Raw genomic sequence first — 56,620 nt, 5'->3', positions numbered from 1 at the left:
TGTAGTACTCACCCCGCCAGGGTAGGCCGGGTGCAAGTACGAGGAAGAACGGGCTGGGGGATCTTGCCGGCCGCCACAGGGAGATTAATCTTGGTGACAGCGGGTCCCGGACCCGCTCTACTGCTCTTCAGGGTATTCATCGGCAGGTTTCCACGGCCGGGTCGCGACGAGGCGCCCCGGCTTTCCGGACGATTCAGGGGCGAGGACAGACGTGCCTACCGGCAAGGTCAAGTGGTTCAACACCGAGAAGGGCTTCGGCTTCCTCTCTCGTGACGACGGCGCGGACGTCTTCGTGCACTCGTCGGTGCTGCCGAGCGGGGTCGAGTCGCTGAAGCCCGGCCAGCGCGTGGAGTTCGGTGTCGTGGCCGGGCAGCGCGGTGATCAGGCGTTGTCGCTGACGCTGTTGGATCCCGCGCCCTCGTTGGCCGTCGCCCAGCGGCGCAAGCCGGACGAACTGGCCTCCATCGTGCAGGATCTGACGACCCTTCTGGACGGCGTCTCCCAGCAGTTGGAGCGCGGTCGCTACCCGGAGCGGGCACACGGCCAGAAGATCGCCGGGATGCTCCGCGCGGTCGCCGACCAGCTGGACGTCTGAGACCCGGCCGCATCCACCCGGCCCGACGCCGCTCCCTCCATCCGCACCGCACCACTCCTCCGCACCGGTCGGTCCGCACATTCGCACAGCTCGGTGAGTCCGCACCGCTCCACGAGGCCGCTTCGCGAGAGACGGGCGTTCGGCGTTACGCGCCGGGCGCCCGCAGCGCGTCCGGCGGCAGCGACGGTACGAGACCCTCCGCCGCCGCCCGGGTCAACAGCCCGCGCACCGCGGCGTATCCGCTCTCCCCGAGGTCCGCGGTGAACTCGTTCACATAGAGGCCGATGTGCTGCTGTGCGACCTCGGGCGCGAGTTCCTGTGCATGCGCCCGTACGTACCCCGCGGACGCCTCGGGATCCAGCCACGCCATCCGCACCGAGGTGCGGGCCGCCTCGGCGAGCGCGGCCAGCCGTTCCTCGCCGAGCGAGCGTTTGGCGATGATCGCGCCGAGCGGGATGGGCAGTCCGGTGCTCGACTCCCAGTGCTCGCCCATGTCGGCGAGCTGGTGCAGCCCGTACTCCCGGTAGGTGAAGCGGGCCTCGTGGATCACCAGTCCGGCGTCCACCCGGCCCTCGCGCACCGCGGGCATGATCTCGTGGAACGGCAGTACGACCACCCGGCCGACGCCGCCGGGCACCTTCTCCGCGGCCCAGAGCCGGAAGAGCAGGTACGCGGTCGAGCGCTCGCCGGGCACCGCGACCGTACGGCCCGTCAGCCCGCTGCCGTCACCGGGTTCCCGGCCCAGCACGAGCGGGCCGCAGCCGCGGCCGAGCGCGCCGCCGCAGGGGAGCAGCGCGAAGTCCTCCAGCAGCCAGGGCAGCGCCGCGTACGACACCTTGAGCACATCCTGCGGGCACCGGTCGCCCTGCTCCGCGAGGGAGTTGGTGACGTCGACGTCGGCGAACCGTACGTCCAGCGGCGGCGCGTCGGGCACCAGCCCGTGCGCCCAGGCGTGGAAGACGAAGGTGTCGTTGGGGCAGGGGGAGTAGGCGATCCGCACCGTGCGGTCGTCGTGCGGTCCGACGGAGTGCGTCATGGTCCCTCCAACTCGTCCTTGCGGTGTGCTCCGTGGTCGCCGGGGCCCGGAAGGTCCGGCGTCGGGCCCGTCCAACTGCCGAGCAGCGGCGCGGAGTCGGCGAAGACCGCGGTGAGTCCGTCGAGCGCCTCGCGGATGCGCCAGCCGCCGCGGTCGCGGGGGCCGACCGGGTTGGAGACCGTACGGATCTCCAGCACCGGCAGTGCGAGGAGGGCGGCTGCCTCGGCGACGCCGAAGCCCTCCATGGCCTCTCCGACCGCGCCCGGGTGGCGTGCGGCCAGCGTCCGGGCCCGTTCGGCGCTGCCAGTCACGGTGGAGACGGTGAGCAGCGGGCCGAACGCAGCGCCGCAGACGTCGGCGACGGCGCGTGCCAGGGGGAGCGGTACGGGGTACGAGCCGGTGCCGAAGCCGAGCCCCTCGACCGGGGTGAACCCGCCCTCGGTGCCCGGGTTCTCGGCGCCCAGATCGGCGGCGACGATCGCGGAGGCCACCACCGGCCCCTCGGTGACCGGAGCGAACCCGCCGCAGATTCCCGCCGAGACGACCAGGCCGTACGGCCGTCCGGCCAGCTCGGCACGGGTCAACTCCCGTGCGGTGGCCGCCGCGGCTGCCGCGGGGCCGACGCCGCCGGCGACGACCTCGAACCGTTCCGGGGCACAACCCGCGGCCACCGCGTCCCGCTCCTGCGGAACAGCGGTGACCACCAGGGTGCGCACATGCCGGGCGGGTTCGCTCACGCGGGTGTCGCCGGCAGTCGCGGGCGAGGTGTCAGTGGTCCTTCTTGTTGAGCGTGAAGTTCCAGACGCCGTACGGGTCGCCCTTCTCCTTGTCGCGCTCGACGACGACCAGCTCGCTCTTGTCCGGAAGCAGGCTCAGGTCCAGGCCCTCGGTGGTGGCGTAGGTCTTCTTGGTGAACTGGACCAGCTTCGCGGTCTGTTCCTGGCCGCTCTGCGGGTTCTGAATGGTGCCCAGCACCTCCCAGCCGCGCTCGGCCACCTCGGGCTCGACGCCGATCCGCAGGGTGTCGCTGCCGGTGAAGTCGATGGACTTGGACTTCGCCTCGGCGGCACAGACCTCGAAGGCCTTGCTGCCCATCTTCTTGCCGTCGTTGTCGCACATGTCGTGGCTGTGCACGCTGGTGCTGCCGACGGTAACGGTGGTGACCGGCTTGGGCTTTTCGCAGCCGGAGACGGCGACCACGACCAGGCCGGCGGCGCCCACGGCACATGCGGTACGGATGCTGCGGCGGACCCGACCGGGGGAGAGCATGCTCGTCATGGGCGCAGGTTATCGCCCGCCGATGGTCAGGCCACGCGCGGGTGGGGTGTGCCGCGGCGCGCGGCGGCCAGCAGCGCTCTGACCGACAGCAGTGCACCGGCCGCCACCAGAGCCGCGCCGACCCCGAGCCCGAGCGGGCCGAGCAGCGGCAGCGAGATGCCGACGGCGCCGCCGAGCACCCAGGACATCTGCATCAGCGTCTCCGAGCGGGCGAAGGCCGAGGTGCGGAAGTCCTCGGGGACGTCGCGCTGGATGAGGGCGTCCTGGGAGAGCTTGGCCAGCGCTTGGCAGAGACCCGCCGTACCCGCGAGCACCGCGACCACGATGCTGCCGTAGAGCAGCGCCGCCAGCACCGCCACGGTCGTGACGAGGATCAGCACGAGCACGATGTTCACCTCCGGCGCACGCCCCTTGAGCCAGGCGCCGACGGCAGTGCCCAGCGCGTTTCCCGCGCCTGCGGCGCCGGCCACCAGGGCGAGCGAGTACGCGGCGCTCATCCCGCTGAACGGCTCCTCGCGCAGCAGGAAGGCGAGGAAGAAGGTGAGAAAACCGGAGAGCGCCCGGATCGAGGAGTTGGCGATCAGCGCGTTGAGCACCGAGGAGCCGACGGTGCGCAGCCCCGGGCGGGCGGCGCGGCGCCGGTGGCCGGGGCTGTGTTTCGCCAGCCAGGGCTCGCTCTCGCCGGATGCGGCGGCGAGCTTGGCGCGGCGCTCGCCCTTGGCCGAGTCGACCATGTGCGGCAGGCTCAGCGACAGCAGCATTCCGCCGGCGAAGATCACGAACGCGCCGTACAGCGGCCACTGCGGCCCGATCTGGTGGAGCCCCGCGCCCACCGGTGCCGCCGCGCCGGTGGCGAGCAGACCGGCAAGCGTCACCCGTGAGTTGGCCTTCACCAGCGAGACACGGGGCGGCAGCAGTCTGGGCACCACCGCCGATCTCACGACGCCGTACGCCTTGGACGCCACCAGCACGCCCAGCGCCGCCGGGTAGAGCTCCAGCCCGCCGCCGGCCACCGCGCCCGCGAGCATCAGCGCCAGCAGTGCACGCGCGGCCATCGCCGCGGCCATCGCCGCTCTGCGGCCGTGCGGAAGCCGGTCCAGCAACGGCCCGATGATCGGTGCCAGCAGGACGAACGGTGCCATCGTCACGGCGAGGTAGAGCGCGACCCTGCCGCGGGCCTCGCCGGTCGGCACCGAGAAGAAGATCGTCGAGGCGAGCGCGACGGTGATCATCATGTCGCCCGCGGAGTTCACCGCGTGCAGCTCGATCAGCTTGCCGAGCCCGCTCTCGCCGGCGCCCTCGGCGTGGGTCGCCCGGCGGATGCGCCGGCCGACCGCCGCCGACGGCCGGCGGATCGCGCGCCCGAGCAGCCGGGCGAGCGCTGCCACCGGGGCGGCTCGTCCGGGCTCCCGTTCCGTCAGACGTGTGGCGCCCACGCCGTTCAGTCTGCCCCAGCGACACGTTCCTGACCCGCAAGCTGCGGCCGGGCTTCGCCGGTTGCGGGCGCGCGGACCCGTGGCAGCCCTCCGAAAAGCGCCCCGGCGTGCGTCCTTGGGTCCGCGCGGGGGCGGCGAGCGGGGCGGTGGAGCCCGTTCCGGTACGAATATGTCCGCACATCGACGGGACGGCCAGGCCACGCCTGGCCTGCCGTGGGGTAGCGTGGGAGGGCAGTGCGCCACGTACAGTCCGGCGAAGGTTCGGGTGGGCGTCGCAGCGGTCCGCCGGTCCGCTCCGCCTCCACGACTAGCCGGGTTCGGCGAGCCGGCGCACTCGCGAAACGGCGTAGGAGAAAAGATTCTTGTGAGTGCTGCGATGCGAAGGCGTACCCCGGACCGGCTGTGCGCCGAGGCCGTCGAGTTCGCGCGGGAGGCGGCCGAGGAGGTCGCGTGGCCCGGCAAGCCCGGTGACCACCTCGGTATCAGCGCCGACGGCGACCGCGTGGTCACCCATCTCTTCGAGTGCCTGGACGCGGGCTACCGCGGCTGGCGCTGGGCGGTCACCGTCGCCCGGGCCTCCCGCGCGAAGAACGTCACGCTCGACGAGACGGTGCTGCTGCCCGGTCCCGGCAGCGTCCTCGCGCCCGAGTGGCTGCCGTGGAACGAGCGGCTGCGCCCCGGCGACATGGGCCCCGGCGATCTGCTGCCCACCGAGTCCACCGACCTCAGGCTGGAGTCCGGTTTCACCGGCGACGACAGCCCGCCGCCCAACTCCGTTCTGGCGGAGGAGAGTTGGCGGCGCGCTCCGGCTGACGGGCCGTCCGCCAGGGCCGACGCCGAGCGCGCGGAGGGCACGGACACCGACGGCGCGGAGCCCGCAGACGCCGGTGCCGGGCCGACCGGGAGCGAGTCGACCGGCACCCCGCCGACCGGGGCCGAAGGCCCGCGGGCCGGTGCGGTGCCGCGGGTCGCCGAGATCGGCTACGTCGCGCAGGAGATCGGGATGACCCGGCCGCGGGTGCTCTCCCGCTTCGGACTGGAGCTCGCCGCGGAGCGGTGGGAGGAGAGCTACGGGGCCGGTACGCCGATGGCGCAGGCCGCGCCCGCGTCCTGCGTCACCTGCGGTTTCTGCGTGCCGCTGGCCGGTTCGCTGCGGCAGGCGTTCGGTGTCTGCGCCAACGAGTTCGCGCCCGCCGACGGTCGGGTCGTCGCCTTCGACTACGGCTGCGGGGGTCACTCCGAGGCGGCGGTCATGCCCAAGCCCGTGCGCCCGCCGGAGCCGGTGATCGACGAGACCAGGGTCGACGAACTCTCCCTCGGCGAGGGCTGATCCGGCTCTCCGACCCGGAGCAGGAGCGCGGCCCCGGCGTACGCGGGGTCGGGGCGATTGGGCGGATGTGTCCCGAAGCGCCCGCCGCCCGTGGGGCGCGACCCGGCCGCCGGGAGAGGCGTCGCGGGCCGCTGGCGGTACGGTCACCGCATGGCTGAAGACCTGTTCCGTACCGCCGCGCTGCGCCGCCGCGTGCTCGACGCGTGGGCCGCCTCGCCCGCCCGCTTCCGCGAGGACGCCAACGCGGAGGAGGACCTCGCGCTCGGCGGCTACCGGGACCGGCTGATCGTCGAGCTGGCCCAGAACGCCGCCGACGCCGCCGCCCGCGCGGGCGTTCCCGGGCGTCTGCGGCTGGAGTTGCGGGACGGCGCGCTGGTCGCCTCCAACACCGGCGCCGCGCTGGACGCGGCCGGTGTGGAGTCCCTGTCGACGCTGAGAGCCTCGGCCAAGCGCGACGAACCGGCGGTCGAGGGCTCCACCGTGGGCCGCTTCGGCGTCGGTTTCGCCGCTGTGCTCGCGGTCAGCGACACCCCCGCCGTGGTCGGCGAACAGGGCGGCGTGCGCTGGTCGTTGGCCGAAGCCCGTGCGTTGGCCGCTGAAATTCCCGAGCTGGCAGCCGAGTTGGGCCGACGGGAAGGCCATGTGCCGCTGCTGCGGCTGCCGTTGGCGACCGAGACCGGCCTGCCCGCGGACGTGCCCGGTCCGGTTGCCCAGGGGTACGACACCGCCGTGGTCCTGCCGCTACGGGACGCCTCCGCAAGGGAGTTGACCGTCCGGCTGCTCGACGCGGTGGACGACGGACTGCTGCTCTCGCTGCCCGGCCTGACCGAGGTCACCGTCGAGACGCCCGACCGCAGCCGCACCCTCTCTCGGCGCGAGGACGGCCCGTACACCCTGATCGGCGACCGGCGCTGGCGGGTGGCCCGGCAGTCCGGCTCCACCGCCGCCGAACTGCTCGCCGACCGGCCGGTGGAGGAGCGCAACCGCCCCTTCTGGTCGGTGACCTGGGCCGTACCGGTCGACGGTGCCGGTGCGCCGGTGCCCGCGCCCACTGCGCCGTACGTCCACGCGCCCACTCCCACCGACGAGCCGCTGGGACTCCCCGCGCTGCTCATCGCCTCCTTCCCGCTGGAGCCGACCCGCCGGCGCGTCGCACCCGGCCCGCTGACGGACTTCCTCCTCCAGCGCGCCGCCGAGACCTACACGGAGCTGCTGCGCGAGTGGTCGCCGGTTGCCGACGGCATCCTCGACCTGGTGCCCGGCCCGCTCGGTCGTGACGAACTCGACGGCACCATCAGGGAGTTGGTGCTGCGGGCGCTGCCCGACACCGCCTTCCTCGCGTCCGCCGCCCGCACCGAGGACGGCGAGCCCTACGCACTGCGTCCGCGCGAGGCGGAGCTGGCCGAGGGGGCGGGCAGTGCCACCGTGGCCGCGCTCTGCGATCTGCTGCCGCACCTGCTGCCCGCCGGCCTGGAACGCCGCCCGGAACTGCGCGCGTTGGGAGTCACCAGGGTCCCGCTGGGCGAGTTGATCGACCGGCTGGCCGGCGTCGAGCGTCCGGCCTCCTGGTGGTACCGGCTGTACGACTCGCTGGCCGGAGTCGACCCCGACCGGCTGACCGGCCTCCCGGTCCCGCTGGCCGACGGCCGCACCGCCATCGGCCCCCGCCAGGCCCTGCTGCCGCTGCCCGACGGGACCGGTGGTGGCGGGCACGACGGGGGCGGCCACGGTGCACGGGTCGGCCACGGCGGCTCGGACGGTCGCAGTGGCGCCCTGTCGGCGCTCGCACCCTCGCGGCTCGCCGCGCTCGGGCTGAAGATCGCGCACGCGGACGCCGCCCATCCGCTGCTGGAGAAGCTCGGTGCCACGCCCGCCGCGCCCCGCGCCGTGCTCACCACGCCGCAGGTGCGCGCGGCGGTCGCCGCATCGCTGGAGGCGGAGGAGGCCTGGGACGACGGTCTGGACGACCAAGGCGCCCCCGATCCCGAGGAGTTGGCCGAGACCGTGCTCGCCCTCGTCGAGGCGGCGACGCTCGCGCCCGGCGACGAGCCCTGGCTCGGCGCGCTCGCTCTGCCCGACGAGTACGGCGAGCTCCAGCCCGCCGCCGAACTGGTCTACCCCGGCAGCCCGTTCTCCGATGTCGTACGGGAGGGCGAACTCCCGCTCTGTGATGCGGAGTTGGTCGCCCGCTGGGGGCGGGGCCCGCTCACCGCGGTCGGCGTCCTCGCCGATTTCGCCCTGGTGCGCGCCCACGACGTGGTCCTGGAGCCGGACGAACTGGAGCCGCAGGAGAGCGACTTCCCCGCCCCCGACGACGCGGGGCTGCTGGACGCGGTCGACGTCTGGTGCGAGGACGTCCTGGACACCCTGCCCGAGACCCCGGTGCCGCCGGTCGCCACCGAAGTCCTCGCCGTGCGCGACCTCGATCTGGTGGACGACGACCGCTGGCCGCAGGCGCTGGCGATGCTCTCCCGTCCTCCGCTCCGCGACGCCCTCACCCAGCGTGTACGGGTGCTGCTGCCGGACGGCACCGCCGAGTCCGTACGTCCGTACACCGCCTGGTGGTTGCGCGGCCACCCGGTGCTCGACGGCCGCCGGCCGGCCGGGCTGCGCGCAGCGGGCGGCGATCCGTTGCTGGACGGGCTGTACGAGGAGGTGGACGCGCAGGGCTTCGACGACCCGCAGGTCCTGCACGCCCTGGGGGTACGCACCACGGCGGCGGCGCTGCTCGACGAGCCCGGGGGCGCGGCCGAACTCCTCGGCCGGCTGGCCGATCCCGAACGCCCCGTCACGCCGAACCAACTGCACGCTCTCTACTCTCTGTTGGCCCGACTCGACCCCGAAGAGGTCACGCTGCCGGACGAGTTGCGCGCGGTGCGCGACGGCAGGACCTGCGTCGTGGACGCCTCCGAAGCGGTGATCGCCGACGCGCCCGACCTGCTGCCGCTCGCGTACGGGCGGGCGCTGCTGCCCGTACGCCCCGCGCTTGCCGCGGAGTTGGCCGCTCTGCTGGAGGTCGGACGGCTCAGCCGGGAGCTGCCCACCGACGCCCCGACAGGCGGCGAGTGGCGCGAAGTACCGGAGACCGTACGGGAGTTGCTGGGCGACCGCGCCCCTGACGGCTACTGGGAGCACGAGGAGCTGGACATCGGCGGCGCCGAGCTGGACTGGCGTCTGCCGGCCGGGGGCGAGCTGCACGCCGCGACCCTGGAGGGCGTCGCCGCGGGGCTGGCGTGGGCCGCGGGCCACTGGCCGCGCCGCTTCGAGCTGGCCGCGCTGCTGGAGGACGGGTCCCGCGTCGCGGAGCTGCGCACCGCCCGCTGGTTCGCCTGACGGCACCGGCCCGCGCCCGCCCCTCCCGTTTTGCTTCCCGCTGTCCTGGGGCGGAGAGGGGCGGGGCGATCGCGCCCGGAACGCGGTGTCCCGGCGGTGAGTCGTCCCGACCACCTGTCTCATCCACCCGTCTCATCTGACGGAATCGCCGCGGCGGTGCCCTGCGCCGGTACTACGCTGCCCCCGTGGCTGAGATCCGGATTCCCGATGACATCAAGCCCGCCGACGGACGCTTCGGCGCGGGCCCCTCCAAGGTGCGTACGGAGGCGCTCGGCGCCCTGGCCGCCACCGGCACCTCCCTGCTGGGCACCTCTCACCGCCAGGCCCCGGTCAAGGACCTGGTCGGCCGGGTGCGGGAGGGCGTGCGCGAGCTCTTCTCACTGCCCGACGGCTACGAGGTCGTCCTCGGCAACGGCGGCTCGACCGCGTTCTGGGACGTGGCGACCCACGGGCTGATCGACAACCGTTCGCAGCACCTGTCCTTCGGCGAGTTCTCCTCCAAGTTCGCCAAGGCCGCCAAGCTCGCGCCCTGGCTGGCGGATCCCTCCGTCATCTCGGCGGACCCGGGCACCCACCCGCTGGCGAGGGCCGAGGCCGGCGTGGATGTGTACGCGCTCACGCACAACGAGACCTCGACCGGTGTCGCGATGCCGCTCCAGCGCCCGGCCGGCGCGGACCAGGGCGCACTGGTCCTGGTGGACGCCACCTCCGGTGCCGGAGGCCTGCCGGTCGACATCACCGAGACGGACGTCTACTACTTCGCGCCGCAGAAGTCCTTCGCCGCCGACGGCGGACTGTGGATCGCGGTGTTCTCCCCGGAGGCCATCGAGCGCGCGGAGCGGATCGCGGCGAGCGAGCGGCACATCCCGGCCTTCTTCGACCTCCAGGCCGCGATCGACAACAGCCGCAAGAACCAGACCTACAACACCCCGGCGCTGGCCACCCTCTTCCTCCTCGCGGAGCAGCTGGACTGGATCAACGGCCAGGGCGGGCTCGGCTGGGCGGTCGACCGTACGGCCGCCTCCTCGGCGACGCTCTACAGCTGGGCCGAGGCGTCCAAGCTCGCGACGCCGTTCGTCACCGACCCCGCACAGCGTTCGCAGGTCATCGGCACCATCGACTTCGACGACAGCGTCGACGCGGCGGCCGTCGCCAAGGTGCTGCGGGCCAACGGCATCGTGGACACCGACCCGTACCGCAAGCTGGGCCGCAACCAGCTGCGGGTGGCCATGTTCCCGGCGATCGACCCGGCCGATGTGGAGGCGCTGACGGTCTGCGTGGACCACGTCATCGAGCGCCTCTGAGCCGAGGCCGGAGCGGACCACCTCCGCTCGGGCGCTGACGACGCAGGGGCCGGTGTCCCGGAGCAATCCGGTACACCGGCCCCTGTCGCGCGTTCAGCGGGCACGGCCGTGCCCCGGGAGCCGCGACCGGCGTGGCCGCGGGGAGCGGAACGGCCGACCGGTGGTCACCGGCCGCGCTGCGGCCCTCTCATGCGTCGCGCCGCCGTCCCGGCCGTCCCGGCTCCTCCGGCCTCACTCGCCGATCAGCCGCAGCTCGTAGTACTCCGCGCTGTCGAAGGTGAGCGCCGAACCGACGGGCAGCACCAGGCCGTGCATGAACGGGTGCCTCATGGCCAGTCTGCGGGCCGCGTACCGGGCGTCGAGGCCCTCCAGCAGCCTGGCCCGTGCCTTCATCGGCGCCCCGGCCGGAGTGCCGCCGAGAGTCGCCGGAGTGATTTCGACCTCCGGGTAGCGGTGGAGATGTTCGATCTTCTGGGAGCGTGCCGACGCTCGTACGTAGGCCCGGTCGCCCTCTACGGCGATGGCCTGGGCCGTACCCACCGGCTGGCCGTCGCGCTGGTAGGTGGTCAGCCGTACGCGGCTCTTCCGGGCGTACATGGCGAGCCCGGTCGTGGGTGTCGTCATGGCCGCCGCATACCCGTGACCGCTGCTCCAAAACTGACGTACAGCTAGCGGTCGTACGGCCGCGGCGGCCACCCCGGCGACTGCCGGATCGGTTCGCCGGAGACCCCGTTCCGGCGAACCCCCCTACCGGCGTCCCGACCAGGCGGCCGGTCCGCACGTCCTGTCCTCTCCGCCGTCCGCTGTCCGCCGTCCGCCCGTCCGCCCGTCCGCCGTCCGGCAGGCCCGTCCGGCCCGCACGTCGCGTCCGGCCGGACCGGGCCCTGCGCCGGGCCGGTCAGCGCGAGAGCGACTGGTACTTGCGCACTGCCAGCGGCAGGAAGATCGCCGTGATGATCAGCGGCCAGACGATCGCCATCAGCATCGCGTTCTGCTCGACCCAGCTGTCGCCGAGGGCCGGCGAGGCCTGGCCGAACAGCTCGCGGATGGCGTTGGCGGTGGAGGAGACCGGGTTCCACACGGCGATCGTGCCGAGCCAGTCCGGCATCATCGACGGCGGGGTGAAGACGCTGGAGAGCATCCCGAAGGGGAAGGCGAGCGCGAAGAGGTTGCCCGCCGCCTCCTGGTTGGGGACGACCAGGCCCAGCAGCACACCGATCCAGATGAGCGCGAACCTCAGCAGGAGCAGCAGGCCGAACGCCGCGAGGGTCGCGGCCAGCCCGCCGTCCGAACGCCAGCCGATCGCCAGCGCGATCAGTGCCAACACCGCGAGGTCGAGGCCGGCCTGGATGACGTCGGAGATGCCGCGGCCGGTGACGACCGCGGAGGGCGCCATCGGCATCGAACGGAAGCGGTCGGTGACGCCGCGCTCCTTGTCGATGACCACCGAGAGTGCGGTGTTCATGAAGCCGAACGCCATCGTCATCGCGAACATGCCGGGCATCGCGAAGGTCTTGTAGTCCAGCCCTCCGCCCACCTCCATCGCACTGCCGAAGACGAAGACGAAGAGCAGCACGAAGATGATCGGCGAGCCCAACTGCCAGGCGATGTTGGCGGGTTGCTTCACCAGATGGGTCAGATCCCGCCGGACGATCGTCGCGCAGTCCGCGAAGGCCCAGTAGAGCCGGCGCTCGGGGCCGTCCAGCGGCGGCAGTACGACCGCCCCTCCGGACGCGGTGCCCTTCGAACCGCCGCGCCGGGCAGCGGACTCGGATTCGGTGGTGGTACTCATACGGCTGCTGCCTCCTTGGACTCGCCGGAATCTCCGGACTGCTCCGACGGACCGCCCCGGTCCCGTTCTCCACGGATGGTCGAGGCCTCCCCGTCCGCGGCCTCCCGCCCTGCGCGGTTGCCGGTCAGACGCAGGAACACCTCGTCGAGGGTGGGGCGCCGCAGGCCGATGTCGACGACCTCGGTGCCGTCCTCCTGGAGGGTGCGGGCCACCTCGGTCAGCGCGGCCACCCGGTCCGAGACCGGTCCGGAGACCCGCAGCGTCTCGATGTCGCTCTCCGGCTCGGCGCCGCTGACCCTGGCGATGACGCGCTCGGCCGCCGGCAGGTCCTCCGCGCGGCTGACCACCACCTCGATCTGGTCGCCGCCGATCGCCCGCTTCAGGGCGTCCGGGGTGTCGTCGGCGATCTTGCGTCCGCTGTCGATCACCGCGATGCGGTCCGCCAGTTGGTCGGCCTCGTCCAGGTACTGGGTGGTGAGGATGACCGTCGTGCCGCTCTGCACGAGCGAGCGCACCGAGGACCAGACCTCGCTGCGGCTGCGCGGGTCGAGCCCGGTGGTGGGCTCGTCGAGGAACAGCACTCGGGGAGCCAGGATCATCGACGAGGCGAGGTCCAGACGGCGCCGCATGCCGCCGCTGTATCCGCGCACCTGCTTGTCGCCCGCGTCGACCAGCTCGAACTGCTCCAGCAGCTCCGTCGCACGCGCCCGGGCGGTCCGGCGGTCGACGTGGAAGAGCTTGCCGAACATCTCCAGGTTCTGCCGGCCGGTGAGGATCTCGTCGACGGCGGCGTACTGCCCGGTGAAGCCGATCTGGCGGCGTACCAGGCGGGGTTGGGTGGCGATGTCGTAGCCGCCGACGGTGGCCCGGCCGCCGTCGGGGCGGAGCAGGGTGGCCAGTACGCGGACGGCGGTGGTCTTGCCTGCGCCGTTGGGCCCGAGCAGCCCGTGGACGGTGCCGGTCGGGACTGCCAGGTCGAAGCCGTCGAGCGCGTGCTTGACGTTGTTTCTGCGGCCGTAGCGCTTCTGTAGGTCCTCGGCGAGGACCGCGTGTTCGGACGGGTTCACGGTGGCTCCCTCTTGTGCGGGGTGCGGGGTGCGGGCGTTGCGGAGAGTGCGGGCGGTGCGCTGCGTGCTGAGGTCCGGGGCGGGTTCTGTCGACGGCGCGGTGAATGCGCCCCGCGGAGCTGTGTACGGGGCTGCGTGCGGTGGGTGGTGGCCTGCCCGGCCAATAATCTGGGTACGCTGTACTCGGTAAGAATAGCGTACGCCGTACCCAGAATGGAAACCACTCCGTAAACTGAGGTACCTATGGCGAGCGAACACACCGGCAGCGGCGACCTCACCCGCAGCCTCGAACTGCTGTGGGGCACCAAGGAGCGGTCCACCCGCGGGCCCAAACCCGGCCTCACACTGGACGCGATCGTGCACGCGGCCGTCGAGCTCGCCGACCGCGAGGGGCTGACGGCGCTGTCCATGCGCAACGTCGCCGCCGAGCTGGGCGTCGGAACGATGACCCTCTACCGGTACGTCCCCGGCAAGAGCGAGCTGCTCGCCCTGATGATCGACCACGTCAACGGGACCGCGGAGGAGGCGGAGGCGTACCGCGGCAAGGACTGGCGGGCGACGCTGGAGTGGATCGCGCGCGACAGCTGGGAGCAGTACGTCAAGCACTCCTGGCTGCTCCAGGTGAACCAGGTGCGGCCGGTGCTCGGCCCCAACATGCTGGGCACCTTCAACTCCTCGCTCGGGGCGCTGGAGGAGCTGGAACTGACCTCGCGCGAGAAGGTCTCCCTCTTCGTGGCCATCGACGGACTGGTCACCGGCCTCGCCCGCAACCACATCCTCCAGCAGCAGGCGTTCGAGCAGTCCGGCGTCACGGACGACGAGTTCTGGGAGACCCAGGAGCCGTTCCTGGCGCGGGCCATGGAGAGCGGCGACTTCCCCCTGGTCGCGGCGCTCGCCGAGGACACCTTCAACCTTCGCGACGAGGACGTGCTGGAGCTGGCCATGCGGGCCCTGCTGGACGGCTTCGAGACGCTGGTCCGCTCCCGCGCCGAGGGAGCGCCGCCGCTGCCGGGCATGGCCACCGGCGACTGACGCAGACGCCCGGCCCGCGCGGTTGGGCGGGCCGGACGGTTCAGCGCTTGCGGGAGCCGATCACGCGGCGCAGTCCGAGCCAGATCGCCACGGCGGCGGCGAACGTCGCGGCGCCGAGCAGCAGGTTGCCGTCGGCCTCCGGGCTGTCCGGGTCGGCGCCGCCGTCGGCGCCCTTCCCGCTCTCGTCCTTCTCCTGCACGTCGGCGGGGCGTTGGTCGCCGTGCAGCTCGACCGGCTTGACCTCGCTGCCTTCGCCCTCGCTGCCGTAGAGCAGCCGCTTGCCGTCCGGCGTGAACGTGACGGACTCGCCCTGGCGCTGCAACGGCACCTGGAGCCGGCTCAGCCGCTCGGGCTTGCCGCCCGCGAAGTCGTACATGATGCCGCCGAAGTAGCCGCGGACGGCGAGTCTGCTGCCGTCGGGGGAGAAGGCGGCGTCGGTCGCCCAGAGGTCGATCTCGGCGATGCGCTCGAAGGTGTTGACGCCCTCGGTGGTGAGTTCCTCCGGGCCGCGGTAGAGGCCGTCGCCGTCCTCGTTCTTGCCGACGATGTAGACACGGCCGGTCTTCGGGTGGACCGCGAGGGACTCGGCGTCGCGCTTGCCGTCGTCGTAGGCGATGCGGAACACGGTGGGTTGCAGGGTCTGGTCGACGAGCTTCTCCGGCTCGGGGAAGCGGTAGATCCACAACTCCTCCCAGCGCCCACCGAAGTTGTCGCCGATGTCGCCGATGTGGACGTTGCCGTCCGGGCCGACCGAGACGGCCTCCAGATCGCGGCCCTCGACACCGGTGAGGGTGATCGCGGCGACGGTCTCACCGGTGTCGCTGTCGACGGCGTACACCATCGGCTGGTAACCGCTGTCGTTGTGCGTCCAGTAGACGCCCTTGTGCGCCCGGCTGGCCGCCAGGCCGCTGGACTCCTTGATGCGCGGATCCTTGAGGGTGAACGCCTCGGTCGGCCCTTCGTCCTCGGCGGCAGCGGCCGTCGTGGCACCCAGCGCTCCGACGGTGAGGACGACCAGCACAACTCCCAGTGCACGCAAGCGCTTTCGCATGGCACCAGCGTGCCATGTCCGAAACAAGCACCGGTGACCGGTATCACGTCGCGGTCCCGCTGCCGCTTCCGGCAGGATGAGCCGGTGCGACTGATGTGTGTGGGCGATTCAATGACCATCGGCGGGGCCGGCGACTTCACCTGGCGCTACCGCCTCTGGCACCACCTTCGCCGAAGCGGCGCCGAGCACACCGAGTTCGTCGGTCCGCGCAGCGTGCTGCACGAAGGCTCGCAGGAGTACGCCGACCCCGCCTTTCCCGCCGCGGCGCGCGCCCACCTCGCCGGTTGGGGCGAAGGCTGGCTGCACCTGTCCGAAGTCGTCGGCGACGCCGTGCGCGAGCACCGGCCGGACACCCTGCTGATCTCCCTCGGGCTGATCGACCTCGGTTTCTACACCGGCGCCGAACAGACGGCCGCGAACGCCCGCCGTTTCCTCGACGAGGCGAGGGCTGCCCGGCCCGAGATCCGGGCCGTACTGCTTCCGGTCATTCCCAACGTACGGGCCGACACCGACGTGCTCTTCGCCGCCGAGTGCGCGCGGTTCAACGGGCTGCTCGCCGAACTGGTCGCCGAACTCACCACCGAACGCTCGCCGTTGGTCCTCACCGGCCGCCCGGCCGGCTACACCCTGGAGCACGACACCCACGACGGCACCCACCCCTCGGAGTCCGGGGAGCACCGGCTCGCCGCCGCGTTCGCCGACGCCCTGCACGCCGCCTGGTCGTTCGGCGCCCCGTACGCCGTGCCCGCGCTCCCGGCCCTCGCCCAGCCCTCCGCCCGAGCCGCCTGACCCGTGGGGGGCCCGCCCGGCCGGCGCCGGGTGCGGTCCGCGGCGCACGAAGCACTCGTACGGGGGACATCGGCGAGCGCGCCGGCGTCGGGAAACGCCCCGGGCCCCGTCCCGTCGGGCCGTGCCCCGCCGAGCCGAGACGTTGCGGACGGGCTCCGTGCGACGAACCCGCCGCGTTCCGGGCGCCCTTGCCTGGAGCGCACTCCAAGGCCTTGACTTGGCGTCATGGAATACACGCAGCTGGGACGCACCGGACTCAAGGTCAGCCGCCTCGTGCTCGGCACGATGAACTTCGGGCCGCAGACCGACGAGGCCGACAGTCACGCGATCATGGATGCCGCGCTGGACAACGGCGTCAACTTCTTCGACACCGCGAACGTCTACGGCTGGGGCGACAACAAGGGCCGCACCGAGGAGATCGTCGGCAGCTTCCTCGCCAAGGGCGGCGGTCGCCGCGAGAAGGTCGTACTGGCCACCAAGGTCTACGGGAACATGAGCGGCGACGGCACCGCTCCCTGGCCGAACCACGACCGCCTCTCGGCCGTCAACATCCGCCGGGCCGTCGACGCCAGCCTCAAGCGGCTGCAGACCGACCACATCGACCTCTACCAGTTCCACCACGTCGACCGTCGTACGCCGTGGGACGAGATCTGGCAGGCCATCGACGTGCTGGTGCAACAGGGCAAGATCCTCTACGCCGGCTCCTCCAACCACGCCGGCTGGCACATCGCGCAGGCCAACGAGACCGCCGCCCGGCGCGGCAGCCTCGGCCTGGTCAGCGAGCAGTGCCTGTACAACCTCGCCGAGCGCCGCGCCGAGATGGAGGTCGTCCCGGCGGCCGAGGCGTACGGGCTCGGAGTGATCGCCTGGTCGCCGCTGCACGGCGGGCTGCTGGGAGGCGCGATCCGCAAGGAGCGCGAGGGCGGCGGTTCACGCACCGGGCAGGGTCGTTCGGGCGACGCGCTGAAGAACACCGCGGTGCGCGAGCAGGTCCAGCGCTACGAGGACCTGCTGGAGCGGCACGGGATCGACCCGGGCGAGGCGGCTCTCGCCTGGCTGCTCACCCGGCCCGGCGTCACCGGCCCGATCGTCGGTCCGCGTACGGCCGAGCAGTTGGCCTCCGCGGTGCGCGCGGTCGAACTCAAGCTGAGCGACGAGGTGTTGGCGGAGCTGGACGAGATCTTCCCCGGCCCCGGGCCCTCACCGGAGGCGTTCGCCTGGTGACCCACCGCGCCCACTGCGCCGCTGCGCCCACCGCAGCCGGAGCTTTCCGGCGCGCGGTGGGCGCAGCGGGGGCTGAGGGGCGCGGGTCGGGCGGTCACGGGCCGGTGCGGAGCCGCGGCAGCCGACACTGCGTGCCGTGCCGCGCCGGACCGGTCGGTTCCGAGGACCCGAGCAGCCCGGGCAGCTCCGGCGGTCGGGCAGTTCCGGGCGGGGGCGGTTCCGTCGGGGTGGCCGGTTGCCGGCTCCGGCTGCGTTCTGGTGGTTCTCGCTGCTCGGCGCTGCTCGGCTCGGATCTATCGGCCGAAGGCGGCTGCCACCGCCACCACGGCGAACATCAGCACGAGCAAACCGGTCACGATCCGCGTTCTGGTCTTGGCATCCACATGGTCCACGGTAACCGCACGGTCCGGGCCGCCGGTCACCCGCCCGGTGGCAGGCCCAGGTCCACGCCGTCCCACCGGCTCAGGGCCGCCCGTCGGGGCGTGGCGCTGCCAGTGTCAGTTCCTTGCGCTCCACTGCTTCGGCCGCCGGGACGGCTCCCGTGTCCGGTTCGGGCGTCGGGCCCGTTTCCGGGTCCGGGTCCGTGTCCGGGTCCGGCGAGAGGGCGGCGGCACGCGGAACGCGCGGAACGAAGGTGACCCGGTAACCGCGTACCCGCATCCGCAGACCCGCGGCGCGGGCCAGCGCCAGCCCGACGAGTCCCGCCGACAGCAGCGAGACCAGGCCACCGCTGGCGAAGCCGATCCGGGCGCCGTAGGTGTCGGTGATCCAGCCCATGAGCGGACCGCCGATCGGAGTGCCGCCCACGAAGACCATCATGAACAGGCTCATGACCCGGCCCCGCATCGCGGGGTCCGCGGCCAGCTGCACGCTGCTGTTGGCCGTGACGTTGAAGGTCAGGCCCATGATCCCGATGGGCAGCATCAGCAGCGCGAACAGCCAGTACGTCGGTGCCGCCGCCGCGACGATCTGGAGCACGCCGAACAGCCCGGCAGCCGCGACCATCAGCCGCATCCGCGAGGAGTTGCGCCTGGCCGCGAGCAGCGCTCCGGTCACCGAGCCCGCGGCCATCAGCACGTTGAGCAGGCTGTAGGCGCCCGCGCCCTGGTCGAAGACGTGGTCGGTGAAGGCGGTGAGCCAGATCGGGAAGTTGAAGCCGAAGGTGCCTATCGCGCCGACGAGCACGATGGGCCAGATCAGTTCGGGACGGCTGCGGACATGGCGCAGCCCTTCGCGCAACTGCCCCTTGCCGCGCGGTACCGGGTCGATCGGGTGCAGCTCGGAGGTGCGCATCAGCAGCAGTCCGGCGATCGGCGCGAGGAAGGACAGGCCGTTCAGCAGGAAGGCCCAGCCGCTGCCGACGCCGGTGATCAGCACACCCGCGACGGCCGGGCCGACGAGCCGGGCGGACTGGAAGTTGGCGGAGTTGAGCGAGACGGCGTTGCGCAGCTGGTCGGGGCCGACCATCTCGGAGACGAAGGTCTGCCGGGTCGGGTTGTCCACGACCGTGACCATGCCGAGTGCGAAGGCCGTCGCGTACACGTGCCAGACCTCGACATGACCGGTCAGGGTCAGCACAGCCAGCACGATGCCGGTCATGCCCATCGCGGTCTGGGTGACGATCAGCAGCTTGCGCTTGGCGCAGCGGTCGGCGAGGACGCCGCCGTAGAGGCCGAAGAGAAGGATCGGCAGGAACTGCAGTGCCACGGTCAGGCCCACAGCGGTGGCGGAGCCGGTGAGGGTGAAGACCAGCCAGTCCTGGGCGATGCGCTGCATCCAGGTACCGGTGTTGGACACCACCTGCCCCATGGCGAAGAGGCGGTAGTTGCGGACCCTCAGCGAGCTGAACATCGAGTTGCCGGCCTTGCCGGGCGTTCGGGCGGTGGTGGTCTCCGCGTCGTCGCCCGCGGTGTCCGGGCCGGTGGGCGCGGGGGATTCCCGGGTGGTGCCACCGGGTCCGTGCGGGGTGCTGTCGGTTGTCGGGTCGGTTCCTGGTGCGGGTGCGGAGTCTGCTCCGGGTCCCGTACTCAAGGGCGGTTCGCCTCCTGGATCGGTACTTCTCGAGTTGTCGCGGCGCCCGGCCGTACGGCTGTGCGCGCGCTGTGCGGGGGAGTCCCGCGGTGTCTCATCGTGGAGGCGCGGACAGATGCGCGAGCTTGTCCAGTACGGACGTCGCCGCGCGCAGCTTCTCCCACTCCTCCTCGTCGAGCTGACCGGCGAGGTCGGTGAGCCAGCGGTCCCGTTTCTTACGACTGGCGGCGAGCATGGACTCCGCGCGCTCGGTCCGGGTGACGACCTTCTGGCGCCGATCGTCGGGATGTGCCTCCAGCTTGACCAGGCCCTTGGACTCCAGCATGGCCACGATCCTCGTCATCGAAGGCGGCTGCACGTGCTCCTTGCGGGCGAGCTCTCCCGGGCTTGCCGAGCCGCACCGGGAGAGAGTCGCCAGCACCGACATCTCGGTCGGGCTGAGCGACTCGTCCACTCGCTGGTGCTTGAGCCTGCGTCCGAGCAGCATGATCGAGGAGCGGAGGGTATTCACGGCGGCGGCGTCCTCGCCGTGGGACAGGTCCGGCATAGTCGTTAGGGTAACTCATTAGTCCCGCTAACAACCACCCGTTGGTGAGCACTGCCACGGGTCGCCCGCGAAGACGCCGTCCGATGCCACATCTCGCCGGTGGAGAGCCGCACTTCACCCTTATGAGTGAGACTACGGCCGAACCGGGCCGCGCACACCACAGCCCCCAGGAACGTGGTGGGCATGACATCGAAGGTGCTCAGCGTCCGTATCGACAGTGAGCTTCTCGACCGGCTCACCCAGCACGCGGACCGACGACGGATGACCGTGCAGGACTACGTGATCGGCATGATCGTGCGGGAGGACTTCGACGAGCGCTTCAAGGCGGCGGTCGAGGAGACCGAGCGCTTCTACAGCCGCCCGCAGGGACCGACCACCGCCGGCCGCGGCGGCTCCGGAACGACCTGACGGCAGCCCGACCGCCGGGCCGTCCGCGACGCCCCGACCGCGCGACGCCCCGACCGCGCGACGCCCCGACTGCGCGACGGCCCGACTGCGCGACGGCCCGACCGCGCGCCCGTGTACGGACTCGGCCCCGTGCCGCGCCCGTCCGTGAACCGGGCCGGTGACGGGGGTCAGACGCCCAGCAGTTGCTCGATCGGGTTGAGCAGGAAGTACACCAGGAAGCAGAGAGCGACCGCGTTGAGCAGCCACGGGATCTCGCGGAAGCGGCCGGTCGCGGTGCGCAGCACCACGAAGGCCAGCACGCCGATGCCGATGCCGTTGGTGATGCTGTAGGTGAACGGCATCGAGACCATCGTGAGGAACGCCGGCACCGCGATGGTGGTGTCGTCCCACTCGATGTCCTTGACGTTGGCCGCCATGATCAGCAGTCCGACGACCACCAGGGCGGGGGTCGCGGCCTGTGAGGGCACCACGGTGGCCAGCGGGGTGAAGACCAGTGCGAGCAGGAAGAGACCGCCGGTCATCAGGTTCGCCAGGCCCGTACGGGCGCCCTCGCCGACACCGGCGGTGGACTCCACGAAGCAGGTGTTGGCCGAGCACGAGCCTGCGCCGCCGAGCGCGACCGCGGCGCCGTCCGTCATCAACACCCGGCCCATGCCGGGCAGTTGGCCCTTCTCGTCGGTGAGCTTTGCCTCCTCGCCGACGCCGATGATGGTGCCCATCGCGTCGAAGAAGCAGGACAGCAGCACCGTGAAGACGAAGAGGCAGCCGGTCAGGATGCCGACCTCGCGGAAGCCGCCGAAGAGCGAGATCTCTCCGATCAGCCCGAAGTCCGGTGCGCTGACGACCTTCTCCGGCAGCGAGGGGACGGCCAGGCCCCACTTCTCGTCCGGGATCGAGGCCACGCTGTTGATCACGATGGCGACCGCGGTCATCACCGCGATGCCGATCAGGATCGCGCCCTTGGTCCTGCGCACCAGCAGCACGAACATCAGCGCCAGGCCCAGCACGAAGACCACCACGGGCCAGCCCTGAAGCTGTCCGCCCTGCCCCAGCCCCAGCGGCACCGTCGTGTTCGCGGCGTCCGGGTTGCGGGTGACGAAGCCCGCGTCGACCAGGCCGATCAGCGAGATGAACAGGCCGATGCCGATCGCGATGGCCCGCCTGAGGCCACCGGGGATCGCGTCCAGCACACGCTGCCGCAGACCGGAGGCGACCAGCAGCATCAGCACCAGGCCGGCCAGCACCACCATGCCCATGGCGTCCGGCCAGCTCATCTTCGGTGCCAGCTGGAGCGAGACGACCGCGTTGATGCCGAGCCCAGCGGCGAGCGCGATCGGCACATTGCCGATGACGCCCATCAGCACCGTGGTCAGGCCCGCCATCAGCGCGGTGGCCGTGACCAGCTGCGCGTTGTCGAGCTGGTTGCCGTACTTGTCGGCGCCCGAGCCGAGGATGATCGGGTTCAGCACGATGATGTACGCCATCGCGAAGAACGTCGCCAGCCCGCCGCGCAGTTCACGGCTGACCGTGGAGCCGCGTTCGGTGAGCCGGAAGAAGTGGTCGAAGCCGTTGCGGGGAGCCTTCGGTGAGCTGGCGGAGGCAGCCGAACCAGTGGCCTGAGCGGACATGCGGAACCTCGGGTGGGGAGATGCGAGGAGCCTTCGCGCCGGCCCTGCGAGCCGGGAAGACGCGGATCCTTGAGGAGGCGCTCCACATTGAGGCCGGACCCTTGAAACCGGTCCAGTATGAGCGCACCGCGGAGCCGAAAGCCAATCTCCTGCGCGGGGCAGTGGCCATCCCCACAGTGCCCTCCGACGGCGCCGCGGCGGGACCTCGGCCGTGCTCGATACGCTGGTCGCGATCCGCCCGTACCGAGAGGCTGCCCCAGACCATGCGCGTGAGTAACTGGACCGATGGCAAGCGCCAGGCGCCGCCTCCGCTGGAGGGGAACGTCGTCGCCACCGTCACGGGCGGCACCGTGGTGTGGTTCGTCCTCTTCCTCGTCCAACTTCCCTTCTACGGCTGGTTCGCGGACCGCGGCCACACCTGGTGGGTCTGGACCCCGCTTGCCGGCACCGCCCTCGGGCTGATCGGCCTCTGGTACGTACGCCGCCGCGCCGCCGCCATCGCGCGCGCGGAACGCGCCGAGGCGGAACGTACGGAGGCGGAACGTACGGCAGCGGAACGTACGGAGGCGGACGGCGTGGAGGCGGCCGGGTCCGGCGGGTCCGGCGGGGACGCAGTGCCGGAGGCCGTCGGGCCGGACTTCGCCCGTACCGGGCTCAGCTCCGCGCAGGTCGCCGAACGCGTGGCGCGCGGCGAGATCAACGACGTACCCGTACGTTCCTCCCGCTCCACCGGCGAGATCGTCCGCGCGAACGTCTTCACCCGGTTCAACGCGATCATCGGTGTCCTCTTCGCGATCATTCTGGTCGTCGGGCCCATCCAGGACGGCCTGTTCGGCTTCGTGATCATCGCCAACACCGGTATCGGCATCATCCAGGAGCTGCGCGCCAAGCGGACCCTGGACAACCTCGCGGTCATCGGTGAGGCCAAGCCGAAGGTCCGGCGCGACGGCGCGAGCGTGGCGGTGCCGACCGGCGAGATCGTGCTCGGCGACCTGGTCGAGCTGGCCCCCGGCGACAAGGTCGTGGTGGACGGCGAGGTTGTCGGCGCCGACAACATGGAGATCGACGAGTCCCTGCTCACCGGCGAGGCCGACCCCGTCGTCAAGCAGCCCGGCGACACGGTGATGTCCGGCAGCTTCGTCGTCGCGGGCGGCGGCTCGTTCACCGCGACCAGGGTCGGCAAGGAGGCGTACGCCGCGCAACTGGCCGAGGAGGCCTCCCGCTTCACGCTCGTCCACTCCGAACTGCGCAGCGGCATCTCGCAGATCCTGAAATACATCACGTACATGCTGGTCCCGGCCGCGATCGGGCTCATCATCAGCCAGATGGTCGTGGAGAGCCGGGGCGCCGACGAGGCGATCCGGCGCATGATCGCCGGCATCGTGCCGATGGTCCCCGAAGGGCTCGTGCTGCTCACCTCGGTCGCCTTCGCGATCGGTGTGATCCGGCTGGGCCGCCAGCAGTGCCTGGTGCAGGAGCTGCCCGCGATCGAGGGCCTGGCCCGCGTCGACGTCGTCTGCCTGGACAAGACCGGCACTCTCACCGAGGGCGGCATGGACGTCACCGAGGTGCGGGGGCTCAACGGCGTCACCGAGGAGCGGGTGCGCGAGGTGCTCGCCGCCGTCGGCGACTCCGATCCGCGCCCCAACGCGAGCCTCCAGGCGATCATCGACGCCTGTCCCGCGCAGGACGCGGGCGGTTGGCGGTGCGAGAACGCGCTGCCGTTCTCCTCCGCCCGCAAGTACAGCGGCGCTGTCCTCACCGACCCGCGGGGCGAGACTGCGACCTGGCTGCTGGGCGCGCCCGACGTGCTGCTGCCCGCGGACGATCCGCGGCTGACCGAGATCGACGAACTCAACGCCCAGGGCCTGCGCATTCTGCTGCTCGCCCGAGGGACCCGTCCGCTGGACCACCCCGCCGTCGCCGACGGCGTCGAGCCCACCGGACTGGTCGTGGTGGAGCAGCGGCTGCGCCCCGAAGCCGCCGACACCCTGCGCTACTTCGAGGAGCAGGACGTCGCGGCCAAGGTGATCTCCGGCGACAACGCCGTCTCCGTGGGTGCCGTCGCCGGCAAGCTTCAACTCCCCGGCGCCGACGACCCGGTGGACGCCCGCCGGATGCCGCAGGGCAAGGAGGAGATGGCCGCCGCCATCGAACGCGGCGCCGTCTTCGGCCGGGTCAGCCCGCAGCAGAAGCGGGAGATGGTCGGCGCGCTCCAGGCCAAGGGCCACGACGTGGCGATGACCGGCGACGGCGTCAACGACGTACTGGCCCTGAAGGACGCCGACATCGGCGTCGCCATGGGCAGCGGCTCGGAGGCGGCCAAGTCCGTCTCGCAGATCGTGCTGCTGAACAACAGCTTCGCCACCCTGCCCTCGGTCGTCGCCGAGGGCCGCCGGGTCATCGGCAACATCGAGCGGGTCGCCAACCTCTTCCTGACCAAGACCGTCTACTCGGTGCTGCTCGCCGTCCTGGTGATCGCCTGGCAGATCCCGTACCCGTTCCTGCCGCGGCATCTGACGCTGCTCTCCGCCCTGACCATCGGCATCCCGGCCTTCTTCCTGGCCCTGGCGCCGAACGGGGAACGCGCCAAACCCCACTTCGTGCGCCGCGTCATGCGGTACGCGATCCCGTCCGGCATCATCGCGGCCACCGCCACGTTCACCTCGTACACGATCGCCAGGTCCTTCTACACCGGCGAGGGGTCGCTGGAGGCGGAGACCAGCGCGGCCACTCTGACGCTGTTCCTCACCGCGATGTGGGTGCTGGCGATCGTCGCCCGCCCCTACACCTGGTGGCGCGTCGGGCTGATCCTCACGATGGCGTGCGGCTTCGTGGTCGTGATGGTGACGCCGTGGTTGCAGCACTTCTTCCAGCTCAAGCTGGTCGGCCTCACCATGCCGCTCACGGCGGCGGCCATCGCCGCGGTGGCGGCGGTGCTCCTGGAGATCGCCTGGCGCGTCGTCGCCACCCGCTTCCCGGCGTAGCCGTTTGAGGCGGGTGGTGGTCGACGTTGTCGGGCCGGCCATGCCGAACGCCTGTGGCGCGTGCGCGAGTTGGTCCGGGCAGGCGGGCTCCGGTCGTTCAGAGGCCGGGGCGGTCGGTCCTGAGGTGGGAGAGGAAGGCCGTCCACTGCGAGGCGGGTACGGCGAGGGCGGGACCGCCGACGTTCTTGGAGTCGCGCACCTGCGCGACCGTGCGACCGGCTGCCACCTCGACGCAGTCGCCGCCGTTGTTGCTGCAGGAGGAGGTCAGCCAGCGGGGGACACGTTCGTGTTCGTCACGGATCGGCCTTTCGTCGCGCGCGGTGAGTTTTGCTTCCGAAGTGCCCGGCGAGAGCGGGCCGTTGAGGGGACGCACTGTTGTTGTGCCCCGGCCGGTGCGCATTCATCGGAGGGAGCACGCCGTTCCGTGGTGAACACCCCGGGTCGGTCACCACCGCTCTGAGCGCGTCCGTGCCTACCTTGGCCGGTATGGACGACATCGGAGTTGAGCTCGACGACTTTCTCGGCCGTTACGCCGGCACGCTCTCCGCGTACGACTCCCGGGGAGCGGCGGCCCTGTGGGGGAGTCCCGGCATGATTCTCACGGACCGGGAGGGCGCGCGCGGGCGTCCTTGGAGTCCCGTGAGGCCATGGCCGAAGGGCTGGAGCGGTCGTATCCCGTCTATCGCAAGCTCGGGCCGGCCTCCGTCGGGTACGAGCGTCTGGGCCACGAGTTGCTCAGCGAGGCCGTCGTGCTGGTCCGGGTGCGCCGGCTCTTCCACGCCGGTGACGGCGAGTTGATGACCGACAGCTTCGCGAGCTACGTACTGCGCCGTGACGAGGAAGGGCTGCGGGCTCATCTGTGTGTCCCCGCCGACGACATCGAGAAGTTGCAGGCTCTCGCGGATCGGAAGGGAGTCGACCTCTTCGAGTAGAACTTCCGGCGTGCGGCCCGCCGTTCACGTCGTACGGCCCCGCAGCGTCGTGCCGGCGCGGCGGGACCGTACGCGGTGTGCGTCAGTGGTCGGCCTTGAGGGTGGTGAGGAAGGCGGTCCACTGGGCGGCGGGCACGGCGAGGGCGGGACCGCCGACGTTCTTGGAGTCGCGCACCTGCGCGATCGTGCGGCTGGTTGCTACCTCGACGCACTGGCCGCCGTTGCCGCTGTAGGAGGAGGTCAACCAGCGGGGGGACTCGTTCGTGTTCGTCACGGGGTGCCCTTTCGCAGCTGGTGGATCATGGCTACGGACTCTGCTTGGGAGAGCGCTTCAGTCTGTAGCTGATGGTAGGCCATCAGAATTGGCAACACGAACGTGCTTTCGCGTTCAAAATGCCCTCGATGCGCCGATTCTGCGTAGAGCGCCACGGCTCGCTCCGGCAAGGTCAACACCGTGACAGGCAGACTGAACGGGCGCCGCGCGCCCATGCTGAATGGTGCGACCTGAAGCACGGTGTTGGGTAGCTCTGCGAACTCCAGCAGCCGTTGGTATTGCGCGTCCATGACGTCGGGTGTGCCCATCGGTCGGAGCAGGCAGCTTTCGTCGAGGACCGAGATGATCAGCGGCGATGGGGATCTATCCAGAGCGGCTTGGCGGCGTCCCACCAACTGCACACGCTCCTGAGCCTGTTCGGGAGTGATCGCTTCGCGTCGCACCGCATCTGCTTCCAACGCCGACGCGTAAGCAGAAGTCTGGAGCAACCCGGGGATCACGCCCACTTCGTAGAGTCGGATCTCTGCCGCGCGCGTCTCGTGAGCCAGGTACTCGGGAAATCCCTCGATCAGGGCAGTGTGGCGTACCGCTCGACTGTGACGTTCGAGTAGGTCGCCAGTCCCCAATGCCTTGTCAGCACCTGCTGCAAAACGGCGAGTTGGGGACCGTCTGCCAGTTTCTACTGCCGAGACATGGGTGCCTGAGCATCCAACGCGCTCGCCCAGCTCATCCTGAGTCCAACCGCGCTCGTCCCTCAGTGCGCGTAAACGCTCGCCGAATCGGGCGGTAGGGCTTTCATCGGGGTTCAAGTCCTTGCGGTTCACTGCATCACACCTCAACTCTCCGTCTGATATCCGCAAGTTGATGGATTCCGAACGCTACGCCACTCTGATGCTGTTCGGTAGCGGAATCGTCACGGAGGGGAGTCTTGATGGGGAGCGAGTGGCAACTGAAGGCGGACGGTGATGTTGAGAGTTCACCGACTCTGGGCATCGAGCGGAAGCGTGGTGGGCATTGCGGAAGTGAGCCTCAGATGGGTGGTCGGGATGAGGGCGCAGTGGAGGTTCCGCGAAAACTCGACGGAGTCGAGCTGAACGCGCGTATCGCTGGGCTGCGGGCGCGGATCGAGCAGCACTTCGAGGACTTGGAGAAGCGGTGAGTCAACGAACGTACGCCTTCAGGAAGTTCGTCGTGGTGCGGGACACCGAACCGGACCGCGAACCCACCTGCTTCGCGATGCAGTGCGCCGTCTGCGAGGAGGCCGGGCCGCTCGTCGAGTCGGCGAAGTCCTCGGACGCGCAGGGGCAGTTGAGGGCCGACGAGGCGGCGAAGAGGCAGGCGGCACAGTGGGTGCCGGTGCACCGCCGGGAGCACCCGGAGCACCTCTCGCACCGGTTGATCCGTACGACCCCGTACCGGCTGGTGCCGGGGGAGTGGGAGTGAGAAGGGCGAGCGCGTGCGGCGGGATGTCCGCCGGGCCTCCGAACGCCGAACGCCGTCGACGTGTCCCCTCACACGTCGACGGCGCGATCAAACGGTCGGCCGGTGCCTCGGGTCAGTCGAGGCAGAACTCGTTGCCCTCGATGTCCTGCATCACCAGGCACGACTCGTTGACCCCGTCGGCGACGAGCAGCCGTACCCGCGTCGCGCCGAGCGGGAGCAGTCGGGCGCACTCCGATTCCAGCGCGGCGAGGCGCTCCTCGCCCACCATGCCGGTGCCGACGCGCACATCCAGATGCAGCCGGTTCTTGGCCGCCTTGCCCTCCGGCACCCGCTGGAAGTACAGCCGCGGACCGGCGCCCGAGGGGTCGGAGCAGACGAAACCCGCGTCGCGCGACTCGGGCGGCTGCGTCTCCTCGTAGGCGTCCCAGCTGTCGAACCCCTCCGGTACGGGCGGTACGACGTAGCCGAGAACCTCGCACCAGAAGCGGGCGAGACGCTGCGGCTCCGCGCAGTCGAAGGTGATCTGTACCTGCCGGATGGGTGCCATGGCGGGATCGTAGGACGGGTGAACCTGCCGCGGCCAGTGATTATTTCGAGTGCGTGTGGGGCGTGTGGTGCGGGTGGGGTGTGTGTGGTCAGGAGACGCAGAACTCGTTGCCCTCGGGGTCGGTGAGTACGGACCACTGGCCGCCCTGGTCGTCGACGTCGTGGAGGTGGGCGGCGCCGAGCGCGACGAGGCGGGCGACCTCCGCCTCGCGACTGCCGTGCTCGGCGTGCACATCGATGTGGAGGCGGTTCTTGGCGGTCTTGGGCTCGGGGACTTGTTGGAAGAGGATGCGGCGGCCGAGTCCGATGCCGGTCTCCGCAGCGTACGGGTCGTCGGGGTGGCGTACGGCCACGACGGTCCGCCAGGAGGGGTGGCCGTGGTGCTCGGTGAGGAGCGAGTCGTCGATGGCACCGGCGGCTAGCAGCCCGTTGATGAGGACGCTGTTGTCCTCGACCAGGTAGCCGAGGGCCTGTGCCCAGAAGTCGGCGACGAGGTGCGGGTCGTGGGCGTCGACGACGAGCTTCCAGCTCAGGGCCATGGCGCGACTCCGGTGTGAGGTGGGGTGGCGTACGGCAATGCGGGCGCGGCAGCCGCCTTCACTGCGGCGGCCTTCGCCGCACCGGGCGCAGCCTGGGCCGCTCCAGCCCCCAGCAGCGTGCCTCCCGCGAGCGCGGAGACGCCCAGCGCCACCGCGGTGGCGCTGGGCGTCTCCGCGCTCGCGGGAGGCACGCTGCTGGGGGCTGGAGCGGCCCAGGCTGCGCCCGGTGCGGCGAAGGCCGCCGCATCCTCTTCCAACAAGTCCCCGAGCCCAAGACCGCCAATGGTTGTACGCACCTTTTACTCCTTTTAGCCACTCCTTCCAAAAGCGCAGCTCAACGCAGGGGACCCATTCCCGGCCGCTCTGAACCCGCCCCGAGAGCCGCGCACTTCACAGTCCGCACGCCCCCACGTCACCACCCGCGCCGCCACTCCGACCCAACCACCCCGCCACCGCCACACCGCGCGCTACGTCGACAACACCGGCACGGTCGTCACCCCGGCCGGGGTGACGACCGTGCCGGTGTTGTCGACGTAGCGCGCGGTGTGGCGGTGGCGGGGTGGTTGGGTCGGAGTGGCGGCGCGGGTGGTGACGTGGGGGCGTGCGGACTGTGAAGTGCGCGGCTCTCGGGGCGGGTTCAGAGCGGCCGGGAATGGGTCCCCTGCGTTGAGCTGCGCTTTTGGAAGGAGTGGCTAAAAGGAGTAAAAGGTGCGTACAACCATTGGCGGTCTATCTATGTCGAACTGGTGGAAAGCAGGGGGAAGGCTCGGTGAACGGGGAGAAGTATCGCGTCCCGCAGTCATGAAATATCGCCAGAAGACGGTTGATTGCGGGTGGTGGCGAACGTCCCGGGTCGGCTTTCTCGTCGAGATCTCACGCCCCGGACGGGGCACCAGGGAAGGACACGAACACCATGGCTCTGAACACGCGTCGTATCAGGATCACCGCGGTGGCGCTGGGCGTCTCCGCGCTCGCGGGAGGCACGCTGCTGGGGGCGGGAGCGGCCCAGGCTGCGCCCGGTGCGGCGAAGGCCGCCGCAGTGAAGGCGGCTGCCGCGCCCGCATTGCCGTACGGCACGGTCGTCACCCCGGCCGGGGTGAACACCAGGCAGTACCCGAGCACCGACTCCTCGGTGAAGGGGGTCCTGGTGTACGGGCAGCAGGTGGGCCTGGACTGCAAGGTCAATGCTCAGAACGTGGGCGGCAACACCGTCTGGTTCAAGCTGCGGGGTGCCGAGCAGTGGGTGACCGCGCGCTACGTCGACAACACCGGCACGGTCCTGCTGTGCAAGGACAAGTACCCGACGGCGGCGAACGGGAGCCGTGCGGCGAACGAGGCCAAGGGCTGAGCGCTGCGCGGGAGTTGACGTCCGTGGGGCTCGGCGGGGGAACGCCGGGCCCCACGGCGCACGGAGGCAACGGGCTCGATGGGCCGGGGAGTTGGTGGCCAGCCCGGTGCCGGACGTCGCGCCGCACTGCTCATCGGCTCTCGGTGGGCGGGGTAAGGGCGCGGCTCAACCGACCTCAGGGGAGAGGACGTTGAGCAGGTGCTCGACCTCGCGGGCGACGGCGGCGCGGGCCGGGCCGAGATAGGTGCGGGGGTCGGCCGTCTCCGGGCGTTCGGCCAGCTGCTCGCGCACGGCGGCGGTGAACGCCTTGTTGAGGTGTGTGGCGACGTTCACCTTGGTCATACCGGCGGCCACCGCCCGGCGCAGATCGTCGTCGCCCACTCCGGAGGAGCCGTGCAGCACCAGCGGCACCGGCACCGAGGTGCGCAACTCGCCGATCAGCGCGAAGTCCAGCACGGCGTCCCTGGTGAGCATCGCGTGCGAACTGCCGACGGCGACGGCGAGCGCGTCCACCCCGGTGGCCGCGACGAACTCGCGGGCCTCGGCCGGGTCGGTGCGGACGCCGGGAGCGTGGGCGCCGTCCTTGCCGCCGACCTCGCCGAGTTCGGCCTCCACCCAGACACCGTGCCGGTGGCAGTGCTCCGTGACGGCCGCGGTGGCGGCCAGGTTCTCGTCGTACGGCAGCTTGGAGGCGTCGAACATCACGCTGGAGAAGCCGAGTTGGACGGCCTCGTGGGCGAGCGCTGCCGACTCCGCATGGTCGAGGTGCACCGCGACCGGCACCCGGGCGGCGCGGGCGACCGCCAGTGTCGCGTGTGCCAAAGGAGCGAGGGCGCCGTGGTACTTCGCGGTGTTCTCACTGATCTGGAGAACGACGGGCCGCCGCGCCGCCTCGGCGCCGGTGACGATCGCCTCCGCGTGCTCCAACTGGACGACGTTGAACGCGCCGACCCCGCGTCCGGCGAGCGCTGCCGGACGGACGATCTCGTCGGTGGGTGCGAGCGGCGGGCGGACGCCGACGGGGTGGCGAACGGTGAGTTGTCGGCGTGCGCGGAGGTGGCCGGAGGCGCGGCGGAGGCGGTGGTGACGGTGGCGGCGGAGGGTGCCGCGGCACCCTCCGCCGCCACCGTCACCACCGCCTCCGCCGCGCCTCCGGCCACCTCCGCGCACGCCGACAACTCACCGTTCGCCACCCCGTCGGCGTCCGCCCGCCCGCCGCACCCACCGACGAGATCGTCCGTCCGGCAGCGCTCGCCGGACGCGGGGTCGGCGCGTTCAACGTCGTCCAGTTGGAGCACGCGGAGGCGATCGTCACCGGCGCCGAGGCGGCGCGGCGGCCCGTCGTTCTCCAGATCAGTGAGAACACCGCGAAGTACCACGGCGCCCTCGCTCCTTTGGCACACGCGACACTGGCGGTCGCCCGCGCCGCCGCGGGCGTCGTGGACCCCGGCGGGCCCGCCGGGGTCCACGACGCCCGCGGCGGCCGTACTGCGCCCGGTGGCGGGCGAATTCGACGTCCGCGCAGCTCGTCGTGGGCGCGGACGTCGAACTCGCCCGCCACCGGGCGCAGTACGGCCGCCGCCGAGACGGCGACCGCCTCGCTCAGCACCTCGGGCCAGCCCTCCGGGTACGCAGTACGGCCGTCCGCGATCCCTGCGGCGAGGGCCGCGACGCAGGCGTCGCCCGCACCTGTCGGGTTGCCGGCGAGTCTCGCGGGCGGCGCGGCGTACCAGGCGCCGTGCGGTGTGTCGGCGTACAGCCCGTCCGGTCCGGCAGAGGCGACCACGGCGCGGGCGCCGAGCGCGCGCAGCCGCGCGACCGCCTCCGGCAGCGTCCATCCGCCGACGTCGTGCGGACCGTCGCGGGGACGGTCCGGCGCGGCGTCGGGGCTGCCGTCCGGGCTGTTCGTGGTGTTGGTGGCGTCGCCGGGCGGGTTGGGACGGCTCGCGGTGGAGCTGTCCCGAGAGGCGTTGTGCGTCAACTCAGGGCAGTCACCAAGGAGTTCGGCGAGTTCGGCGGCGTTCGGCTTGACCAGATCGGGGCCGGCGGGCAGGGCGGTACGGAGGGCGGGCCCGCTGGTGTCCACGACGGCCGCCGCGCCCCGGCCGTCGTCGCCGTACCGGTGCGCGAGCCGTACGAGCTGGGCGTACGCGTCCTGCGGCACTCCCGGCGGGAGGCTGCCGGAGAGCACGGCGACGCGGCAGTCCGCGACGAGCGAGCGGAAGCGGTCGGTGAAGGCGTCCCATTCGGCGGGGGAGACGGTCGGACCGGGCTGGTTGAAGAGTGTGGCGTCGCCGTCCTCGGCGGAAACGATCGCGACGGTGCGGCGTGACTCGCCCCCGATGCGCAGGAGTTGCTCCGTGAGCCCCGCCGACTCCAGCTCCGCGCGGATGAGTTGGCCCGTACTGCCGCCGGCCAGACCGGTCGCGGTGGCGGGCCGGCCGAGGGCGTGCAGCACCCTGGAGACGTTGAGGCCCTTGCCGCCGGCGCGCTCGTGGCTCCGCTCGACGCGGTGCGAGGCTCCCGGGGCGAGCGCGGCCACGTCGTAGGTGACGTCGAGCGCGGCGTTCAGTGTCACGGTGAGGATCACGACGGCCAACTCTCCTGCTCTGCACGGCCGTTGGCCGTCCGGGACACCGTGGCGGCGGTGGCGTACGGGTGTGGGGCGCGGTCATCTCGTCCGCCGCCGTCAGCGCTCCTGGGCGCCCAGGACGACGGACCGGGTGAGGTTGCGCGGCCGGTCCGGGTTGTGGCCCGCGGCCTCGGCGAGCAGCACGGCGAGCCGTTGTGCGCGCACCAGATCGGCGAGCGGGTCGAGTGCGCCGGTGTCCGAGGCCGTCTCCAAGTGGCCGCCGACGCCGCGCACTTCGTCCGCGAGTCCGGCCGGCACCTCGCCGAGCACCCAGGCCACCCGGCCGGGGCCGGTGATGCTGATCGGGCCGTGGCGGTACTCCATGGCGGGGTACGCCTCGGTCCACGCCTGCGCGGCCTCGCGCATCTTGAGGCCGGCCTCAAGCGCCAGACCGTAGGTCCAGCCGGTGCCGAGAAAGGTGAACTGCTCGGCGGAGCTGAGCTGTTCGGACAGCGGCGCGGTCAGGGCGCGCTCGGCGTCCGCTGCGGCTCGCTCGATCCCGGCGACTCCGGCGGGCAGCGCGTCCTCGGCTTCCAGGTGGGCCCGGAAGAGCGCGAGTGCGGTGGTGGCGAAACGGGTCTGGACGACCGACTCCTCGTCCGCGAAGTCCAGGACGGCGACCGCGTCGGCCAGGCCCGTGATCGGGGTGTTCGGGTCGCCGGTCACCGCGCCGGTGGGGGTGTCGGTGCCCTGTACGCGCTCCAGCAGTTCGAGCACCTCGGTCGTGGTGCCCGAGCGGGAGAGCGCCAAAATCCGGTCGTAGGTGCGGCCGTGGGGGAACTCGGAGGCGGCGAAGGCGTCGGTCTCGCCGTGGCCGCCTCCCTCGCGCAGCGCCGCGTAGGACTGGGCCACGAACCAGGACGTACCGCAGCCGACCACGGCGACCCGCTCGCCCCTGCGCGGCAGGGCCGCTGTGTGATGCTCCAGGGTGCGGACGGCCTCGCGCCAGGTGTCCGGCTGGCTGGCGATCTCCACTGCGGTGCGTGAGCTGCCGGGCTCCGCCGGGGCGGCGGCGGAGGTGCCGTTGGCTGCGGACATGTGGGGCTCCCTGGGACGGCGGCGGATGCGTGGCGGCGGCGCGGGTGCGGTCGGCGATCTGGTCGGTGGTGCGGGCGGTGCGGGCGGTGCGAGTGCTGTGGGTGTTGTGAGTGGGGCGGCGGCGGTGAGTGAGCCGTGGGACGTGTGCTGTGGTGCGTGAAACTGCTCGATTGGCGGTCTGAGCAATCATAAATGAACGCACTTCCGGTGGTCCGAGTATCCACCAGGCCGCATCGCCGGTCCAGCCGTCGCGAGGGACGGCCGCCGACTGCCGGGGGCGGTGGTCACACAGAGGTACCGGCCTACGATCGAGACCTGCCCCCGCGCGCCCGCCGCACCGCGAGCCGCGCACAGCCGTGAGGAGTCCCAGGCATGTCCAAGCACGAGAGGTGGAGTGCGCTTCTGGAACTCCTGGCCACCGAGGGCCGGTTGGAGGTGGAGGAGGCCGCCCTCGCGCTGGAGGTCTCCAGCGCGACCATCCGCCGGGACCTCGACGAGCTCGCCGGTCAGCAGATGCTCGTGCGCACCAGGGGCGGCGCCATCGCACACGGTGTCTCCTACGAGCTTCCGCTGCGCTACAAATCCGCTCGCCACGCCTCGGAGAAGCAGCGCATCGCCGCCGCCGCGGCCGACCTGATCAGCAACGGAGAGGTCGTCGGGCTCAACGGCGGCACCACCACCACCGAGGTCGCCCGCACCCTGGCCCTGCGCACCAGCGGCAGCCCGGACAGCACGGCCGGAGGGCCCTCGGCGGGGTCCCCCGCGCTCACCGTGGTCACCAACGCGCTCAACATCGCGGGCGAACTCGCCGTCCGTCCGCAGATCAAGATCGTGACCACCGGTGGTGTGGCCCGGCCGCAGACCTTCGAGCTGGTCGGCCCGCTCACCCTGGGTGTGCTGAACGAAGTGGCCCTGGACGCGGTGGTGTTGGGTGTCGACGGGATCGACCCGCGACTGGGAGTGATGGCCCACCACGAGGACGAGGCGAGCATCAGTCGGCTTTTCGCCGAACGCGCCCACCGTGTCATCGTGGTGACCGACTCCTCCAAGATGGGCCGCCGCGCCTTCGCCCGGATCTGCGATCTCGACCGGGTCGACGTACTGGTGACGGACAAGGGCATCAGCGACGAGGACCGGGAACGGATGACGGAGGCGGGAGTCCGCGTACTCGCGGTCTGAACCGCCGTCCCGCCCCGAACCCCCTGCCCAGTCACGCCCGACGGCCTCCGCGCCGCGCCGGGCGACGTACGCGCCCCGGCACCGTACGCCCGCCGCGTCCCGTACGCGCCCCGGCCCGCACACGCCCCGGGGCCCGCAAGCGCGTCGCCGGGGGCGGCTAGCGTCGGACCGCGGGCATGTCGGACGGTTTGGAGTCCAGTCCCGGGCGCTTGTTGACCCACGCGCCGCGAGTGAAGTCCGGTACCTCGACCGGGCGTCCGTCCGCCTCCAGCGAGGCGACGCTGAGCGGTACCGGCGCGCACCAGGCGGCCGAGTCGTAGACGTCGATGTCCGGTACGAGCCCTGCGCGCATCTGCTGGATGGTGCGCCACTGGAGGATGTAGTCCATCCCGCCGTGGCCGCCGGCCTCGGCCTCCTCCTCCAGCTTCACCCACAGCCAGTGGTCGAACTCCTTCTGGAGCTTGTCGAAGTCGCGCCAGGCGTGGTCGGTGTGGTCCGGCTCCAGGTAGACCCGGCCGCCGGACTCGCCCTGTCCCGCGTAGTCCTCGAAGATGCCGCGGCTGCCGGCGATGCTGTTGATCCGGCTGTAGGGGCGCGGCGAGCTGACGTCGTGCTCGGCGCGGATGATGCGGCCCTTCTCGGTCTCGATCAGACAGGTGACCAGGTCGCCGTTGATGTACTCCTCCTTCCAGGAGGGGTGCGACTTGGGCACGTGGCGTGCCCGGTAGTCGGCGAGCCCCCTGGCCGGAGTGGCGGTTGCGCGCAGGGTGCGCAGCCGGTCGCCGCGGTTGATGTCCATGGCCGCCGCGATCGGGGCGAGACCGTGCATCGGGTAGAACGACGCGAGGCTGCGGGTGTGCCACAGCCGGCGCCAGGAGTCGGTGTAGTAGTCGTCGTCGAAGAGCAGTTCGCGCAGGTCGTGCAGGTAGCCGCCGTGGCCGTTGGTGACGTCGCCGAAGAGGCCGTCGTGGGTCATCTTGAGCATCGACAGCTCGTTGCGGCCGTACGAGCAGTTCTCGGCGAGGAAGAGGTGTCTGCGGGTGCGCTCGCTGGTGTCGACCAGGTCCCACAGCTCCGACAGCTCGGTGGCGACGGGGAGTTCGACGATCGCGTGCTTGCCGGCGAGCAGTGCGGCCCGGCCCTGCTCGTGGTGGAACTCCCACGGCGTGGCGATGTAGACGAGGTCGATGTCCTCGCGGCGCAGCATCTCCCGGTAGGACTTCGCGGAGCCGCCGTACGTCGCCGGGCGGGGCTTGCCCTCGGAGACGAGGGAGTCGGCGCACTTCTCGGCGCGCTCCTTGCGGATGTCGCAGACGGCGGTGACCTGCGCGCCGGGGATGATCGACCAGCCGGCGGTCATCCCGGTGCCGCGCTGGCCGAGGCCGACGCAGGCGACGCGCACGGTCTCGTGCGGCTCGTACGCAACGCCGATCATCGACTTCTGGCCGGGACGTCGGCGCGGGTCCCCGGTGCCGCGCGCGGCACCTGCGGCGCCGGTCGCCGGTGCGGCTGCGGCATGGCCCGCGAGGCCCACTCCGGCCGCCAGGGCGCCAGTGGCCACCGCTCCGCCCAACACCAACCGTCGTGATACTGCGGGCTTTTCCGTCATGGGACGCGCTCCTGGGTCCGTCGTGAGCTACTCCGGCGTCAGCACTCTGTCGGCAAGCGGATCCGGGTGTCAATAGATGCTCACGAGAGAGCTGTTTCGCGCAGAAAAAATCATCGGATGTGTGTGGCTCGGTGCCGAGGGTGCTGGGGCGACGCTCAATGGCCCGGAACGCGCGTACGGCCAGGCTCGTCCCGCGGGAGAGCCTGGCCGTACGTCGTGCGGGTGTGAACGGCCCGCTCGGGGCCGGTGGTTGAATCGCTGGTTCGAGCCGGGCCTTGAGCCGTTGGCCGAGTCGGCCGGTGAGCCCGCGGGATCGACCGGTGGGGTCAGCCGGCGGTCAGCGTCCAGACGGCGTGGGCGATGGCGTCGCTGTTGCGGTCCAGAGCCGTCTCGTTGACGTTCTCCATGGTGTCGCACGCCTGGTGGTAGCACTGGTCGAAGGGCTGGCCGGCCTCGCCGTCCCACTTCGCCGCCTGCTCCTCGGTCATCCGGTTGCTGGCACCGGTGAAGACACCGCCGACCGGGACGCCCGCACGGTCGAAGTTGGCGTGGTCGCTGCGCCCGTCCGCCTCGGTGTCGACGTCGGTCTCGACGCCCTGCCCGGCGTACCAGTCGGTCAGCACCTTCTCCAGGTCGGCGTCGTCGTCGTAGACGAAGTAGCCGGCGTTGGAGGAGGCGATCATGTCGAAGTTCAGATACGCCTTGATCTTGCCCAGTTCCTCCTGCGGCAGCTCGTCGACGTAGTGGCCGGAACCGACCAGACCGATCTCCTCCGCACCCCACCAGGCGAACCGCAGGGTGTTGTTGGTCTTCAGGTCCTCCTTGGCGACCGTCAGGGCGGTCTCCAGGATGCCGGCCGAACCGGACGCGTTGTCGTTGATGCCCGGGCCCGAACCGGTGGAGTCCAGGTGCGCACCGGCCATGACGACCTCGTCCGCGCTGCCCTCGCTCGGCCAGTCGGCGATCAGGTTGTAGCCGGTGGAACCACTGGCGGTGAACTCCTGGACGGAGGTCTCGAAGCCGGCGGCGTCCAGCTTCTCCTTGATGTAGTTGATCGATGCCTCGTAACCGGGCTGGCCGTGCGCCCGGTTGCCGCCGTTCTCGGTGGCTATGTTCTCGAAGGCGGTCAGGTGCTCCTTGACGTTCTCCACCGCGATGTCCGGAGCGGCGAGCGTCGTCGGGGCGGCGGAGGCCGGCATCGCGGTGAACGCCGCGGCGGCGAGCGCGGTGGCGACGGACGCACCGATGGCCGCGCGCCGGAAGTGCCGCTTGCGCCTGGTCTGTGGGGGGTTGACAGGCATGTGGGGGAAGCCTCTCTGGTCGAAAGAGTCGTCGTATGACGTGGCCATGATGCTCGACCCGCCCCCGGAAGCTGTCAAGGCCCATGGCCCCCGCCACAGTTGCCCCGGCCCTCGCTGGAACCCCCTCTCACGTGCGCGGGACGCGCCTGCGCTCCCTGCCGCACAGCACCACTCCCACCGCGAACACCAGGACGCTGAACACCGCCGCATGCGGCCGGTCCCACGGCTCCAGCGGCACGGCCCACGGGTACGGGTCGTCAGTCGCCCGCAGACCCACCATCGCGCACCCGAAGAGCACCGCCGTGACCACCGCCGAGGCGGCCGTGGCCCCGTACCAGTGGCGCACCACGAGTGCGAGGCCCAGCAGGAGAAGCACATTGCGCCCCGAGGCGAGTGCCGCCCCGACCTCCGCGTACCGGTGCAGCAGCGCGCCCAGGGCCAGCACCGCGACGCCCACCAGCGCGAGCATCCCCCGGTCGGCCCGCACGACCGGGCGTACGGCGGTGACCTCGGCCGCCTCCAACCGGCGTTCCAGGCACAGCAGTTGGGCCACACACACCAGCAGTGGCAGAAAGACCGCCAGCTTGATCCCGGCGCCACCGGCGAGCGTCACCGCGGGCACCTGCACCAACTCGTCGCGCACCGCCAGCAGCAGCACGCCGTACACGGCGACCGCCGCGAGCACGTACCACGGCCTGCGGACCGCCCACCACAGCCTCATCGGGCCATCGCCTCGGCACGGTCGGCCGGATCGCAACTGCCCAGTCCTCGCCGCTGGGTCTCCACCCACGCCGACTGCGCCCGCCGGCTCTGCTTCCGCACTGCCTCGACACGCTGCACGGTGCGGGAGCTGTGCCGCCGTTCCACGGTCTTGGGTTCGGCCCCGGCGGTGAGCCGCAGCCAGGCGGTGAGCGGTCCGGCGGAGGGAGACCCGGCGTCGTCGGGAAGGTTCCTGCACTCCCGGTACGGCGGTACCGCCGCGGTCACCACGCGATCGGTGAGCTGCTGCGCGCTCAGTTCGCTCTCCAGATGCAGACGCCAGGCGGACGCGGGCAGTTCGACGTCCGCGGAGACGAACGCGAGTCGATCGGGCCGCTGGAGTCCTGCGGCTGCCAGCCGGGGCAGCACCGTGCGGGCCGAGTCCCGCAACTGCGGCAGTCGGTCCTCGAACTCGACCGGCACACAGATCCTCGGCGCCTGCCCGGCGCACCGCTGCGCCGAGTCCGCCCTCGGCACCGTGGGCATGTCGTACCCCGCGTCGGCCACCAGCGAGTGGGCCGGCAGGATGCCCGCGAGCGCGCAGCACCCGGCGAGCGCGGTGCGCAGTGTCTGCGGTCCCGGCCGAGCGGCCAGCAGCACCGCGCCCACCGCGGCGAGGGCCACCAGCAGGGGCGCGAGCAGCACTTCAGGGGCCGGATCGTCCAACGGGGTCGGGCGGTCGGAGAGCAGCCCCGTCAGGTACCGGTAGCTGGGGTCGTCGAAGGACGGAGGAAGTATCAGCCACAGGGTGAGCCCGACGACGGCCAGCGGCACCGCGGCAGCGCGCGGCAGAGCGCAGCCCAGCCCGAAGCCCACGATCAGCACTGCCAGTTGCACCGTCACCATCAGCGCGACGCCGCCGAGATCGCTCAACCTCGGCAGCGCACCGAAATGCGTGGAGGTGTAGGCGAAGACCAGGAGGTCGATCGCCGCGGTGAGGAGCAGCACGGGACGCAGCGCGGCCCACGCGATCCGGTGGCGGTGCCGGACGGGCGCCGACCGCCACACACCTCCCAGCCGCAGCCGGCCAGCCTGCCACGCGGCGAGCCCGCCGAGGGGCCCGCTCGCCCCCAGCAGGGCGTACTGGGCGAAGTGGTAGGTGTCGCCGCCGAATTCGCTGACCGGGTAGGTGTCGGCGTCGCTCGCGTAGAAGAGGGCGAGCGCCAGGATCGGCAGGCCCCACCAGAGCACCGGCGAACGGTGGACCCTGCTCAGACGGTCCACGCCGTCCCCTCCCGCTCGGCGAGCCGCTGGTAGGCGGAGTCGGCCGCGCGCCCCGGAGCTGTTCCCGGCTCGGCGTGGGCGAGGAACGCCTCGCTGGTGCCACGGAACGTCAACTGCCCGCTGTTGAGCACCAGGACGTGGTGGTAGCGGCCGTCCAGATCCGCGGTGTCGTGAGTGGAGAGCACCACGTGCACGGAGGACGGAAGACCGGCCAGGATCTCGTGGAAGACGGCTCGCTGTCGCGGGTCCATCCCCGCCGTCGGTTCGTCGAGCAGCAGCACCTCCGCGCCGTGCACCAGGGACTGGGCGACGCCCACGCGGCGCTGCTGCCCGCCGGAGAGCTCTCCCACCCTGGTCTCGGCGCTGTCTGCCAGCTCCACCAGCCGCAGCGCCCGCAGCGCTTCGCGCCAGGCCACCGGCCTGGGCATGCCCTTCAACCAGCCCGCGTACGCGACCTGTTCGCGTGCGGTCAGTCCCGGCACGGGGCGGACGTGCTGGGGCAACCAGGCGACGCGCCGCCGGAAACCGTCCCGGTCCGCCCGGGCGGAGGTTCGGAGACCGTCGTACGTCACCGCTCCGGCACGCGGCAGCAGCGCGGACGCGGCGAGACCGAGCACGGTGCTCTTGCCCGCGCCGTTCGGCCCGAGGAACACCGTTCGCCCCGGCGGCAGTTCGCAGGTGAAGCGCTTCAGTACGGGTCGGCGCCGCTTGTAGGCGAAGTCGCAGGATTCGAGAACGATGGGCATGAGGAACTTTCCCGCTATACGTGAAAAGTAGGCAGGCCTTCACTGGATGGCCTGCCTACTTTTCAGAATGTCAGTAGGCTACGCGAACCTTTGACACGCTCAACGATATGTTCGTGGTCCAAGTGTTGATCTGGTCTACCTCGAAATAAAGAACGTCGCCCTTGCTCATCGAGGGGAATTCTCCCTTTGAGGTGCCGGACTTGCAGGCGGTGTACTTACGAGTCTGACCCTTCTGTGGGTCAGGGCGAAGGCTCTTGTGCTGCCACATTTTGACGTGCGTGCTGCTAAATGCGGAGGCGGATCCGTTCGCCTTGCAGGAGGTGAACTCAATTTTTGTAACGCCTGCGCCGCCGTCGTCCGTCCAGCGGGATGATTCAAATCCGGGCCTAGCGCCGGAAATGCTTGAGTTGAGTTCCCCTGCCCGCGCGTCGCCGACCATCGCGAATGGAACTATAGTCGCGGCACAAATCACGGCTGCGCGTCTGAAGCTGGACGAAGTTGTGCTGTGCCTCACGGGCCCCCCAATGAGTCGTATAAGCCTATCGGCTCCCCTTCTCGGATATTACCATGCGTCACCGTGTGAGTTCGAGAGGTCTCGGTGATCGGTGAGTGCGGTAGAGGCAAAGGTAGGGGCAGGTACCGCAGAAGCGCCCCGCCGCCGGGTAGGTGCGCCTTCTGGTCTGGCAAATGCGGAGTGGCCGAGTGGCGCTAGGCCGTGTTTTAGAAGTCGCGGGCGGCCAGCCATTTGGTGAGGTCGCCCGCGATCCGGTCACGATGGTTCTCGATGGCGATGTCGTGCTCGCGGCAGGTGGTGTCGTGGCGGACGATCTCGAATCCGTCCTCGTCTAGGACGGAGACAGAGGCGAACCAGGCTGGCTCGTCCTCGTCGGGCTGGATGACGATGAAGGTGTTGTCGCTGTCGTTCAGATCGCTGATCAGCATGAATAGGGCATCCTCGGACGGGTCGTCGACGTGGTCGCCGTTCTCGCTGTCGGCGCAGTAGTGCCCGGCGGCCACAGGTCCTCCCCATGTGCGTGCTGATCGAACCGGTGGCCAGGATGGCACGGCCGGACGACCAGCCGATGGGTCACAGCCACTGGTGGATCGCCGCGATCTGCACGGTGGCCTCGAAGCGGACCGCCAGCTTGTCGTAACGCGTCGCCACCGCCCGGTGTTGCTTGAGCCGGCTGATCCCGCACTCGACCGCATGTCGGGCCTTGTAGTCCTCCCGATCGAAGGCCGGTGGCCTGCCGCCCACACGGCCTCGACGCTTGCGGTGGCGGATCTGATCGGCCGGCTCGGCGATGGTGCACCGGATCCCGCGTCTGCGCAGGTAGGCACGATTCGCGCGAGACGAGTACGCCTTGTCACCCCGCACCCGCAGTGGCCTGCGCCTGGGGCGCCCGCCACCGACCTTGGGCACCCCAATCGCTTCGAGGACCGGTTCGAACTGCGGGCTGTCACCCCGCTGTCCTGCCGTGACCAGCAGCGACAGCGGCTTCTGGCCCTGCTCGCAGGCCAGATGAATCTTCGTGCTGAACCCGCCCCTGGACCGTCCCAGGCCGTGATCGTCCGGCTCTTGGCCGACCCCGCCGGGCGGCTCCTTCTGCCCGACCCCGTCTCGGCGGGCACCAGCGGCGTGCTGATGAGCCCGGCAGACCGTGGAGTCGACGTTCACCTCCCACGTGACCAGCCCGGCCGCATCGGCCCGCGCCTGGAGCGAGGCCAGCAGCCGAACCCACACACCCTCGCGTTGCCACCGGCGGAAGAGCCCATACACGGTCTGCCAGGGTCCGTACTCGCCCGGCAGATCACGCCAGGGAACACCGGTCCGCACCCGCCACCGCACCCCGTCGATCAAACGCCGACGGTTCTGCGGCCGACGACCCAACCTCACCGCCGGCAACAACGGCTCCAGCACCGACCACTGCTCATCAGAAAGATCCCCTCGCCCCACACCATGATCATCACGCCGCAAGGCAAGACCCGGAGACCAGTTCTAAAACACGGCCTAGGCGCGGCCGAGTGCGAGCGCAGCCGGGGGGTGTGTCAGGCGAGTGCCGCCTCGATGAGGTCGGCGGCGCGCATCGTGCCGCCCTCCGCCCTTGCCGCTGCCCGCAGTTGCGCCGAACGCTGGCTGCGCTCGGGATCGGCGACCAGCTCGTCCAGTGCGGTCCGCAGGGCCTCGGCGGTGGCGTCGGCGGTGTCGATCCGGCGGCCCACGCCCAACTCCACCAGACGATCGGCGTTCATGAACTGCTCGGCCGCCTGCGGTACGGCGATCATCGGCACGCCGGCCAGCAGGCCCTCGCCGCAGCCGCCCATACCGGCGTGGGTGACGAAGGCGTCGGCCTGCTCCAGGATCGCGCGCTGCGGGACCCAGGGATGGACCTCGGCGTTGCCGGGGATCGTTCCGAGGACCGCCGGATCGGTGTGCTTGCCGATCTGGAGGACGACGTGCCAACCCGGCAGGTCGCCGAAGGCCGCCAGGCACTGGCGGTAGAACTCCGGTTGGCGGGTGAAGGCCGAACCGAGGGAGATCAGCAGGACGTTCTCCGCGTGCGCGGGGCGCGTCCACTCCTTCGTGTCCGCGGCCGGGTCGAAGCAGGGGCCGACGAAGGTGACGGTGCCGGTGTCGACCCGGTCGACGAACGGCTGCATCGCCGCGGTGATCAGGGCCAGCGCCCGGTCGGGGCGACCGGCGAAGGCGTCCACCCCGGTCGTGGTCGCCCCGCAACGGGCGAGCCAGCGGTCGAACTTCTCCCGATGGGCCTCGGCGCCCGGCAGTTGACGTGTCTGGGCGCCGACCTCCTGCTCGTACCCCTCCCAGGCCACGAAGGTCGGGGAGAGCTGGAGCAGAGGACGGCCCTGCGCCTCGGCCAGCGCGCGGGCCGCGTAGGCGCCGATGTCGTAGAGGTAGAGATCGGCCGGGTCGTCCCGGTAGGCGTCGTGCAGCTGGGGCAGCGCCTGCACGGCGTTGTCGAGGAAGAGATCCATCGCGGCGATGGGGTCCTCGGGCCAACTGTGGTCGGCGACCGGCAGGGTGGAGGTGCAGACGACCGGTTCGGCGCCGGTGGCGGCGATCATGTCGGCCATCACCGGGTCGTTGGAGTAGGTCACCCGGTGACCGCGGGAGACCAGCTCCCGGATGATCTCCAGGCTGGGCAGTACGTGGCTGACGGCGGGAATTCCGGCCATCGCGATATGGGCACGGCGAGGTGTCATGGACGATCACTCACTTCGGTTCTACGGCGGAAAGTGACACGGCAGGCCGACGCGCCGGCGGTCCGAGCGCACGCTCGGAGGCCGGCGCGCACAAGGCGTGCCGAGGAGGGCGGACTGCGGTCCGCCGCTGTCAGCCGTAGATCTGAAGGAAGGAACTCATACGGCGAACCTAGCGGTCGGCCGTTCGGTGCGCACTCGAATTGTGCGGCGCCCCGGAGGCGTTCGCGGTGCTGCTGCTGCTGCTGCTGCTGCTGCGGTGGCTGCGGTGGCTGCGGTGCGCGAAATGTGCCTGTTCGTGCTGCTATTCCGGGTGAATCGGTCATCACGCTTTGGTCGCGTCATTGGTGTGTTCCTGTGGGGATCGGCGTCATGCCTGGCGTCGCCCGACACGCGCCCGTAGCTTCGATCCGGCAACTCGCGCGGTTTCGCCGCGAGTTGGGATCTCGTGCGCCTCCGAGGAGGCCGGGGAAAGGGGTACGGCATGGCGGGAACGAGCAGAAGGTCCCTGCTGCGGGCGGGAATCGGCGCCGCGGGCGCGGCGGCCGTCTGGGGCGCGGGAGCGTCCGCGGCGAACGCGGCCACCGCGCGTACGGGCACGCCCGCGCGTACGGGCACGCCCGCGGCGCGGCTCGCGCCCACCGGCGGGAAGGTCAAGAACCTCACCGGCCCGGCCGAGACCGGCCGTTTCGCCGCACCGTGGACGGACCTCGGCATCCCGGCGCGCACCCCGGACGGTTCGCTCTTCCTCGCCTGCGGCGACACGTTCGACGGGGGCGGTGTGGGCGGCCCCAACTGGCGTTCACCCGTGGGCCTGCGATCCTCCGGCGCCGGACTCGGCTCGATCACCGTCGACGGTGCGGTGGGCGGAAGCAGCGCCCGGCACCTCGTCCCCGAGGGGCACGAGGGCGGCACCACGGCCATCCCGTCCGACATCTTCACCATCGGCGACACGATGTACATGCACCTGATGCGCGGCGTGATCTACCAGACGCATCACAGCGACTTCTGGCGCTCCACCGACGGCGGCGAGAACTGGGAGTACCTCTGCCAGTGGCCGGGCAACGCGCTGGGCGGCCAGTTCCAGCAGAAGACGTACGCGGTCGCCGACGACGGCTGGGCCTACGTCCTCTCCACCGTCTTCAACCGGGACATCGTCTCCGGCCTGCTCCTCCACCGAGTGCGCCACGAATCGGTCGGCGACCCTGCCGCCTACGAGCCGTGGGGCTGGGACGGCGCCAACTGGGGATGGGGCGTACCCGCCACGACCGTCTCCGCGGCCCGACGATGGGGCGAGATCTGCTTCCGGGCGATGGAGGGCCGGTACGCCCTGACCTGGCTGAACATGGACGCCCTCGGCATCCGCGCGCAGATCTTCGACCTGCCGACGTCCAACCTCTTCGCCACTCCCGAGCAGACGATCATCCACCCGGTGGCGCCCGGACAGGAGGGCGACAACCGGGTGGCGCACCCGTACGGCGGCTGGATCTTTCCCGGTTCGACCTTCCAGGACTTCCACATCGCCGTCAGCCAGTGGTACGACCCGCAGAACTACCGGGTGATGCAGTACCGCATCAACGGTCTGGCTGTGTGATCACACCCGCACTCGCCACCGCCGGTGCGGCGGGGTCCTCCGCCGCACCGGCGGTGGCAGCACCGGCCGCCGTGTCCGGCACCAACCTGGCGGCGCGGGCGCGGAGTTCGGCACGGGTACGGCGGGCGTTGCGCAGCGCGTCGAAGGTCAGGATCACCAGCGCCAGCCAGACCAGCAGGAAGCCGGCCAGCCGCGCCGGCGGCATCTCCTCGTGGAAGACCGTCAGCCCCAGGACGAACATCAGCGCCGGGCCCAGGTACTGGAGCATTCCGACCGTCGACAGTGGCACCCGCATCGTCGCCGCGCCGAAGGCGATCAGCGGCAGCGCGGTGGCGATCCCGGACAGTGCCAACAGCGCCGCATGCGTGGTCCCTTCAGTCAGGAAGCCTGATTCGCCGCGAAGCGCGAGCCAGCCGAGGTAACCCAGCGCCGGCAGGAACTGGAGCGCGGAGTCGGCGCTGAAGCCCTCCACACCGTCGAGCCCGGTGCGCTTCTTCATCAGCCCGTAGCCGGCGAAGCTGAAGCTCAGCGCCAGCGAGACCCAGGGCACCTGCCCGTAGGCGAAGGTCATCACCGCGACGGCCGAGGCGCCGACGCCGACCGCCACCCACTGGAGCGTGCGCAGCCGCTCCCGCAGCAGCAGCACTCCGATGGCGATGGTGATCAGCGGGTTGATGAAGTACCCGAGGGACGCCTCCAGCACCCGGTCCGCGCTCACCGCCCAGATGAAGATGTACCAGTTGACCGAGATCAGCACCGCCGAGAACGCCGTCATCGAGAGCTTGCGCCGATCGCGGAGCAGCGGCCGGATCCACGACCAGCGCCCGACCAGCAGCAGGATCACCAGCGCGGTCGGCAGCGACCAGACCATCCGGTGGGCCAGCACCTCACCCGGTGGCGAATCGTTCAACAGTGCCCAGTACAGGGGAAGAAACCCCCACATGCCGAAGGCCGCGAAGCCGTACGCCAGCCCTGTCCGTGCCTCGCTCCTCGATGACACTTCGGCCCCTCCCTGTGCGCCGTGGGCGACGTCCGCCGCTCCCTGTGCGCAAGGTAACGCTCCCGGCGGGCGCAGTCATTCCCGTTTCGCACTATGGTCCTGACACCGGATCGTCGTGGCCCTGACGCCGGTGCGACCGAGCCGCTTCGCCGCCCGGTCGCCACACGGTGGAGACGCGACCCGGACGGGGCGCACGCACCGGTGGCCGGGACCCCGGTCGGGCCCCGGCCACCTGCGACGCAGTGTCGTACGGGCGTTGCCGCGAGGCTCTCGCGGCGCGCGGACGGGGGGTCAGCCGGCGACGGTCCAGGTGTCGTTGCCGTGGAGCAGCGAACCGAGGTCGCCCTTGCCGTTCTTGTGCACCGCCGTCTCCAACTGCTCGGTCATCAGCGTCTCGTAGACCGGCCGACGGACATCGCGCAGAACCCCGATCGGGGTCTGGTGCAGGGTGTCCGGGTCGGCGATCCGGGAGAGCGCGAAGGCCAGCGTCGGAGACTGCGCGTGCGCGTCGTGGACCAGGATGCCGTCGGTGCCGTGCTCGGCGACGTCGACCACCTCCAGCTCCCCGGACGCGGGGTCGCGCACGACGCCCTTGGAGCCCAGGCCGTCCTCGGCCGGCAGTCCGAAGCGGATCGGCTCGCCGTGCTGGAGCCGGATCACCGCCTCCTGGGCCTGCTCGCGGTCCTTGAGGACCTCGAAGGCGCCGTCGTTGAAGATGTTGCAGTTCTGGTAGATCTCGACCAGCGCCGTACCCGGGTGGTCGGCTGCGGCGCGCAGCACCTCGGTGAGGTGCTTGCGGTCGGAGTCCACGGTGCGGGCGACGAACGACGCCTCCGCGCCGATCGCCAGCGACACCGGGTTGAACGGGGCGTCCAGCGAACCCATCGGAGAGGACTTGGTGAGCTTGCCCGGCTCCGAGGTGGGGGAGTACTGGCCCTTGGTGAGGCCGTAGATCCGGTTGTTGAAGAGCAGGATCTTCAGGTTCACGTTGCGACGCAGCGCGTGGATCAGGTGGTTGCCGCCGATGGAGAGGGCGTCGCCGTCACCGGTGACCACCCAGACCGACAGATCGCTGCGCGCGGCGGCCAGGCCGGTCGCGATCGCCGGGGCGCGACCGTGGATGGAGTGCATCCCGTAGGTGCTCAGGTAGTACGGGAAGCGGGAGGAGCAGCCGATGCCGGAGACGAAGACGATGTTCTCCCTGGCCAGCCCCAGCTCGGGCATGAAGCCCTGGACCGCGGCGAGCACGGCGTAGTCGCCGCAGCCGGGGCACCAGCGGACCTCCTGGTCGGACTTGAAGTCCTTGGCGGTCTGCTTTACCTCGGTCTTGGGGACCAGCGCGAGCGGGTGCGGTGCCCGCTCCCGGTCGCCCTGGGCGAGAACGTCAGCCATGGTCGATGGCCTCCTTGAGAACGTGGGCGAGCTGCTCGGCCTTGAACGGCATGCCGTTCACCTGCGTGTGCGGCTGTGCGTCAACGAGGAACCGGGCGCGGAGCAGCGTGGAGAGCTGGCCGAGGTTCATCTCCGGCACGACCACCCGGTCGTAACCGCGCAGCACCTCACCGAGATTGGCGGGGAACGGATTGAGGTGCCGCAGATGCGCCTGGGCGACCTGTCCGCCTGCTCGCCTGACCCGGCGCACCGCCGCGGTGATCGGGCCGTACGTCGAGCCCCAGCCGATCACCAGGACCCGTGCGCCCGCGCCGTCGGGGCCCTCCGGGTCGTCGACGGCCAGGTCCGGCACCTCGATACCGTCGATCTTCGCCTGGCGGGTGCGCACCATGTGCTCGTGGTTGGCCGGGTCGTAGGAGATGTTGCCCGTGCCGTCCTGCTTCTCGATACCGCCGATGCGGTGCTCCAGACCCGGGGTGCCGGGCACCGCCCACGGCCGGGCGAGGGTCTGCGGATCGCGCTTGTAGGGCCAGAACGCCTCGGTGCCGTCCTCCAGCGTGTGGTTCGGGCCGGTGGCGAACTGCGTGCGCAGATCGGGGAGTTCCTCGACCTCGGGGATACGCCAGGGCTCCGAGCCGTTTGCCAGGTAGCCGTCCGAGAGCAGGAAGACCGGGGTGCGGTACGTCAGCGCGATCCGGGTCGCCTCCAGGGCGGCGTCGAAGCAGTCGCCCGGGGTGGAGGGGGCCACGATCGGCACCGGCGCCTCGCCGTTGCGCCCGTACATCGCCTGGAGCAGGTCGGCCTGCTCGGTCTTGGTGGGCAGTCCGGTGGAGGGGCCGCCGCGCTGGATGTCGACGATCAGCAGCGGCAGTTCGAGCGAGACGGCGAGCCCGATGGTCTCGGACTTCAGCGCGACGCCCGGGCCCGAGGTGGTGGTGACGCCGAGCGCACCGCCGAACGCGGCGCCCAGGGCGGCGCCGATGCCCGCGATCTCGTCCTCGGCCTGGAAGGTCCGCACGCCGAAGTTCTTGTGCCGGGACAGCTCGTGGAGGATGTCCGAGGCCGGGGTGATCGGGTACGAGCCGAGGAAGAGCGGCAGATCCGCCTGCTGCGAGGCGGCCACCAGCCCGTAGGAGAGCGCGAGGTTGCCCGAGATGTTCCGGTAGGTGCCGGTGGGGAACGCCTTCGTGGCCGGGGCCACTTCGTAGGAGACCGCGAAGTCCTCGGTGGTCTCGCCGAAGTTCCAGCCGGCGCGGAACGCGGCGACGTTCGCCTCCGCGATCTGTGGCTTCTTCGCGAACTTCGTCCGCAGGAAGCGCTCGGTGCCCTCGACCGGGCGGTTGTACATCCAGGACAGCAGCCCGAGCGCGAACATGTTCTTGCTGCGGGCGGCCTCCTTGCGGCCGAGGTCGTACTCCTTGAGCGCCTCCACGGTCAGCGTGGTCAGCGGCACCGGGTGGACCCGGTAGCCGTCCAGCGAGCCGTCCTCCAACGGGCTGGTGGCGTAGCCCACCTTCGCCATCGCGCGCTTGGCGAACTCGTCGGTGTTGACGATGATCTCGGCGCCCTTGGGCAGGTCGTCGATGTTCGCCCGCAGGGCTGCCGGGTTCATCGCGACCAGGACGTTCGGGGCGTCCCCGGGCGTCAGGATGTCGTGGTCGGCGAAGTGCAGCTGGAACGAGGAGACGCCGGGCAGGGTCCCTGCGGGAGCGCGGATCTCGGCCGGGAAGTTCGGCAGGGTGGAGAGATCGTTGCCGAAGGTGGCGGTCTCGGAGGTGAAGCGATCACCGGTGAGTTGCATCCCGTCGCCGGAGTCCCCCGCGAACCGGATAATCACCCGGTCCAGACGCCTGACTTCCTTGGCGCTTTCTTGGCTGACCTGCTGGGTCACTGCGGAGGACCTCCCCTTGAGGCAACGGCTCGCTGCCCATCGTACGTGCGTCGGGACGGTCGAACTCCGCCCGATCGGATGATGGACGCCCTGCTGAGACGGGGCGTCCGGGGCGTGCGGTCCGCGCGACAGGCATGGTTCGCGGACGTGAAGCGGTGGTGCCGCAGGAGCGGTCGGGTTGACCCGAACGAAGCGCCCCTCGCACGGAGTTGACTGTGGTGACCCAGGTGGCCGAAGCGTGCTGCAGGCCCGGTGGAAGGACCGCCGAGCCGTTTCACGAGTTGAGATAGGTCAGTACGGCGAGCACTCTTCGGTGATCCGCGTCACTGTGGGCGAGGCCGAGCTTCATGAAGATATTGCTCACATGCTTCTCGACCGCCGAGCCGCTGACCACCATGCAGGCGGCGATGGCCGAATTCGTACGGCCTTCCGCCATCAACCCGAGAACCTCGCGCTCACGCGGTGTGAGTCGCTCCACCACGTCCTGTTTGCGGCTGCGGCTGAGCAACTGCGTGACAACCTCCGGATCGAGCGCCGTACCTCCGTCCGCCACCCGGCAGACCGCGTCGACGAACTCCCGCACGTCGGCGACCCGATCCTTGAGCAGATAGCCGACGCCCTGCGTGGTGCCGGCCAGCAACTCGGTGGCGTACTGCTCCTCGACGTACTGCGAGAGCACCAGGACGCCCACGCTCGGATACCGGCCCCGCAGCTCTATCGCGGCCCGCACCCCCTCGTCGGTGTGGGTCGGCGGCATCCGGACATCGGCGACCACCACATCCGGCAGCGCACCGCCTGCCGCGAGGTCGGCGACGGTCTTGACCAGCGCCTCGCCGTCCCCCACCCCGGCGACGACCTCGTGCCCCCGGTCGGTGAGCAGCCGGGTCAACCCCTCGCGCAGCAGTACCGAGTCCTCGGCGATGACGACTCGTACGTTGTCCGACACTTCTCTTCTTCCCCCTGGTATCCGAAGTCAGGTGCTCAGCATCCCAGAATCCGGACGGGCGCGGCAGGCTGCCTCGGTTGCCTGCCGGTACATGCGGTCGCTGTCCCGGGCGGGGGAGCGAGGCGCCGTGGTGGTGCGGTCGATTCAGCGGGCGGCCTCGAGGCCTTTCGCTCCGGAGTCGGTGCCGGGGCGGGAGTTGGTGCCGGTGCCGGTGCCGGTGCCGTTGTCTGTACGGGTGTGGGTGTGGGTGGGTTGGGGGTCTCGCCAGGGGAGTTCGATGGTGATGGTGGTGGGTCCGCCGGGTGGTGAGTGGATGAGGAGGAGTCCGTCGACGGAGTTGAGGCGGTCGGCGAGGCCTTTGAGTCCGGTGCCGGTGTGGGTGGTGGCGCCGCCTTGGCCGTTGTCGGTGATTTGGATGAGGAGGCGGTTTTTGGTGCGCCAGAGTTCGACGTCGGCTTGGGTGGCGTGGCTGTGTTTGCTGATGTTTTGGAGGAGTTCGGAGACGGTGAAGTAGGCGATGGCTTCGATGGCGGGTGCGGGTCTGTGGGGTATTTCGGTGTGGAGGGTGGTGGGTACGGTGCAGCGGGCGCGGAGTGCGGAGAGTGCGGGTGCGAGTCCTCGGTCGGTGAGGATTGCGGGGTGGATTCCGCGGGCGAGGTCTCGGAGTTCTTGGAGGGCGAGTTTTACTTCGCCGTGTGCTTCGTCGACCATTTTTGCTGCGGCTTCGGGGTCTTCGGTGAGCTTTTCCTTGGCGAGGCCGAGGTCCATGGCGAGGGCGACGAGTCTGGCCTGAGCGCCGTCGTGGAGGTCCCGCTCGATCCGCCGCAGATCCCCGCTGGCCGTGTCCACCGCGGTGCCCCGCGCGCTCTCCAGCTTCCGCACCTCACTCGCCAGCTTCGAGGGGCCGAGCAGGCCGACGACGAGCAGCCGGTCCAGGGCGGCGAGGCCCCCCAGCACCCAGGGGCTGAACAGGACGAACACCACTCCCGTCGCCGAGGCCAGTGCGATCTCGACCGGGGCGTCCAGCCAGATGCCGCTGCCGTCGGCCTCGCCGTAGAGCTGGAGACCGGGTTCGTCGGTGTAGGTCGGGAAGACCCAGTGCCACAGCGGGTAGAGGGCGAGCACCCAGCCGTACAGCCACAGCGTCACACCGGTGATGAAGGAGAACAGTGCGAGCGGAAAGCTCAACACCGCGTGGAAGGCGTGCCGCCATGCGGCACCGTTCTTCAGGGTCGCGCCGAGCAGAGCCATGGCGCCGGTGCGCTCGACCTGGGGGCGTATCGGCTCGGGCGCGGCCACCCGCACCCCGAGCAGCGCGCGGGTGCGGGAGCGCTGCACCGTGCCCAACCCGCGGCACAGCACAAGCGTCAGCGCCAGCAGCGGCACTCCGAGAAACGTGATCAGCAGCGCTCCGCTCACCGCCATCAGCGTGACGACCAGAACGAACGCCGGCAGGGCGATGAGCAGCCCGCTCACGATGTGGAGCAGAGCGCGCCAGGTCCATCCCGCGAACGGGGCGCGCAGCACTTCCTTGAGGACACGCATGGCAGTGGTCAGCGCTCCGATCCGTTGTCTGTACGGGTGTGGGTGTGGGTGGGTTGGGGGTCTCGCCAGGGGAGTTCGATGGTGATGGTGGTGGGTCCGCCGGGTGGTGAGTGGATGAGGAGGAGTCCGTCGACGGAGTTGAGGCGGTCGGCGAGGCCTTTGAGTCCGGTGCCGGTGTGGGTGGTGGCGCCGCCTTGGCCGTTGTCGGTGATTTGGATGAGGAGGCGGTTTTTGGTGCGCCAGAGTTCGACGTCGGCTTGGGTGGCGTGGCTGTGTTTGCTGATGTTTTGGAGGAGTTCGGAGACGGTGAAGTAGGCGATGGCTTCGATGGCGGGTGCGGGTCTGTGGGGTATTTCGGTGTGGAGGGTGGTGGGTACGGTGCAGCGGGCGCGGAGTGCGGAGAGTGCGGGTGCGAGTCCTCGGTCGGTGAGGATTGCGGGGTGGATTCCGCGGGCGAGGTCTCGGAGTTCTTGGAGGGCGAGTTTTACTTCGCCGTGTGCTTCGTCGACCATTTTTGCTGCGGCTTCGGGGTCTTCGGTGAGTTTTTCCTTGGCGAGGCCGAGGTCCATGGCGAGGGCGACGAGTCTGGCCTGAGCGCCGTCGTGGAGGTCCCGCTCGATCCGCCGCAGATCCCCGCTGGCCGTGTCGGTGACCGTCTCCTTGTCGGTCCTGAGCTGAGCGATCCGCCGCTCCAGCCCGTCGGAGGGTGAGAGCAGACCGCGCACCATCACACGGTCGACCTGCGTCAACAGCCTCGCCAACCACGGCAGAAGCGGCCAGAGCACAAACAGCGACACCAGCGTGATGGCGAAGGTCAGCACTCCCCAGGGGAGTCTGATCACCGCGAAGAGCGCCGAGCGCCAGCCGACCGGATCGGACAGCGTCCGCCACAACCACGGGAAGAAGCCCGCGCCTCCGGCCCGGCTGAGCGGCGACGGCTCCTCGATCCGCAGACCCAGCAGAACCCGGGCCCGACCACGCTCCCACCGCCCCAGCGCGCGCATGCCGGTAAGGCCCGCCGCGAGCACCGGCAGCCCGATCACGGTGACCGAGAGCAGCGCAGCCGCGAACACCCACACCACCGCGCAGACGAAGGAGAAGATGCCGAGCGGGAGGTTGAGCAGCAGATGGACGATCTCCCGCCAGGTCGTGCCGCTCAGCGCCGCTCGTGGCGGAGGCAGGGCCTCAGCGGCAGCCGCTCCGGAAGTGGATCTCTCGGTCATGCCACAAGACTGCCGTGCCGTCCACGTTGCTCGCTATGAGGTCTCCCGCAACGTCTGCTGGGGTTTTCCCCAGCCCGCGGTGAGCAAAGCCGCACGGATCGCGTCCCCGCTGCGCGCCCCGCGTGCACGGCTGCCCGCCGCCGCCCGCCCGCTCCTCGTTCCGGGAACTCGGCGCAGGTACGCAGTGCCCGCCCGCGTACCGCAGTGCCCGCCCGCGAACACCCGGCCGCAGCGCCCCGGAGGCCTCCGTGCGGGCGTCAACCGGCCTGTGGTCGGCCGGTATTGGGGCCGAGCCAGGTGTAGCGGTGCTCGGGGCGGCCCGCCGACCCGTAGCGCATACGGAGCTCGGCGCGACCGTCTGCACAGAGGTGCTCGAGGTAGCGGCGGGCGGTGACGCGCGAGACGCCGGTCCGCTCACTGACGTCGACGGCCGACAGATCACCGTCGGCCTCGCGCAGGGTCCCGGCGATCAGCTCGCTGGTCGCGGCGGTCAGGCCCTTGGGCAGTGACTGGGTCGCGGTGGAGGGCCGCATCAGGCCGAACAGCCGGTCCACATCGCGCTGGCTGGCCGCCTGGCCCGCTCCGGCCATCCGCTGCCGGGCGACGGCGAACCGTTCCAGCTGGTCGCGCAGCGCGGTGAGGGGGAAGGGCTTGAGCAGGTAGTGGACCGCCCCGCCGTGCAGGGCGGCACGCACCTGGTCGATGTCCCGCACGGCGGTGATGACCAGGAAGTCCACCGGGTGGTGTCCCGCGTTCTCCGGCGAACGCTGCCTGCGCAGTACCGAGATGCCGGTGTCGTCGGGCAGATAGAGGTCCAACAGGACCAGGTCGGGGCGGAGTCGGGCCATTTCGGTCAGTGCGTCCGCGGCCGTGTGGGCGACTCCGACGACGGTGAAGCCGGGCAGCGACTGGACCAGCTCGCGGTGGTTGCGGGCCACCCGTACGTCGTCGTCGACGACGAGGACCCCGATGCGCGGGGCGGGTGGTGGCACGGGCTGCGAGGGGGTGTGGGTCGAGGCGCTCACGATCGTTCGACCGCCCCGCCGGGGCCGGAGGTGTCGGTGCGCGAGGTCGCACGCGAGGACACGGCACGCGAACGCACGGCGTCGGACGGGCCGGGAGCGGAGCCGTCGTCGCCGATGTCCGATTCATCCTCTGGCGGGGGCTGGTCGGAGACGGGTAGGTAGGCGGTGAACACGGCTCCCTCTTCGGACGTGGCGTCACCGGGAATCTCCACCCCGACGCTGCCTCCGCGACTTTCGCAGACCTGCCGCACGAGCGCCAGCCCCAGGCCCTCGCCGAGCCCGCGGGTGTTTCTGCTGTCCGCGGCCTTGGTGGTGAATCCGTACTCGAAGATCTCCTCGGCGAGTCCGGCGCCGACCCCGTGCCCGGAGTCGATGACCCGGATCTCCACCAGATCGTGGGGGAGTTCGTCGCCGTCGGCGGGGTGCACCCGGATCAGCAGCTCGACCCAGCCTTCCTCGCCGGTGCGTCCGGTGACCGCGTCGAGGGCGTTGTCCAGCAGGTTTCCCAGGACCAGCAGTACGTCGGCGCGCAGCCCGCCCGGGAGCGTGTAGGGCACCCTGCTCATCGGGGACAGCCGCAGCTCCGCGTTCTGCTCGTCGGCCTGGGCGCTCTTGGCGAGCGCGAGCGCGGCGACGGCCGAATCGGCGATGTGACCGCTGATCTGGCCGCTCGCTCTGGCGTGTGCGGCGGACAGATCAGTGAGGTACGCGCGGGCCTCCTCCACCTCGCCGAGCTCCAGCAGGCCGGCCAGGGTGTGGATGCGGTTCGCGAACTCGTGGGACTGCGAGCGCAACCCCCGGGTGACGGTACGGGCGCCGTCCAACTCCCCGGTCAACCGGTCGAGTTCGGTGCGGTCGCGCAGCGTCACCACCGCACCCGCCGCGCGGCCGTGCACGCTGACCGGCATCCGGTTGCAGACCAGCACCCGGGCGCCGATCAGCACGATCTGGTCCTCCCCCTCGGTCGCCCCGCCGATGATGTCGCGCAGCCGCGAGTCGAGCTCCAACGCCTCCAGCGCGGTGCCCTCGCAGGCGTCCGGCAGCGAGAGCAGCTGCCGCGCGGGCGGGTTGACGAGGACGAGCCGGTCGTCGTTGTCCACGGCGATCACGCCTTCGCGCACGGCGTGGAGCAGCGCCTCCCGGCTCTCCAGCAGTGCGGTGATGTCCGCCGGCTCCAGCCCGTACGTCTTCGCGCGGACCCGGCGGGAGAGCACGTACGCGCCCGCGGCGCCCAGCGTCAGCACGGCTGCGACGGTGCCCATGATCGACGGCAGCGCGTCGGTCGCCTCGGTGGCGATGTCGGAGGTCAGGACGCCGACGGAGACGTAGCCGAGCACCTCCTCGCCGTCCGGCCCGCCGGTGATCGGCACCTTCGCCCGCACGCTGGTGCCCTGGGTGCCGGTCTGCTGACCGCTCCACTCCTTGCCCGCGCCCGCCGGGCCGGGCGGCGTCGACACACGCTTGCCGATGAGCCGGTCGTCCACGTGCGACATCCGGATGCCGTCCGGGGTGGCGACCACGACGTACTCGGCACCGGTCGCGCGCCCCACCCGGTCGGCCAGCGGGTCGATCACCGCCGGCGGGTCCTGCGACCCCAGGGCCTCACTGATCTCCGGCATCGCCGCCACCGACCGTCCGATGGTCAGCACCCGCTCCGTGTACTGCCGGTCCAACTGCCGGTCGTGGTGCGCCACCCACAGCGCGCCCGTCACCACCAGCGCGAGGACCAGCAGCGTCGCGTAGCCGACGAAGAGCGAACCGGTCAACGAGAGCCTGCGCCGCCGCAGGCGACCGCGGAGCCGACGGAAGGTGCGCAGCGGCCCGCCCCGACGCTCCGGCCCGCCCCGACGCTCCGGCCCGCCCACGGCGCCGGGGTGGGCGTCGCCGGTGGCGGCGTCTCGGCCGGCAGCGTCGCGGGTGTCGGCGTCGCGGGTGTCGGCGGGGACGCGCCCGGCGACGGGATTGCGGGGCGCGGACGGGCTGTGCGGGCTGCCGGACTGGCTGTGCGGTACGGACGGGTTGTGCGGGTCGGGCGGTACGGCCTCGTCGGGGGCGGGGTGCGAACGGGCTGGGCGGCGGAGGCGCATGGGGCGGCGGTTCCAGTGAAAGGCGGAGGTGGAGCGGGACGGCGGGCATGCCCCGCACCTGGCGGAACACGACCAATACGACCACTACGACGCCAGTGTTAACAGATCTCGTACATCGCCGTAACCCCGCTCCACACTGTGGGGCACCTCGCCGGATCCGCCGAACCCGCGGGCCCCGACGACGGTCCGTCCCCGGCGGGCAGCAGCCGTCCCGCACCGTCCCGCCCCGGAGGCGGAAGGGCCTCCAGGCCTGCACC

Annotated in this window: 50 protein-coding genes and 2 pseudogenes; 16 read left to right on the top strand and 36 right to left on the bottom strand. The window is 71.1% G+C overall.

Annotation, left to right across the window (positions count from 1 at the left end; translation table 11 throughout):
* The first annotated feature begins 211 nt into the window (after positions 1-211).
* Complete coding sequence (locus JGS22_RS26965; protein WP_211039675.1) at positions 212-595, top strand: cold-shock protein; 384 nt, start codon at positions 212-214, stop codon at positions 593-595.
* Between the two features lie 145 nt (positions 596-740).
* Here the strand turns inward: JGS22_RS26965 and JGS22_RS04985 are convergent, their stop codons facing one another.
* The 4 genes from JGS22_RS04985 to JGS22_RS04970 are packed head-to-tail and all read right to left on the bottom strand — an operon-like array spanning position 741 to position 4,345.
* Positions 741-1,631, bottom strand: a complete 891-nt coding sequence (locus tag JGS22_RS04985) for a 1,4-dihydroxy-6-naphtoate synthase (protein WP_211039674.1) — start codon at positions 1,629-1,631, stop codon at positions 741-743.
* Entirely contained in the window at positions 1,628-2,368 is a 741-nt protein-coding gene (locus tag JGS22_RS04980) for a futalosine hydrolase (RefSeq protein ID WP_372454196.1), read from the bottom strand. Before JGS22_RS04980 ends, JGS22_RS04985 begins: the two co-directional genes overlap by 4 nt.
* Positions 2,369-2,399: 31 nt before the next feature.
* A complete protein-coding gene (locus tag JGS22_RS04975) occupies positions 2,400-2,909 on the bottom strand; it encodes a hypothetical protein (protein ID WP_211039673.1) in 510 nt (169 codons plus the stop codon).
* Positions 2,910-2,935: 26 nt separating this feature from the next.
* A complete protein-coding gene (locus JGS22_RS04970) occupies positions 2,936-4,345 on the bottom strand; it encodes an MFS transporter (RefSeq protein WP_372454195.1) in 1,410 nt (469 codons plus the stop codon).
* Between the two features lie 376 nt (positions 4,346-4,721).
* Between JGS22_RS04970 and JGS22_RS04965 the strand changes: the two genes are divergently transcribed.
* The 3 genes from JGS22_RS04965 (at position 4,722) to serC (ending at position 10,312) form a co-directional block, all read left to right on the top strand.
* Positions 4,722-5,675, top strand: coding sequence for a DUF3027 domain-containing protein (locus JGS22_RS04965; protein WP_211039681.1), 954 nt, complete (start codon positions 4,722-4,724; stop codon positions 5,673-5,675).
* A gap of 150 nt (positions 5,676-5,825) precedes the next feature.
* Positions 5,826-9,008: a sacsin N-terminal ATP-binding-like domain-containing protein gene (locus JGS22_RS04960; RefSeq protein WP_211039672.1), complete on the top strand. Its 3,183-nt coding sequence runs from the start codon at positions 5,826-5,828 to the stop codon at positions 9,006-9,008.
* 185 nt (positions 9,009-9,193) lie between these two features.
* Entirely contained in the window at positions 9,194-10,312 is a 1,119-nt protein-coding gene (gene serC / locus JGS22_RS04955) for a phosphoserine transaminase (protein ID WP_211039671.1), read from the top strand.
* A gap of 231 nt (positions 10,313-10,543) precedes the next feature.
* Here the strand turns inward: serC and JGS22_RS04950 are convergent, their stop codons facing one another.
* From JGS22_RS04950 to JGS22_RS04940, 3 genes are all read right to left on the bottom strand, one after another.
* Positions 10,544-10,936 carry a PNPOx family protein gene (locus JGS22_RS04950; RefSeq protein ID WP_211039670.1) on the bottom strand — a complete coding sequence of 131 codons (393 nt, stop codon included), beginning with the start codon at positions 10,934-10,936 and terminating at the stop codon, positions 10,544-10,546.
* Positions 10,937-11,210: 274 nt separating this feature from the next.
* Positions 11,211-12,104, bottom strand: a complete 894-nt coding sequence (locus JGS22_RS04945; RefSeq protein WP_211039669.1) for an ABC transporter permease — start codon at positions 12,102-12,104, stop codon at positions 11,211-11,213.
* Complete coding sequence (locus JGS22_RS04940; protein WP_211039668.1) at positions 12,101-13,171, bottom strand: ATP-binding cassette domain-containing protein; 1,071 nt, start codon at positions 13,169-13,171, stop codon at positions 12,101-12,103. Before JGS22_RS04940 ends, JGS22_RS04945 begins: the two co-directional genes overlap by 4 nt.
* Before the next feature lie 243 nt (positions 13,172-13,414).
* On the opposite strand from JGS22_RS04940, the gene JGS22_RS04935 reads away from it, so the two are divergent.
* Complete coding sequence (locus JGS22_RS04935; protein WP_211039667.1) at positions 13,415-14,203, top strand: TetR/AcrR family transcriptional regulator; 789 nt, start codon at positions 13,415-13,417, stop codon at positions 14,201-14,203.
* Positions 14,204-14,243: 40 nt separating this feature from the next.
* Here the strand turns inward: JGS22_RS04935 and JGS22_RS04930 are convergent, their stop codons facing one another.
* Entirely contained in the window at positions 14,244-15,254 is a 1,011-nt protein-coding gene (locus JGS22_RS04930) for an esterase-like activity of phytase family protein (protein WP_236073029.1), read from the bottom strand.
* Positions 15,255-15,338: 84 nt separating this feature from the next.
* On the opposite strand from JGS22_RS04930, the gene JGS22_RS04925 reads away from it, so the two are divergent.
* Together JGS22_RS04925 and JGS22_RS04920 are read left to right on the top strand one after the other, a co-directional pair.
* Positions 15,339-16,043, top strand: coding sequence for a GDSL-type esterase/lipase family protein (locus tag JGS22_RS04925; RefSeq protein ID WP_372454194.1), 705 nt, complete (start codon positions 15,339-15,341; stop codon positions 16,041-16,043).
* Between the two features lie 225 nt (positions 16,044-16,268).
* Positions 16,269-17,267: an aldo/keto reductase gene (locus JGS22_RS04920; protein WP_211039666.1), complete on the top strand. Its 999-nt coding sequence runs from the start codon at positions 16,269-16,271 to the stop codon at positions 17,265-17,267.
* Between the two features lie 462 nt (positions 17,268-17,729).
* On the opposite strand, the gene JGS22_RS04915 is transcribed toward JGS22_RS04920, so the two are convergent.
* Entirely contained in the window at positions 17,730-19,298 is a 1,569-nt protein-coding gene (locus tag JGS22_RS04915; RefSeq protein ID WP_236073028.1) for an MFS transporter, read from the bottom strand.
* A gap of 94 nt (positions 19,299-19,392) precedes the next feature.
* Positions 19,393-19,845, bottom strand: a complete 453-nt coding sequence (locus tag JGS22_RS04910; RefSeq protein WP_211039665.1) for a MarR family winged helix-turn-helix transcriptional regulator — start codon at positions 19,843-19,845, stop codon at positions 19,393-19,395.
* Positions 19,846-20,028: 183 nt separating this feature from the next.
* Here JGS22_RS04910 and JGS22_RS04905 point away from each other — a divergent pair, with 183 nt between their 5' ends.
* Complete coding sequence (locus tag JGS22_RS04905) at positions 20,029-20,253, top strand: hypothetical protein (protein WP_211039664.1); 225 nt, start codon at positions 20,029-20,031, stop codon at positions 20,251-20,253.
* Between the two features lie 167 nt (positions 20,254-20,420).
* On the opposite strand, the gene JGS22_RS04900 is transcribed toward JGS22_RS04905, so the two are convergent.
* Positions 20,421-21,881, bottom strand: a complete 1,461-nt coding sequence (locus tag JGS22_RS04900; RefSeq protein ID WP_211039663.1) for an NCS2 family permease — start codon at positions 21,879-21,881, stop codon at positions 20,421-20,423.
* A 614-nt stretch (positions 21,882-22,495) separates the two neighbouring features.
* Here JGS22_RS04900 and JGS22_RS04895 point away from each other — a divergent pair.
* Entirely contained in the window at positions 22,496-24,868 is a 2,373-nt protein-coding gene (locus JGS22_RS04895; RefSeq protein ID WP_308405796.1) for an HAD-IC family P-type ATPase, read from the top strand.
* Between the two features lie 97 nt (positions 24,869-24,965).
* Here the strand turns inward: JGS22_RS04895 and JGS22_RS26960 are convergent, their stop codons facing one another.
* The gene (locus JGS22_RS26960) at positions 24,966-25,268 is read right to left on the bottom strand and encodes a DUF397 domain-containing protein (protein WP_211039661.1); all 303 of its coding nucleotides are present in this window, start codon (positions 25,266-25,268) and stop codon (positions 24,966-24,968) included.
* A 247-nt stretch (positions 25,269-25,515) separates the two neighbouring features.
* On the opposite strand from JGS22_RS26960, the gene JGS22_RS04885 reads away from it, so the two are divergent.
* Positions 25,516-25,800 (top strand): hypothetical protein, encoded by a 285-nt coding sequence (locus tag JGS22_RS04885; RefSeq protein ID WP_211039660.1) that lies wholly within the window; start codon positions 25,516-25,518, stop codon positions 25,798-25,800.
* A gap of 82 nt (positions 25,801-25,882) precedes the next feature.
* Here JGS22_RS04885 and JGS22_RS04880 read toward each other — a convergent pair whose 3' ends face one another.
* Positions 25,883-26,074, bottom strand: a complete 192-nt coding sequence (locus JGS22_RS04880) for a DUF397 domain-containing protein (RefSeq protein WP_211039659.1) — start codon at positions 26,072-26,074, stop codon at positions 25,883-25,885.
* A complete protein-coding gene (locus JGS22_RS04875) occupies positions 26,071-26,898 on the bottom strand; it encodes a helix-turn-helix domain-containing protein (protein WP_211039658.1) in 828 nt (275 codons plus the stop codon). Before JGS22_RS04875 ends, JGS22_RS04880 begins: the two co-directional genes overlap by 4 nt.
* Positions 26,899-27,107: 209 nt before the next feature.
* Here JGS22_RS04875 and JGS22_RS26735 point away from each other — a divergent pair, with 209 nt between their 5' ends.
* Both JGS22_RS26735 and JGS22_RS04870 read left to right on the top strand, forming a co-directional pair.
* Positions 27,108-27,233, top strand: a complete 126-nt coding sequence (locus JGS22_RS26735) for a hypothetical protein (protein WP_268980883.1) — start codon at positions 27,108-27,110, stop codon at positions 27,231-27,233.
* Complete coding sequence (locus JGS22_RS04870; RefSeq protein ID WP_211039657.1) at positions 27,230-27,517, top strand: DUF7848 domain-containing protein; 288 nt, start codon at positions 27,230-27,232, stop codon at positions 27,515-27,517. The genes JGS22_RS26735 and JGS22_RS04870 overlap by 4 nt, the downstream gene beginning before the upstream one ends.
* Before the next feature lie 112 nt (positions 27,518-27,629).
* On the opposite strand, the gene JGS22_RS04865 is transcribed toward JGS22_RS04870, so the two are convergent.
* The 3 genes from JGS22_RS04865 to JGS22_RS04855 all read right to left on the bottom strand — a co-directional run bounded on the left by JGS22_RS04865 (position 27,630) and on the right by JGS22_RS04855 (position 28,898).
* Positions 27,630-28,064: a VOC family protein gene (locus JGS22_RS04865; protein WP_211039656.1), complete on the bottom strand. Its 435-nt coding sequence runs from the start codon at positions 28,062-28,064 to the stop codon at positions 27,630-27,632.
* Positions 28,065-28,152: 88 nt separating this feature from the next.
* The gene (locus JGS22_RS04860) at positions 28,153-28,602 is read right to left on the bottom strand and encodes a VOC family protein (protein WP_216814839.1); all 450 of its coding nucleotides are present in this window, start codon (positions 28,600-28,602) and stop codon (positions 28,153-28,155) included.
* A complete protein-coding gene (locus JGS22_RS04855; RefSeq protein WP_216814838.1) occupies positions 28,593-28,898 on the bottom strand; it encodes a hypothetical protein in 306 nt (101 codons plus the stop codon). The genes JGS22_RS04860 and JGS22_RS04855 overlap by 10 nt, the downstream gene beginning before the upstream one ends.
* Before the next feature lie 617 nt (positions 28,899-29,515).
* Between JGS22_RS04855 and JGS22_RS04850 the strand changes: the two genes are divergently transcribed.
* Positions 29,516-29,950 (top strand): SH3 domain-containing protein, encoded by a 435-nt coding sequence (locus tag JGS22_RS04850; RefSeq protein ID WP_211043778.1) that lies wholly within the window; start codon positions 29,516-29,518, stop codon positions 29,948-29,950.
* Positions 29,951-30,115: 165 nt separating this feature from the next.
* On the opposite strand, the gene JGS22_RS04845 is transcribed toward JGS22_RS04850, so the two are convergent.
* Complete coding sequence (locus JGS22_RS04845; protein ID WP_216815065.1) at positions 30,116-30,934, bottom strand: class II fructose-bisphosphate aldolase; 819 nt, start codon at positions 30,932-30,934, stop codon at positions 30,116-30,118.
* 248 nt (positions 30,935-31,182) lie between these two features.
* On the opposite strand from JGS22_RS04845, the pseudogene JGS22_RS04840 reads away from it, so the two are divergent.
* Positions 31,183-31,380: pseudogene (locus JGS22_RS04840) on the top strand (class II fructose-bisphosphate aldolase); the annotation flags it as partial.
* A gap of 143 nt (positions 31,381-31,523) precedes the next feature.
* Here the strand turns inward: JGS22_RS04840 and JGS22_RS25960 are convergent.
* Positions 31,524-32,528: pseudogene (locus JGS22_RS25960) on the bottom strand (1-phosphofructokinase family hexose kinase); the annotation flags it as partial.
* A gap of 111 nt (positions 32,529-32,639) precedes the next feature.
* Positions 32,640-33,620: an SIS domain-containing protein gene (locus JGS22_RS04830; protein ID WP_211043489.1), complete on the bottom strand. Its 981-nt coding sequence runs from the start codon at positions 33,618-33,620 to the stop codon at positions 32,640-32,642.
* A gap of 372 nt (positions 33,621-33,992) precedes the next feature.
* Between JGS22_RS04830 and JGS22_RS04825 the strand changes: the two genes are divergently transcribed.
* Positions 33,993-34,799, top strand: a complete 807-nt coding sequence (locus tag JGS22_RS04825; protein ID WP_211043492.1) for a DeoR/GlpR family DNA-binding transcription regulator — start codon at positions 33,993-33,995, stop codon at positions 34,797-34,799.
* Positions 34,800-34,956: 157 nt separating this feature from the next.
* On the opposite strand, the gene JGS22_RS04820 is transcribed toward JGS22_RS04825, so the two are convergent.
* The 8 genes from JGS22_RS04820 to JGS22_RS04785 form a co-directional block, all read right to left on the bottom strand.
* Positions 34,957-36,408 carry a Gfo/Idh/MocA family protein gene (locus JGS22_RS04820; RefSeq protein ID WP_211043155.1) on the bottom strand — a complete coding sequence of 484 codons (1,452 nt, stop codon included), beginning with the start codon at positions 36,406-36,408 and terminating at the stop codon, positions 34,957-34,959.
* A 326-nt stretch (positions 36,409-36,734) separates the two neighbouring features.
* A complete protein-coding gene (locus tag JGS22_RS04815) occupies positions 36,735-37,709 on the bottom strand; it encodes a M28 family metallopeptidase (RefSeq protein WP_211043153.1) in 975 nt (324 codons plus the stop codon).
* A gap of 127 nt (positions 37,710-37,836) precedes the next feature.
* Entirely contained in the window at positions 37,837-38,430 is a 594-nt protein-coding gene (locus JGS22_RS04810; protein WP_211043150.1) for a hypothetical protein, read from the bottom strand.
* Positions 38,427-39,692, bottom strand: a complete 1,266-nt coding sequence (locus tag JGS22_RS04805; RefSeq protein ID WP_211043147.1) for a DUF7224 domain-containing protein — start codon at positions 39,690-39,692, stop codon at positions 38,427-38,429. Before JGS22_RS04805 ends, JGS22_RS04810 begins: the two co-directional genes overlap by 4 nt.
* Positions 39,680-40,438 carry an ATP-binding cassette domain-containing protein gene (locus JGS22_RS04800; RefSeq protein ID WP_211043144.1) on the bottom strand — a complete coding sequence of 253 codons (759 nt, stop codon included), beginning with the start codon at positions 40,436-40,438 and terminating at the stop codon, positions 39,680-39,682. Before JGS22_RS04800 ends, JGS22_RS04805 begins: the two co-directional genes overlap by 13 nt.
* Before the next feature lie 720 nt (positions 40,439-41,158).
* Complete coding sequence (locus tag JGS22_RS04795) at positions 41,159-41,455, bottom strand: hypothetical protein (protein WP_211043812.1); 297 nt, start codon at positions 41,453-41,455, stop codon at positions 41,159-41,161.
* Between the two features lie 70 nt (positions 41,456-41,525).
* Positions 41,526-42,395, bottom strand: coding sequence for an IS5 family transposase (locus tag JGS22_RS04790; protein WP_211043814.1), 870 nt, complete (start codon positions 42,393-42,395; stop codon positions 41,526-41,528).
* 92 nt (positions 42,396-42,487) lie between these two features.
* Complete coding sequence (locus JGS22_RS04785) at positions 42,488-43,663, bottom strand: macrolide family glycosyltransferase (RefSeq protein WP_236073025.1); 1,176 nt, start codon at positions 43,661-43,663, stop codon at positions 42,488-42,490.
* 481 nt (positions 43,664-44,144) lie between these two features.
* Between JGS22_RS04785 and JGS22_RS04780 the strand changes: the two genes are divergently transcribed.
* Positions 44,145-45,254, top strand: a complete 1,110-nt coding sequence (locus JGS22_RS04780) for a DUF4185 domain-containing protein (protein ID WP_211042450.1) — start codon at positions 44,145-44,147, stop codon at positions 45,252-45,254.
* Here JGS22_RS04780 and rarD read toward each other — a convergent pair.
* From rarD to JGS22_RS04740, 8 genes are all read right to left on the bottom strand, one after another.
* Complete coding sequence (gene rarD, locus JGS22_RS04775; RefSeq protein ID WP_211042451.1) at positions 45,235-46,254, bottom strand: EamA family transporter RarD; 1,020 nt, start codon at positions 46,252-46,254, stop codon at positions 45,235-45,237. The genes JGS22_RS04780 and rarD overlap by 20 nt on opposite strands.
* A gap of 291 nt (positions 46,255-46,545) precedes the next feature.
* Positions 46,546-47,646: a 2-oxoacid:ferredoxin oxidoreductase subunit beta gene (locus tag JGS22_RS04770; protein ID WP_211042452.1), complete on the bottom strand. Its 1,101-nt coding sequence runs from the start codon at positions 47,644-47,646 to the stop codon at positions 46,546-46,548.
* On the bottom strand, positions 47,639-49,537 hold the full coding sequence (locus JGS22_RS04765; RefSeq protein WP_211042453.1) for a 2-oxoacid:acceptor oxidoreductase subunit alpha: 1,899 nt from the start codon (positions 49,535-49,537) through the stop codon (positions 47,639-47,641). The genes JGS22_RS04770 and JGS22_RS04765 overlap by 8 nt, the downstream gene beginning before the upstream one ends.
* Before the next feature lie 274 nt (positions 49,538-49,811).
* Positions 49,812-50,483 (bottom strand): response regulator transcription factor, encoded by a 672-nt coding sequence (locus JGS22_RS04760; RefSeq protein ID WP_211042454.1) that lies wholly within the window; start codon positions 50,481-50,483, stop codon positions 49,812-49,814.
* A gap of 144 nt (positions 50,484-50,627) precedes the next feature.
* Positions 50,628-52,028, bottom strand: coding sequence for a sensor histidine kinase (locus JGS22_RS04755; protein ID WP_216814837.1), 1,401 nt, complete (start codon positions 52,026-52,028; stop codon positions 50,628-50,630).
* 8 nt (positions 52,029-52,036) lie between these two features.
* Positions 52,037-53,251, bottom strand: coding sequence for a sensor histidine kinase (locus tag JGS22_RS04750; protein WP_216814836.1), 1,215 nt, complete (start codon positions 53,249-53,251; stop codon positions 52,037-52,039).
* Positions 53,252-53,508: 257 nt separating this feature from the next.
* Positions 53,509-54,276 carry a response regulator gene (locus JGS22_RS04745; RefSeq protein ID WP_308405513.1) on the bottom strand — a complete coding sequence of 256 codons (768 nt, stop codon included), beginning with the start codon at positions 54,274-54,276 and terminating at the stop codon, positions 53,509-53,511.
* A complete protein-coding gene (locus JGS22_RS04740) occupies positions 54,273-56,363 on the bottom strand; it encodes an ATP-binding protein (protein WP_216814835.1) in 2,091 nt (696 codons plus the stop codon). The genes JGS22_RS04745 and JGS22_RS04740 overlap by 4 nt, the downstream gene beginning before the upstream one ends.
* Between the last annotated feature and the right edge of the window lie 257 nt (positions 56,364-56,620).

Source organism: Streptomyces tardus, from assembly GCF_018101125.2.
Taxonomy (GTDB): domain Bacteria; phylum Actinomycetota; class Actinomycetes; order Streptomycetales; family Streptomycetaceae; genus Streptomyces; species Streptomyces tardus.
The sequence above is the reverse complement of the archived record's forward strand: the minus strand, read 5'-3'. Positions and strand labels throughout refer to the sequence as shown.

Coding starts and splice junctions, on each gene's coding strand:
- JGS22_RS04985 (WP_211039674.1), bottom strand. CDS start 1,631: ATGACGCACTCCGTCGGACCGCACGACGACCGCACGGTGCGGATCGCC.
- JGS22_RS04975 (WP_211039673.1), bottom strand. CDS start 2,909: ATGACGAGCATGCTCTCCCCCGGTCGGGTCCGCCGCAGCATCCGTACC.
- JGS22_RS04965 (WP_211039681.1), top strand. CDS start 4,722: ATGCGAAGGCGTACCCCGGACCGGCTGTGCGCCGAGGCCGTCGAGTTC.
- JGS22_RS04960 (WP_211039672.1), top strand. CDS start 5,826: ATGGCTGAAGACCTGTTCCGTACCGCCGCGCTGCGCCGCCGCGTGCTC.
- JGS22_RS04950 (WP_211039670.1), bottom strand. CDS start 10,936: ATGACGACACCCACGACCGGGCTCGCCATGTACGCCCGGAAGAGCCGC.
- JGS22_RS04945 (WP_211039669.1), bottom strand. CDS start 12,104: ATGAGTACCACCACCGAATCCGAGTCCGCTGCCCGGCGCGGCGGTTCG.
- JGS22_RS04935 (WP_211039667.1), top strand. CDS start 13,415: ATGGCGAGCGAACACACCGGCAGCGGCGACCTCACCCGCAGCCTCGAA.
- JGS22_RS04930 (WP_236073029.1), bottom strand. CDS start 15,254: ATGCGAAAGCGCTTGCGTGCACTGGGAGTTGTGCTGGTCGTCCTCACC.
- JGS22_RS04920 (WP_211039666.1), top strand. CDS start 16,269: ATGGAATACACGCAGCTGGGACGCACCGGACTCAAGGTCAGCCGCCTC.
- JGS22_RS04910 (WP_211039665.1), bottom strand. CDS start 19,845: ATGCCGGACCTGTCCCACGGCGAGGACGCCGCCGCCGTGAATACCCTC.
- JGS22_RS04905 (WP_211039664.1), top strand. CDS start 20,029: ATGACATCGAAGGTGCTCAGCGTCCGTATCGACAGTGAGCTTCTCGAC.
- JGS22_RS04900 (WP_211039663.1), bottom strand. CDS start 21,881: ATGTCCGCTCAGGCCACTGGTTCGGCTGCCTCCGCCAGCTCACCGAAG.
- JGS22_RS26960 (WP_211039661.1), bottom strand. CDS start 25,268: ATGCGCACCGGCCGGGGCACAACAACAGTGCGTCCCCTCAACGGCCCG.
- JGS22_RS04885 (WP_211039660.1), top strand. CDS start 25,516: ATGGCCGAAGGGCTGGAGCGGTCGTATCCCGTCTATCGCAAGCTCGGG.
- JGS22_RS26735 (WP_268980883.1), top strand. CDS start 27,108: ATGGGTGGTCGGGATGAGGGCGCAGTGGAGGTTCCGCGAAAACTCGAC.
- JGS22_RS04865 (WP_211039656.1), bottom strand. CDS start 28,064: ATGGCACCCATCCGGCAGGTACAGATCACCTTCGACTGCGCGGAGCCG.
- JGS22_RS04860 (WP_216814839.1), bottom strand. CDS start 28,602: ATGGCCCTGAGCTGGAAGCTCGTCGTCGACGCCCACGACCCGCACCTC.
- JGS22_RS04850 (WP_211043778.1), top strand. CDS start 29,516: ATGGCTCTGAACACGCGTCGTATCAGGATCACCGCGGTGGCGCTGGGC.
- JGS22_RS04830 (WP_211043489.1), bottom strand. CDS start 33,620: ATGTCCGCAGCCAACGGCACCTCCGCCGCCGCCCCGGCGGAGCCCGGC.
- JGS22_RS04825 (WP_211043492.1), top strand. CDS start 33,993: ATGTCCAAGCACGAGAGGTGGAGTGCGCTTCTGGAACTCCTGGCCACC.
- JGS22_RS04820 (WP_211043155.1), bottom strand. CDS start 36,408: ATGACGGAAAAGCCCGCAGTATCACGACGGTTGGTGTTGGGCGGAGCG.
- JGS22_RS04815 (WP_211043153.1), bottom strand. CDS start 37,709: ATGCCTGTCAACCCCCCACAGACCAGGCGCAAGCGGCACTTCCGGCGC.
- JGS22_RS04810 (WP_211043150.1), bottom strand. CDS start 38,430: ATGAGGCTGTGGTGGGCGGTCCGCAGGCCGTGGTACGTGCTCGCGGCG.
- JGS22_RS04800 (WP_211043144.1), bottom strand. CDS start 40,438: ATGCCCATCGTTCTCGAATCCTGCGACTTCGCCTACAAGCGGCGCCGA.
- JGS22_RS04785 (WP_236073025.1), bottom strand. CDS start 43,663: ATGACACCTCGCCGTGCCCATATCGCGATGGCCGGAATTCCCGCCGTC.
- JGS22_RS04780 (WP_211042450.1), top strand. CDS start 44,145: ATGGCGGGAACGAGCAGAAGGTCCCTGCTGCGGGCGGGAATCGGCGCC.
- JGS22_RS04770 (WP_211042452.1), bottom strand. CDS start 47,646: ATGGCTGACGTTCTCGCCCAGGGCGACCGGGAGCGGGCACCGCACCCG.
- JGS22_RS04755 (WP_216814837.1), bottom strand. CDS start 52,028: ATGCGTGTCCTCAAGGAAGTGCTGCGCGCCCCGTTCGCGGGATGGACC.
- JGS22_RS04750 (WP_216814836.1), bottom strand. CDS start 53,251: ATGACCGAGAGATCCACTTCCGGAGCGGCTGCCGCTGAGGCCCTGCCT.
- JGS22_RS04740 (WP_216814835.1), bottom strand. CDS start 56,363: ATGCGCCTCCGCCGCCCAGCCCGTTCGCACCCCGCCCCCGACGAGGCC.